At 40.2% G+C, this 57,671-nt stretch carries 55 protein-coding genes; 4 read left to right on the top strand and 51 right to left on the bottom strand.

Features of this window, described 5'->3' with window-relative positions:
- Window positions 1-401 precede the first annotated feature (401 nt).
- From hpf to MTCD1_RS09455, 38 genes are all read right to left on the bottom strand, one after another.
- The gene (gene hpf, locus MTCD1_RS09640; protein ID WP_057180245.1) at window positions 402-758 is read right to left on the bottom strand and encodes a ribosome hibernation-promoting factor, HPF/YfiA family; all 357 of its coding nucleotides are present in this window, start codon (window positions 756-758) and stop codon (window positions 402-404) included.
- Window positions 759-1,322: 564 nt separating this feature from the next.
- Window positions 1,323-1,796 carry a phosphatidylglycerophosphatase A family protein gene (locus MTCD1_RS09635; protein ID WP_057180243.1) on the bottom strand — a complete coding sequence of 158 codons (474 nt, stop codon included), beginning with the start codon at window positions 1,794-1,796 and terminating at the stop codon, window positions 1,323-1,325.
- A 52-nt stretch (window positions 1,797-1,848) separates the two neighbouring features.
- Window positions 1,849-2,811 (bottom strand): thiamine-phosphate kinase, encoded by a 963-nt coding sequence (gene thiL, locus MTCD1_RS09630; RefSeq protein WP_057180241.1) that lies wholly within the window; start codon window positions 2,809-2,811, stop codon window positions 1,849-1,851.
- A 52-nt stretch (window positions 2,812-2,863) separates the two neighbouring features.
- Window positions 2,864-3,280, bottom strand: a complete 417-nt coding sequence (gene nusB / locus MTCD1_RS09625) for a transcription antitermination factor NusB (RefSeq protein ID WP_057180239.1) — start codon at window positions 3,278-3,280, stop codon at window positions 2,864-2,866.
- 56 nt (window positions 3,281-3,336) lie between these two features.
- Window positions 3,337-3,801: a 6,7-dimethyl-8-ribityllumazine synthase gene (ribH, locus tag MTCD1_RS09620; protein WP_057180237.1), complete on the bottom strand. Its 465-nt coding sequence runs from the start codon at window positions 3,799-3,801 to the stop codon at window positions 3,337-3,339.
- Window positions 3,802-3,905: 104 nt separating this feature from the next.
- On the bottom strand, window positions 3,906-4,706 hold the full coding sequence (locus MTCD1_RS09615) for an MlaA family lipoprotein (RefSeq protein ID WP_057180235.1): 801 nt from the start codon (window positions 4,704-4,706) through the stop codon (window positions 3,906-3,908).
- 139 nt (window positions 4,707-4,845) lie between these two features.
- Window positions 4,846-5,316 carry a DUF2802 domain-containing protein gene (locus tag MTCD1_RS09610; RefSeq protein WP_057180233.1) on the bottom strand — a complete coding sequence of 157 codons (471 nt, stop codon included), beginning with the start codon at window positions 5,314-5,316 and terminating at the stop codon, window positions 4,846-4,848.
- 109 nt (window positions 5,317-5,425) lie between these two features.
- Complete coding sequence (locus tag MTCD1_RS09605) at window positions 5,426-5,920, bottom strand: chemotaxis protein CheW (RefSeq protein WP_057180231.1); 495 nt, start codon at window positions 5,918-5,920, stop codon at window positions 5,426-5,428.
- Window positions 5,921-5,982: 62 nt separating this feature from the next.
- On the bottom strand, window positions 5,983-6,717 hold the full coding sequence (locus tag MTCD1_RS09600) for a chemotaxis protein CheW (RefSeq protein WP_231732980.1): 735 nt from the start codon (window positions 6,715-6,717) through the stop codon (window positions 5,983-5,985).
- Window positions 6,718-7,506 carry a ParA family protein gene (locus MTCD1_RS09595; RefSeq protein ID WP_057180230.1) on the bottom strand — a complete coding sequence of 263 codons (789 nt, stop codon included), beginning with the start codon at window positions 7,504-7,506 and terminating at the stop codon, window positions 6,718-6,720.
- Window positions 7,507-7,559: 53 nt separating this feature from the next.
- Window positions 7,560-8,582, bottom strand: coding sequence for a flagellar motor protein MotB (locus MTCD1_RS09590; RefSeq protein WP_057180229.1), 1,023 nt, complete (start codon window positions 8,580-8,582; stop codon window positions 7,560-7,562).
- Window positions 8,579-9,325 (bottom strand): flagellar motor protein, encoded by a 747-nt coding sequence (locus tag MTCD1_RS09585; protein ID WP_057180228.1) that lies wholly within the window; start codon window positions 9,323-9,325, stop codon window positions 8,579-8,581. Before MTCD1_RS09585 ends, MTCD1_RS09590 begins: the two co-directional genes overlap by 4 nt.
- Window positions 9,318-10,457: a protein-glutamate methylesterase/protein-glutamine glutaminase gene (locus tag MTCD1_RS09580; protein WP_057180227.1), complete on the bottom strand. Its 1,140-nt coding sequence runs from the start codon at window positions 10,455-10,457 to the stop codon at window positions 9,318-9,320. Before MTCD1_RS09580 ends, MTCD1_RS09585 begins: the two co-directional genes overlap by 8 nt.
- Window positions 10,458-10,523: 66 nt before the next feature.
- Window positions 10,524-12,629, bottom strand: a complete 2,106-nt coding sequence (locus tag MTCD1_RS09575) for a chemotaxis protein CheA (RefSeq protein WP_057180226.1) — start codon at window positions 12,627-12,629, stop codon at window positions 10,524-10,526.
- A gap of 13 nt (window positions 12,630-12,642) precedes the next feature.
- Complete coding sequence (locus MTCD1_RS09570) at window positions 12,643-13,386, bottom strand: protein phosphatase CheZ (protein ID WP_057180225.1); 744 nt, start codon at window positions 13,384-13,386, stop codon at window positions 12,643-12,645.
- Window positions 13,387-13,460: 74 nt separating this feature from the next.
- Window positions 13,461-13,844, bottom strand: coding sequence for a chemotaxis response regulator CheY (gene cheY / locus MTCD1_RS09565; RefSeq protein ID WP_058028154.1), 384 nt, complete (start codon window positions 13,842-13,844; stop codon window positions 13,461-13,463).
- A 104-nt stretch (window positions 13,845-13,948) separates the two neighbouring features.
- Window positions 13,949-14,668: an RNA polymerase sigma factor FliA gene (locus tag MTCD1_RS09560; RefSeq protein ID WP_057180223.1), complete on the bottom strand. Its 720-nt coding sequence runs from the start codon at window positions 14,666-14,668 to the stop codon at window positions 13,949-13,951.
- 43 nt (window positions 14,669-14,711) lie between these two features.
- Complete coding sequence (locus tag MTCD1_RS09555; RefSeq protein WP_057180222.1) at window positions 14,712-15,554, bottom strand: MinD/ParA family ATP-binding protein; 843 nt, start codon at window positions 15,552-15,554, stop codon at window positions 14,712-14,714.
- 46 nt (window positions 15,555-15,600) lie between these two features.
- Entirely contained in the window at window positions 15,601-17,181 is a 1,581-nt protein-coding gene (gene flhF, locus MTCD1_RS09550) for a flagellar biosynthesis GTPase FlhF (protein ID WP_057180221.1), read from the bottom strand.
- A 59-nt stretch (window positions 17,182-17,240) separates the two neighbouring features.
- Window positions 17,241-19,343: a flagellar biosynthesis protein FlhA gene (gene flhA / locus MTCD1_RS09545; protein ID WP_057180220.1), complete on the bottom strand. Its 2,103-nt coding sequence runs from the start codon at window positions 19,341-19,343 to the stop codon at window positions 17,241-17,243.
- A gap of 94 nt (window positions 19,344-19,437) precedes the next feature.
- Complete coding sequence (gene flhB / locus MTCD1_RS09540) at window positions 19,438-20,568, bottom strand: flagellar biosynthesis protein FlhB (protein WP_057180219.1); 1,131 nt, start codon at window positions 20,566-20,568, stop codon at window positions 19,438-19,440.
- Entirely contained in the window at window positions 20,569-21,351 is a 783-nt protein-coding gene (fliR, locus tag MTCD1_RS09535; protein ID WP_057180218.1) for a flagellar biosynthetic protein FliR, read from the bottom strand.
- Between the two features lie 61 nt (window positions 21,352-21,412).
- Window positions 21,413-21,682 carry a flagellar biosynthesis protein FliQ gene (gene fliQ / locus MTCD1_RS09530; protein ID WP_057180217.1) on the bottom strand — a complete coding sequence of 90 codons (270 nt, stop codon included), beginning with the start codon at window positions 21,680-21,682 and terminating at the stop codon, window positions 21,413-21,415.
- 67 nt (window positions 21,683-21,749) lie between these two features.
- Window positions 21,750-22,508, bottom strand: a complete 759-nt coding sequence (gene fliP, locus MTCD1_RS09525) for a flagellar type III secretion system pore protein FliP (protein WP_057180216.1) — start codon at window positions 22,506-22,508, stop codon at window positions 21,750-21,752.
- 128 nt (window positions 22,509-22,636) lie between these two features.
- Complete coding sequence (fliO, locus tag MTCD1_RS09520; RefSeq protein WP_231732979.1) at window positions 22,637-23,230, bottom strand: flagellar biosynthetic protein FliO; 594 nt, start codon at window positions 23,228-23,230, stop codon at window positions 22,637-22,639.
- Between the two features lie 8 nt (window positions 23,231-23,238).
- Complete coding sequence (gene fliN / locus MTCD1_RS09515; protein ID WP_057180214.1) at window positions 23,239-23,637, bottom strand: flagellar motor switch protein FliN; 399 nt, start codon at window positions 23,635-23,637, stop codon at window positions 23,239-23,241.
- Between the two features lie 50 nt (window positions 23,638-23,687).
- Window positions 23,688-24,752 (bottom strand): flagellar motor switch protein FliM, encoded by a 1,065-nt coding sequence (gene fliM, locus MTCD1_RS09510; RefSeq protein ID WP_088568935.1) that lies wholly within the window; start codon window positions 24,750-24,752, stop codon window positions 23,688-23,690.
- 124 nt (window positions 24,753-24,876) lie between these two features.
- Entirely contained in the window at window positions 24,877-25,428 is a 552-nt protein-coding gene (gene fliL / locus MTCD1_RS09505; RefSeq protein ID WP_057180212.1) for a flagellar basal body-associated protein FliL, read from the bottom strand.
- 138 nt (window positions 25,429-25,566) lie between these two features.
- Window positions 25,567-27,849: a flagellar hook-length control protein FliK gene (locus MTCD1_RS09500; protein ID WP_057180211.1), complete on the bottom strand. Its 2,283-nt coding sequence runs from the start codon at window positions 27,847-27,849 to the stop codon at window positions 25,567-25,569.
- A 191-nt stretch (window positions 27,850-28,040) separates the two neighbouring features.
- Window positions 28,041-28,478, bottom strand: a complete 438-nt coding sequence (gene fliJ / locus MTCD1_RS09495; RefSeq protein ID WP_232300024.1) for a flagellar export protein FliJ — start codon at window positions 28,476-28,478, stop codon at window positions 28,041-28,043.
- 51 nt (window positions 28,479-28,529) lie between these two features.
- Window positions 28,530-29,891: a flagellar protein export ATPase FliI gene (gene fliI, locus MTCD1_RS09490; RefSeq protein ID WP_057180209.1), complete on the bottom strand. Its 1,362-nt coding sequence runs from the start codon at window positions 29,889-29,891 to the stop codon at window positions 28,530-28,532.
- Window positions 29,892-29,951: 60 nt separating this feature from the next.
- Window positions 29,952-30,743: a flagellar assembly protein FliH gene (fliH, locus tag MTCD1_RS09485; RefSeq protein ID WP_057180208.1), complete on the bottom strand. Its 792-nt coding sequence runs from the start codon at window positions 30,741-30,743 to the stop codon at window positions 29,952-29,954.
- Between the two features lie 42 nt (window positions 30,744-30,785).
- A complete protein-coding gene (fliG, locus tag MTCD1_RS09480) occupies window positions 30,786-31,841 on the bottom strand; it encodes a flagellar motor switch protein FliG (RefSeq protein ID WP_057180207.1) in 1,056 nt (351 codons plus the stop codon).
- The gene (gene fliF / locus MTCD1_RS09475; protein ID WP_231732983.1) at window positions 31,834-33,525 is read right to left on the bottom strand and encodes a flagellar basal-body MS-ring/collar protein FliF; all 1,692 of its coding nucleotides are present in this window, start codon (window positions 33,523-33,525) and stop codon (window positions 31,834-31,836) included. The genes fliG and fliF overlap by 8 nt, the downstream gene beginning before the upstream one ends.
- Window positions 33,526-33,670: 145 nt before the next feature.
- Window positions 33,671-34,033, bottom strand: a complete 363-nt coding sequence (gene fliE / locus MTCD1_RS09470; protein WP_057180206.1) for a flagellar hook-basal body complex protein FliE — start codon at window positions 34,031-34,033, stop codon at window positions 33,671-33,673.
- 230 nt (window positions 34,034-34,263) lie between these two features.
- On the bottom strand, window positions 34,264-35,598 hold the full coding sequence (locus MTCD1_RS09465) for a sigma-54-dependent transcriptional regulator (protein ID WP_057180205.1): 1,335 nt from the start codon (window positions 35,596-35,598) through the stop codon (window positions 34,264-34,266).
- A complete protein-coding gene (locus MTCD1_RS09460; protein WP_231732978.1) occupies window positions 35,598-36,890 on the bottom strand; it encodes a sensor histidine kinase in 1,293 nt (430 codons plus the stop codon). The genes MTCD1_RS09465 and MTCD1_RS09460 overlap by 1 nt, the downstream gene beginning before the upstream one ends.
- Before the next feature lie 166 nt (window positions 36,891-37,056).
- Entirely contained in the window at window positions 37,057-38,559 is a 1,503-nt protein-coding gene (locus tag MTCD1_RS09455) for a sigma-54 dependent transcriptional regulator (protein WP_057180203.1), read from the bottom strand.
- Between the two features lie 555 nt (window positions 38,560-39,114).
- Between MTCD1_RS09455 and MTCD1_RS09450 the strand changes: the two genes are divergently transcribed.
- The 4 genes from MTCD1_RS09450 to MTCD1_RS09435 all read left to right on the top strand — a co-directional run bounded on the left by MTCD1_RS09450 (window position 39,115) and on the right by MTCD1_RS09435 (window position 40,781).
- Complete coding sequence (locus MTCD1_RS09450; RefSeq protein WP_057180202.1) at window positions 39,115-39,399, top strand: hypothetical protein; 285 nt, start codon at window positions 39,115-39,117, stop codon at window positions 39,397-39,399.
- A gap of 93 nt (window positions 39,400-39,492) precedes the next feature.
- Window positions 39,493-39,891, top strand: coding sequence for a flagellar export chaperone FliS (gene fliS / locus MTCD1_RS09445; protein ID WP_057180201.1), 399 nt, complete (start codon window positions 39,493-39,495; stop codon window positions 39,889-39,891).
- Window positions 39,891-40,283 (top strand): hypothetical protein, encoded by a 393-nt coding sequence (locus tag MTCD1_RS09440; RefSeq protein WP_057180200.1) that lies wholly within the window; start codon window positions 39,891-39,893, stop codon window positions 40,281-40,283. Before fliS ends, MTCD1_RS09440 begins: the two co-directional genes overlap by 1 nt.
- 186 nt (window positions 40,284-40,469) lie before the next feature.
- Complete coding sequence (locus MTCD1_RS09435; protein ID WP_057180199.1) at window positions 40,470-40,781, top strand: hypothetical protein; 312 nt, start codon at window positions 40,470-40,472, stop codon at window positions 40,779-40,781.
- 24 nt (window positions 40,782-40,805) lie between these two features.
- On the opposite strand, the gene fliD is transcribed toward MTCD1_RS09435, so the two are convergent.
- From fliD to flgE, 13 genes are all read right to left on the bottom strand, one after another.
- Window positions 40,806-42,239: a flagellar filament capping protein FliD gene (fliD, locus tag MTCD1_RS09430; protein WP_057180198.1), complete on the bottom strand. Its 1,434-nt coding sequence runs from the start codon at window positions 42,237-42,239 to the stop codon at window positions 40,806-40,808.
- 63 nt (window positions 42,240-42,302) lie between these two features.
- Window positions 42,303-42,728: a flagellar protein FlaG gene (locus tag MTCD1_RS09425; RefSeq protein WP_057180197.1), complete on the bottom strand. Its 426-nt coding sequence runs from the start codon at window positions 42,726-42,728 to the stop codon at window positions 42,303-42,305.
- 212 nt (window positions 42,729-42,940) lie between these two features.
- A complete protein-coding gene (locus MTCD1_RS09420) occupies window positions 42,941-44,401 on the bottom strand; it encodes a flagellin (protein ID WP_088568934.1) in 1,461 nt (486 codons plus the stop codon).
- Window positions 44,402-45,092: 691 nt separating this feature from the next.
- The gene (locus MTCD1_RS09415) at window positions 45,093-45,542 is read right to left on the bottom strand and encodes an REP-associated tyrosine transposase (protein ID WP_057180195.1); all 450 of its coding nucleotides are present in this window, start codon (window positions 45,540-45,542) and stop codon (window positions 45,093-45,095) included.
- A gap of 413 nt (window positions 45,543-45,955) precedes the next feature.
- A complete protein-coding gene (locus tag MTCD1_RS09410) occupies window positions 45,956-47,416 on the bottom strand; it encodes a flagellin (protein ID WP_088568933.1) in 1,461 nt (486 codons plus the stop codon).
- Between the two features lie 196 nt (window positions 47,417-47,612).
- Window positions 47,613-48,842: a flagellar hook-associated protein FlgL gene (flgL, locus tag MTCD1_RS09405; RefSeq protein WP_057180193.1), complete on the bottom strand. Its 1,230-nt coding sequence runs from the start codon at window positions 48,840-48,842 to the stop codon at window positions 47,613-47,615.
- A gap of 9 nt (window positions 48,843-48,851) precedes the next feature.
- Window positions 48,852-50,837 carry a flagellar hook-associated protein FlgK gene (flgK, locus tag MTCD1_RS09400; RefSeq protein WP_057180192.1) on the bottom strand — a complete coding sequence of 662 codons (1,986 nt, stop codon included), beginning with the start codon at window positions 50,835-50,837 and terminating at the stop codon, window positions 48,852-48,854.
- Between the two features lie 194 nt (window positions 50,838-51,031).
- Window positions 51,032-52,204 carry a flagellar assembly peptidoglycan hydrolase FlgJ gene (flgJ, locus tag MTCD1_RS09395; protein WP_057180191.1) on the bottom strand — a complete coding sequence of 391 codons (1,173 nt, stop codon included), beginning with the start codon at window positions 52,202-52,204 and terminating at the stop codon, window positions 51,032-51,034.
- A gap of 75 nt (window positions 52,205-52,279) precedes the next feature.
- Window positions 52,280-53,371 carry a flagellar basal body P-ring protein FlgI gene (locus tag MTCD1_RS09390; RefSeq protein ID WP_057180190.1) on the bottom strand — a complete coding sequence of 364 codons (1,092 nt, stop codon included), beginning with the start codon at window positions 53,369-53,371 and terminating at the stop codon, window positions 52,280-52,282.
- Window positions 53,372-53,487: 116 nt separating this feature from the next.
- Window positions 53,488-54,228 (bottom strand): flagellar basal body L-ring protein FlgH, encoded by a 741-nt coding sequence (gene flgH / locus MTCD1_RS09385; RefSeq protein WP_057180189.1) that lies wholly within the window; start codon window positions 54,226-54,228, stop codon window positions 53,488-53,490.
- 55 nt (window positions 54,229-54,283) lie between these two features.
- Window positions 54,284-55,072 (bottom strand): flagellar basal-body rod protein FlgG, encoded by a 789-nt coding sequence (gene flgG / locus MTCD1_RS09380; protein WP_057180188.1) that lies wholly within the window; start codon window positions 55,070-55,072, stop codon window positions 54,284-54,286.
- 68 nt (window positions 55,073-55,140) lie between these two features.
- Window positions 55,141-55,884: a flagellar basal-body rod protein FlgF gene (gene flgF / locus MTCD1_RS09375; RefSeq protein WP_057180187.1), complete on the bottom strand. Its 744-nt coding sequence runs from the start codon at window positions 55,882-55,884 to the stop codon at window positions 55,141-55,143.
- Window positions 55,885-56,097: 213 nt separating this feature from the next.
- On the bottom strand, window positions 56,098-57,402 hold the full coding sequence (gene flgE / locus MTCD1_RS09370; RefSeq protein ID WP_057180186.1) for a flagellar hook protein FlgE: 1,305 nt from the start codon (window positions 57,400-57,402) through the stop codon (window positions 56,098-56,100).
- Between the last annotated feature and the right edge of the window lie 269 nt (window positions 57,403-57,671).

Genomic DNA, 57,671 nt, shown 5'->3' with positions numbered 1-57,671 from the left:
AAATTCCTTGTGGGTTAATGCTTTTAATATTAATGGCTTTGATTATTACACAGCGAGTCGTCATAACAGTAATTATTTGTACTACTTAACCTGAACTCTGGATAATGAGTGCTTGATGGTTAAGTAAAAACAACGACTTACGGTTGTTAAGAACAAAATATACAAGATTAAGTAGCAATATACACTATCAATGTTTCAATTTATTCGATTATCAAGGTAAAACATTTATGAATAACGGGTTATTTATCGACGTGTTAACGCTGAGCATCGGATAAAGGGGAATATTGAGCAAGTGCTGCTTATGCAGAGTTCAGGTTACTTAGCAAAAAGTCAGAAATATGCTAAAAAAAAAGCTGCGAACAAGGTTCAGCAGCTTTTCTGGTGTCTAAATGATATCAATGTTATGACAAGTTCATTTCTTGTATTTTTTCATGGGCTATTTCAGGGGTTGTCGCACCTGGTTTTTCATGTAAATTGGCTTTTAGTTGCCCTTTTCTGTGTTTTAGTGCCGCGTCTAATTTTTTTGCTGCAGCCGCAATAGCCGGAAACATAACCGCGTCTAAACCCGTTGCAGAAATTCGTCCGCCTTCATAACTTGTTGATAGCTCAACTTGATGTTTATGGTGCTCTTTAGAAAGAATGACGTCTAAGGCTATTAATGTTGGAAAATGGTTGGCTATTTTTGAGAATTTTTCTTCGATATATTCTTTGATTGAATCAGTAACTTCTACGTGATGACCAGAAAGATTTATTTTCATAGGTATTCCTTTTTTACTGTTACTTAATGACTATTTTACCTAAATGACACTTTACTTAAAAATAATGTGCTACTTAATAATAGACCTGAGGGCAGTGCTGAAAAAAACAAGTAATTGGGCTAAATATTTTGCGGTAATAGCAGGTTTATTTAATTATTCCCTGCTCAAAGAGGATTTAAAGCCTTACCGGTAAGTTACTGTTTACTAATAAACCGCTGTTATCAATCAGTAAGCCGCCTTTAGGTCTTTAACAACCCGCTCTTTTTCAAGTTGTCAGCGCACTACTAACAGCGTTAAATTCATTATAGATGACTGGTTCTAACCAATTTCAGCACTATTGTGAAGCTCTGACATAGCTATTAACTGGGAATAGATTTGATAGAATTGCTATAAAAGCCATTACTTATCATCAACTGCACTTATTACCTGCTTTAAACTTAGCGTAAAAGTGGTGAAAATACTATTGTTCTAAAGTAATGATAGTCAAATAAGCCCTTGCTGGCTAACTAAAGTCTTAGCCGTTAGCGTGTGATAAAGCATGATAATTAAAAGTGTCTTAAATGATTAGAAAATAAGGTGCATGATTACTAGGGCAAATAAACCTGCGAGTACATCATCAAACATGATACCAAAGCCACCCGTTAGCTTTTTATCTGCTATGGATATTGGCCAAGGCTTAGCAATATCAAATATTCTAAATAAAACAAAACCGACCAAGACACTCTGCCAACTCACAGGTACCATGAACATAGTTATAAAAAATCCAGCGAACTCATCCCAAACAATTGCGCCATGATCATGTACACCAACATCACTAGCCGCTTTGCCACAGATATAAATACCCGAGATGCAAACAACTAAGACCAGTAAGGCATATATTAATGGCGTCAAGCCACTCATAAGTAGGAATATAGGCACCGCGGCCAGCGTACCAAAGGTTCCAGGTGCTTTAGGGGCTAAACCGCTACCAAAACCTAACGCTAAAAACTGAATTGGATTGGCAAGATTAAACTTAACCGGTTTATTTTTAGCCGACATATAATTAACTGCTTAATTTATTAGTGATTGATTAGTAAATTGCTAAAAGAAGCTATTCGGTGAAATGCTCAAAACCAGCAGTATTGATAGGTATAGCTTTATTATTTAATGTGGTTGAAATAGTTTGGGAGGCATTCATTTGTCCTATACACGTAATCGGTGTCCCTGCATGAGACATTGCAGTTTCCATCCCCACCTTGTTATCTTCAGATACGGTAAATAAGAGTTCATAATCATCGCCTCCCGATAATGCCAAGGCGATGGCATCATCACTGAGAAGACTATCTCGCATGATAGTCGAAATAGGTAAGGCATCGAGCACGACATTAGCGCCGACATTGGATGCTTGACATATATGTCCCAAATCAGCCATTAATCCATCGGAAAGATCTATCGCTGCCGAAGCATATTCACGCAGCGTTTGTCCGGCCAAAATCCTTGGCTTTGGATAATCAAGTTTTTTTCTTAAAATGCTAGTAAACTGTGGCTCAATATCGACTTTACCGGTAATTTGCTGTAAAGCTAATGCTGCATCACCGAGTTCACCGGTAACATAAAGCCAGTCCCCCGCTTTAGCACCAGATCGTGATAAATAACTGCCTTTAGGCGTCAATCCCTGCGCGGTAATAGTAATACTTAATGGTCCTTGAGTAGTATCTCCGCCAATGAGCTCTACATTGTAAAACTCACATAATTCAAAGACACCTTCACAAAACTCTTTTAGCCAATTTTCATCCACCTCCGGTATCGTTAACGCTAAAGACAACCAACTTGGCTTAGCCCCCATTGCGGCAATATCAGATAAATTTACCGCTACCGACTTATGGCCAATGGCTCTAGGGCTAGTATCAAAGGGAAAATGTACGCCAGCTACTAATGTATCTGTCGTTACCACTATATTTTGATTTTCAATAGGTGCTAAAACAGCGCAATCATCTCCTATACCAAGCTCAACATCTTTACGCTTAACTTTTTGTTTGGTGAAGAAATGTTTAATTAACTCGAACTCTTTCATGCTAAGCCTTTAGTTACTAATAGATTGATACTAATAAATTGCTACGAATAGATTAATCTTGAGGACGAATTAACTTGACGGTTTTATCTAAAACACCGTTAACAAACTTATGGCTATCATCAGCAGCAAATGACTTAGCTAACTCTATAGCTTCATTTATCACCACACGATAAGGTACATCAGTACAATCTTTCAGCTCAAACACTGCCACACGTAGTATCGCCTTCTCCACTTGATCAATATCCTTAAGCGGACGATCAACATGAGGGGAAATAGCCGCATCTATATCACTAATATTGGCGGTTACACCGCGTAATAATAATTGAAAGTATTCAGTATCAAAACGGCGTTTGCTGTTATCTACAATAAAATTAGCTTCAATATCATTTACTGGGTTTTTACTAACTTGCCATGAATAGATAGCTTGTACGGCTAACTCACGGGCTTTTCTTCTAGGAGACGGTTTCACAATAGGTTGCCACTTTTGTTAAGTTTAGGAATAATGTTAGGGGTAAAGTTAGAACATTAAATTTTAGCTAAAACATTTACCATTTCTAATGCGCTAAGAGCTGCTTCAGCGCCTTTATTACCGGCCTTAGTACCAGCTCGTTCAATTGCTTGTTCAATAGAGTCGGTGGTAATCACACCAAAGGCAACGGGAATTTCAGCGTCTAAACAAACTTGTGCTAAACCTTTATTACACTCACCAGCAACAAATTCAAAGTGAGGGGTACCACCACGGATAACTGCGCCAATAGCAATAATGGCATCAAACGTATCTTTTGCTGCCAATTTTTTAGCCGCTAGCGGTAACTCATATGCCCCCGGTACACGAACTACGGTGATATCGTTATCATTAACATTACCATGGCGTTTTAGCGCGTCAATTGCGCCGTCTAACAAACTATCAACAATAAAGTGATTAAAACGTGATACTACAATAGCAAATTTTTTGCCTTTTGCTTCAAACGAACCTTCAATGATATTCATTTAATTATTCCAATATAGTGTATCTAAAAAAATTGCCGCAATTCTAACAAATTGTTATCGGCATAGGTACTCGTTTATTCTATTTATTAATAAAAGACTATGAGCTAGTAGCTCTCATAAAAATCATCAAGTAAGGCATCTATTTCGTCTTCTTCTGCTTCATTAATGATGATAGGAGGATTACCGTCGTAAAGTTTATAATTCATATTTTGGAAATATGCATTTTTAATAAATTCATAGGGATCTTCGGACTCGGTAACTAACTGCTCTTGATCTCGGACGGCTGCTCTCTTTTCTAAACCTAATATGCCTAAGCGGGCAATATTAGGCCAAAAATTAATAACAACCAGGGGCCAATAAAGACCATCGACGTAATCCCCCACTTCTTCACGAACAGAACTAGGCCCCAAACCTGGGATAACAATATAGGGTCCATCGCCAATTCCGTAAATACCTAATACTTCACCAAACTCTTCTTGCTCTCCAGACCAGTCATAATCACTGGCAGGATCATAAAAGCCAAATAAACCAATCGTTGAATTAAGAACAAATCTACCGGTGTTTTTAGCCGCAGCAGTAAACTTTAACTGCAAGACATTATTAATAATACTTGAAGGTTCGTTTAAATTTAACGCCATATTGTATAAGCCAGTCCGTAAAAATGGCGGTGTGTACGTTGTGTAAACTTCTGATGAGGGTTTTGCAATATACTTATCGACATAATCCCAAGTAAAAGTCCAAAAGGGTCTGTTAATCGCTTCAAAGGGATCTCTAGAGTCACTTAAGCTAGCGTCATCATAAAAATTGTCTTGCTCTTGCTGTTTTGGTGTCGACGTACAACCAGCAAGAGTAATAATAATAACAAGTATCAAGAGTCGAAAATATGGGGTTATAGCTGAGCTCACAGGGCTAAGTTCCTTGCCGTTACATGATATGTATGAGAAAACGACGGCAGTTTAACATGAAATCAATTGTTGGGTGAATAACGTTTCAGCGCAGTTTTACTATATTTACTTTCATTTAGTAAACGTTGCTGGCAATTATTTACTGAGAGCGAGCACGTTGTTGGTAGACTGAAAGCAACATTTCAACTTCTGCTCGAGGTAATTCACATTCACTGATAATTTCCTCTATATTGGCACCCTTTGCTGCTAATTTAAAAGCACGATTATAAAATTTATTCTGTCCTTGGCTCTCTTGCCATTGGCTTAATAGCTGCTGTTGCTCAATAGCTTGCTGCTGTAGTTTTTTAATACTATGCTCTAATTGTTTCGAGACTTGACTATTTTCGATAGAAAACTGCTCACTATTACTCGCCATGAGCTCAAACTCTTGCTGTAACTTGTTATTTAAGCTTTGTAATTCGTCAACGAATAAAACAGCGCTTTGCATTTTTATTTCCAGCATAGATAATTTACCTTTAAGCTTAGTTAAATAGATAAAAAACACCGTACTAGAAAGCACTACAAGGAATAGCGCTAACACAGCAATTATCGGGACCGCTAACAATGACATTGGTGATTTTTGCCTTAAATAAATTTAAACGTATAAGTGAATAAGTGAAAACTTTGTATATACCGGCTTAAACTTAGGTCAACAATATCTAGCGCTGAAAATAATAGCATTAAAATTGCTTGAGTTCATCCCACTCATCGTCTGAAAGTAGTTTATCTAAATCTACTAAAATAAGTAATTCACCATCACGGTTTGATACCCCTTGGATGAACTGAGCACTTTCTTCATTACCAACGTTGGGTGCATCATCTATTTCTGAAGACTTTAAATAGACAACTTCAGCAACACTATCAACTAAGATCCCTATCACTTGTTTTTCCGATTCGATAACCACCACACGGGTATTATCGGTAATATCACAAGGCTCTAAACCAAATCGACAGCGGGTATCAATAACAGTAACAACATTACCGCGCAAATTTATGATACCAAGTACATAAAGAGGGGCACCAGGTACCGGAGCAATTTCACTATAACGTAAAACCTCTTGCACCTGCATAACATTAATACCGTAAGTTTCATTTTGTAACTTAAAGGTTACCCATTGCAGCACTTCATCACTAGCGTCAACTTTACCACTTTTACTTCTTCTCTCATCTGACATATTACTTGCCCCTCAAATTACTTACTTTTAGACTGTCTACAATATAAACAGCTATAATTTTACTATTCTTGATAAATATCGATACCTTTATCAAGCAATTGAATCAAAGCACTTACATCGAGTAAGGCACACATTTTTTCTTTGACTAAGCCCGCCAACCACGGCCTTTTATTATTAGATTCTACCCATTTCACTTCATCTTGACGTAACACAACTGTATCGATTAGGTTTTCCGCCATCAAGCCCCAAGGGCTATCATTTAGCATGATAATATATTGATAATTCAGCGAATTCATTAACTTTTCGTCACATTTTTCCGGCATAACCCATAAAGCAGTATCGACAACATTAATTTTTTCATCCCGATAAAGCATAACGCCTTTAAACCAACTGGGCTTACCCATTAAACTACTGGTTTTATCAACTTTATGAATGCCACCTAACTCAATCAGAGGAACAGCAAGGGTTAATCCCGCGACATCAAAAAACATGGCTTGAAAATCCCCTTGACGGTAGCTTTTCTGCTTATTAACCATAACTTCAGCACGGCTTTTATCGGTAGAAATGGGGACTAAATCAACCTTTGCCACCTCAACCGTTTTTTCTTTAGGCTCACTAACTGTTTTAAGCAATTTTTCTAATGATTTATGGTCGGCATCCTCTTTATGCGCCAAAGGTTTTCTAGCCGGCGCTTTAATGCGCTGGTGTGATAACTCTTCAGCAACGTCAGATTCTGTAAGTAGTTCTGACAGGTAGGTTTTCATTAGATTATGACTCGCGGGTAACGATTTACTCATTTAGCATTCAACCTCATTATTCTTCAGGCCTTGCTTGACTAGATAATTCAGAAGGCTTTTATAGGCTAATGTTCCTCGAGAGTTTGCCGCATAATCTGAAGGTACTTTTTGAGCAAGACTAGCATTTCTCAAGTTAGTATCAACGGGCACTACACCCGGCCATATTTCATTAGTATAGACTTCTTGTAGTTTTTTAAACGCTAAAATAGAAGCTTTTGTTCGTTTGTCAAACATAGTTGGCACTATGGTGTATTTAAAAGGACTTTCTTGTTCGCCTTGCATAATCTCCATCGTTTTGACCATACGGTCTAAGCCTTTCAATGCCAAAAACTCTGTTTGCACAGGAATTATAATACGATCGGCCGCTGCTAGGGCATTTACCATAAGGACACCAAGTACGGGCGGACAATCAATTAATACATAGTCATAACTATCAGCTACTTTTTGCACCGCTTTTTTTAACACTAAGCCCATGCCACCTTTTGTGCCTAAAGAGCGATCTAACGTCGCTAAGCCCATAGTTGCGGGTAAAATATCTATATTAGGGTACTTACTAGGACATAAGGTTTGTAAAATTTGTTCTCTGGTGGAAACCTGAGTAAATAAGTTATAAACACTCAAATCTAAATCTTCTGATTCTATACCAAAATAGTAACTTAATGACGCATGAGGGTCGATATCAACTAATAATACTCGATGGCCTTGCTCAGCTAGTACCCCGGCAAGAGCTATAGTTGTAGTGGTTTTACCAACACCACCTTTTTGATTTGCAATGGTCCAGACTATCAAGAGCAATACTCACTTACATTCATTTAATATTATCAATCATATTGATGGCTAATTTACTCTATCGCATTATTAGCTTTAATTTCTTTTAAGGGCCGACGCTCTGGTAATTGTTCAACGTCATCATCACCACGAGTAGTTATACGAATACCACCGTTATCCAGACGAATCACCTTGATATTACTCGACTGCTCACGTTGCTCATTTGAACCGTTAATTGGTGTTATTGCTTCAATGCTTTGTAAATCAATGGTTGGAGTAATGAGTAAATTCGCTTTTTCTAAACCATATTTAGAAATAGCAACAACCACTTTTCTATTTTTAGCTCGACCTTGCACGGTTAAATTATCTGCACTGGGGTAATATTGACCATAACCCTCAATAGCCATGCGAGCAGGGTTTAGACCTAATTTTTCTAAGACCCTTAAAATTGCTGTCGCGCGAAAAACAGATAGTTCCCAATTTGAAGAGAATATTTCATTATTTATTGCTTGGTTATCGGTATAACCTCGCACTCTAATAAAGTTACTTGCTTGACCAATAACACCATAAATTGCCGATAAAATCGACTCAGCTGAAAGTGTCGCTGATGAGGAACCACTGGGAAATAATAAAGCACTGTTTAACTCTATCTCTAACCAATCACCATCTATTTGTAATTGGGCAAAACCAGACTCAACCAGTTCATATAAAGCCGTGTGTAACTCTTCTTCTAAGGAACTTAAGTTATTTCCTACTTGCGCATCAGAGATGTTAGATAAGCTTCTTTCGTTATTAAGTACTTCCGGCCCGGCAACCTCTAGGATACCATTGCCAAATAACTTTTTATTCGTTTTACTGGTATTAACCATCAAGACACTATCACCATGGCCTCGGTTTTTACTCTTCTCTTCATACGTTTGGAAGACACGACCAAATGATTCAGTAAGACTATCAAAAGGCTTTTCGTTCACCATTGCCATTGCGTATAACACCACAAACAAGGCAAACATTAAGGTCATATAATCTGCATAAGAAACTAACCAACGATGAACATTATCATGCTCTATGGTGTGTCTTCGATTACGTAGCCGATTCATCGGTCTAACCTAAATGCCGATAGTTTATTTTCAATCGCATGAGGATTTTCTCCATTGGCAATGGATACCAAGCCCTCACAGATCATTTCACGGTACATGGTTTGTTGATGAATAATAACTCGAATTTTATTTGCTATCGGTAAATAGAGCAGGTTAGCAAAACCTACCCCGTAAATAGTGGCAATAAAAGCGGTTGCTATGCCCTGCCCTAGTAATTCTGGTTCAGCTAGATTACCCATAGCATGAATTAAGCCAAGTACAGCGCCTAATATGCCAATGGTAGGACTGTAGCCGCCCATCGCTTCAAATACATTAGCAGAACGCAAGTTATGTTCCCGATAAATATCTAAATCTAACTCTAGCACGACTCTAAAATTTTCAAGATCAACACCATCAACCAATAAGTTAAGGCCCTTTTGGGTATAACTATCTTCTATTTCCAAGGCAGTATCTTCTAAAGCAAGATATCCTGACTCTCTTGCCTTAGTTGCCCAGTCGACAATTTCACTTATACCACGGTCAATATCGTATTTAGGCGGAGAAAAAACCCATTTAAGTAATGAAATAGCATGAGTAAACTGCATCATTGACGATTGCAGCATAACAGCACCTAAGGTGCCGCCAAAAACAATAATAAAAGCGGGTAGCTCAAATAAAGCAGATATATGACCACCATCAAGAGTGAAGCCTATATAAACAGCAAAAATTGCAATAAATAGACCTGCGACACTCAGCTTATCCATGGCCGATTTCCTTAACCATAGAAGCTGCCATTGAATCTAGTGGCAACGACAACTGAGACAAGCCTGCTTTAACTACCGCTTGAGGCATACCATAAACGACACAGGATTGTTCATCTTGCGACCAAATGGTCGAGCCTTTAGCTTTTAACATCCTCGATCCCTCTTTACCATCAGAGCCCATGCCCGTAAGAATCACCCCAAGCACTTTACCGGCAAAGGTTTTAGCCGCTGAGCCAAAACTGATATCAACACTCGGCTTAAAAGTGATTTTTGGGGAGTCATCATCGAGAATTTTTATTTTTGCTGAATTTTCACTGCCACTAATAATCATTTGCCGACCACCGGGAGCTAAATAAGCACAACCAGGTTTTAGTATATCGCCATCCTCAGCTTCTTTAATTGATATTTTACACAAGGTATTTAAACGACTGGCAAAGGCAGCAGTAAATGCCGCTGGCATATGCTGAACAATAATAATGGGTAATGGGAAATCTTGCTCCAATTGCACCAATATTTTTTGCAGTGCTACTGGTCCCCCTGTAGAAGTACCAATAGCTAATAGTTTATATTCTTTACCCGAGCTACGGCTAAGCGTTTTTTTATCTTTAAGTGCCGAGGAAAATGACGGTTTAGTGGTGCTTGTCGCTTTTGTAACATTTGTTGTCAATCTTGTTTTTGCTAAGGGAGGACGGGTAATCCCAGTCTGATTCACCGATCTGGTTTTTGCAAACCCTGGTTTTCGTGCTATTTCAACAACCCTTTGACGTAGTAAACTACCCGCTTCATCGGTATTTTTTGCAATTTCACTAAACTTTTTCGGTAAAAAATCTAAAGCTCCGGCATCAAGCGCATCGAGGGTTGCTTTAGCTCCTTGATGCGTTAAAGATGAAAACATCAATATTGCCGTTGGTGACTTCGCCATAATTTGCTTCACCGCGTCAATACCGTTAAGCACTGGCATTTCTATATCCATAGTAATGACATCAGGCTTTAGCAATATAGCTTTCTCAACCGCTTCTTTGCCATTCACTGCAACATCAATAACGTTCAATTGTGGATCTTTATTAAGAATATCAGTAACTCTACGTCTAAAAAAGCTAGAGTCATCAACAACTAGTACCTTGTAGACCATTTAACCTCTCTGATAACGCTACTTAATTCACGCTGTATAGTCATAGTTGGTAATACAAAAAACATATTACCTTTGGGAATCATTACTGCGTAATTTTTTATTAATAGGTGATTTTTTTGCATAAAATTTTAGTAGATTTCCTATATCTAAAATAAGTGCAATACCCCCATCACTGGTAATCGTTGCACCAGCCATTCCTGGCGTTCCATGGAGTAACCTATCAAGTGGCTTAATCACAACTTCTTCTTGACCTATTAGGCTATCAACGACAAAGCCAACTTGTTGATTACCCAGTTGAACGATCACAACATGACCTTTATCACGGGTTTTCTCAACAAAATTACGCACTAGCCACTGATCGAGATAAAATAAGGGTATAGCTTTATCTCGAACTATAATGGTCAGTTGCCCATCAACATTGTTAGTCTTAGATAAGTCTAAGTGGAAAATCTCATTAACAGCGGAAAGTGGTAAAGCAAATGTTTGTTTACCGACCACGACCATTAATGTCGGCAGTATCGCTAAGGTTAATGGCACTTTAATTTCAAGTACCGTCCCTACACCTAGCTCAGAATCAATATTTACCGTACCGTTAAGTTGAGTGATTTTGGTTTTCACCACATCCATGCCAACACCACGGCCCGAAACCTCAGAAATTTCAGTTTTAGTAGAAAACCCAGGAGCAAAAATAAGACTAAAGGCTTCTTTATCTGACATTCTAGCAGCCGACTCGGTATCAAGGACACCACGGTCAATCGCGATACTTTTTAATTTTTCAGGATCCATACCCGCACCATCATCTTTGATGGTGAGTAATATATGATCGCCCTCTTGTGAGGCGGATAGGACAATGGTACCTTCTCTTGGTTTACCCATAGCTTCACGTATATCTGGATCTTCGATGCCATGATCTACGGAGTTTCTAACTAAATGCACTAAAGGATCAGCAAGAGCTTCCACTAAATTTTTATCTAAGTCAGTCTCTTCGCCTTCTAGAATTAGTGATATTTCTTTTTTCATACTACGAGCTAAATCGCGTACTACCCGAGGAAAACGACCAAAAACCTTTTTAATTGGCTGCATACGTGTTTTCATGACCGCACCCTGAAGGTCGGTGGTTACTGCATCTAAATTGGTAACTGCTTTATTTAACTCTTCATCATCTGAAACCAAGCCTAAGCTCATTAACCGATTCCTGACTAAAACTAATTCCCCCACCATGTTCATTATTTGGTCAAGTCGTTTCGTGTCCACTCGGACGGTTGTTTCACTTGGTGGTGCAGGTGTCGCAGCCTTTTTAGTGGCTTTCGCGGGAGATTTTTTGGCGACAGTTTTAGCGGGAGGAGCAGCTGCAGGTTCTTCTTTTTTAGTAATGTTAGGCGCTGGACTAACATTAGCATGATCTATCGAGGCAACTGTAGCTTTGGGTGCATTACCTTTACCGTGGAGTTCATCCAATAGCTTTTCAAATTCCAGATCGTCAATATCACCATTGCTACTACTAATAGTACTGTTTGTTGTCTGCCCTGCATCAGCAGAAAAGGCACCTTGACCATGTAATTCATCTAATAATGATTCAAATTCATCATCGCTGATCTCATCACTTGAACTAATGGTGCTAGTAGACGGTGGTGAGGAGGGGGTAGGGGACGTAGGAACACTACCTGATCCATGTAATTCATCTAAAAGTCGCTCAAACTCATCTTCACTCATTTCATCATTTGAGCTTGACTCAGACACCGAGTCAATAACATTGGGGCTAGCTGCGGGTGTGTTTACGCTTTCCGGGTGACTCAACTTCTCGAGTTCAGCTAATAAAGTCGCATCTGCTGGAGCAAGGGGCTCTCGACTTTGTACCTGGACAAACATGTCATTAACCGTGTCTAATGCGGATAATATGGTATCCATTAGTTCAGCATTAACCGTGAGTTTCCCAGTACGTAACAGATCAAATATATTTTCTGCACCGTGACAGACATCAACAAGTGCTCCTAGATTTAAAAAACCGGCACCACCTTTGACGGTATGAAAGCCACGGAATATCGAATTCAATAACTCAGTATTATCTACGTCATTTTCGAGCTCAACCAGCTCTTCTGAAAGTGACTCTAAGATTTCACCCGCTTCTACTAAAAAGTCCTGTAAAATTTCTTCATCTGCTTCAAAAGACATGCAGTAACTCCCATTAAAATCCTAAACTTGACAAAAGATCGTCGACATCATCTTGATCTGCTACTACATCATCTCTATTTTCTTTATTTATAATCGGCCCTTCAACAAGATTTTTACCTACTTTAGGCAGCACTTTCTCCTGCACTGGTTCAGCAGATATTCCAAAAGCCGTTAACATGGTTATTAAACTTTCTTCCACTTCTATTACTAGATCTATAACTTTACGAATGACTTGCCCAGTTAAATCTTGAAAATCTTGTGCCATTAACACGTCAGTCATTAAACTATGTATATGTTGGGTTTCTTTACCGGTATTTTTTAATAAGGTATCGATATTAAGGCACAACGATTTAAACTCGGTTAAGTCTAACTCATTGTTCATCAACTTAGTCCATGACGGATTTACGGCGGCTACTTGTTCAGCCATAGTATTTACAACAGGAAAAATAGCCTCAACTGCATCCATGGTTTTATTAGCGGCTTCTTCTGTTCTAGTAATAACAAAATTCAACCGTTCTTTGGCATCGGGGATATCTGAGGTAGCGAGATCAGACAACCTAGAGTCTAGCTGGAAATTTGTTAACGAATCATGAAGCTGGCGTGTTAATTTACCAATTTCAGCAAAAAGTTCCGAATTGATTGGGTTTTGAATCTCAGCAATAATAGCATTCGCTTCATCTTGCTGACCTAACTCTAAAAACTCAACCACAGATTTTGCTTGCTCTAATGAGATCCGCCCCGTCATAGCTATAGTCATGCAAAGTCCTTAATACAATATTTATCAAAACCTTACTTTAGCTAAGCACTAATGTGCTAACTAAAGTTCGCACATTAAGCTAAGCGCTCAAAAATCTTCTCTATCTTAGTTTTTAATGTTGCGGCGGTAAAAGGTTTAACAATATAGCCATTAACACCTGCTTGAGCTGCCATCACGATTTGTTCTTTTTTAGCTTCTGCGGTAATAAGTAATACTGGGATATGTGATAGGCTTGCATCAGCACGGATTGCTTTCAGCAAATCTATACCTTGCATGCCTGGCATGTTCCAGTCTGTTACCACAAAATCAAAATCACCACCTTGAAGCATAGGTAAAGCTGTACTGCCATCATCCGCCTCTTGAATGTTGGTAAACCCTAAATCTCGCAACAAATTTTTCACTATACGTCTCATGGTTGAAAAGTCATCAACAACAAGCACTTTCATATTTTTATCCAAGGCACCCTCCGGCAAAACATTCAAATTAATTTTTTTTTATATCTATTCTTTTTTTACCTAACAAGGTAGTTATTTTATAGCAAGCGCTCAGCTGACAAGTTTAGCTAACTTTGCCAAGAATGCATGCGTGCTTTTAGACGATGCATCGCTTGACTATGTATTTGGCTTACCCTAGATTCACTTACATCAAGAACTTGACCTATTTCTCGTAAGTTTAATTCTTCATCGTAATATAGAGACAGTACTAAAGCTTCTCTCTCTGGTAAAGAGCTAATGCATTGAGCTAGGCCTTTTTTAAAAGCACTGTGTTCAATACTATGATATGGATCATCACCACGGCAACTATCAGCTAATTTTATCGCATCTTCATTAACGCCTAAATCGTCAATGCCGAGTATTTTTCCTGTACTGACTTCACTTAATATATGATGGTAGTCATTTAGTGAAATATCAAGTTTTTCAGCCACTTCAATATCAGAAACATCTCGACCACGCTGCGCTTCGAGTTGTTTAATGGCTTCACTTATCATTCTGCTATTTTTGTGAACAGATCTTGGCGTCCAATCGCCTCGACGTATTTCATCAAGCATAGCGCCACGAATTCTAATGCCAGCAAATGTTTCAAAACTAGCACCTTTGCTATTATCAAAATTTTTGGCTGCTTCAAATAAACCAATCATACCCGATTGAATTAAGTCATCGACTAACACACTTGCTGGCAACCTTGCCAGTAAATGATAAGCAATGCGCTTGACCAAAACAGTATGTTGTTCAAGCAAAGCTGTTTTATCAATTAGACTATTGTAGCTATTTGCTTTTACCACGTATTATCGCTCTCATTGAAGACATGCTTAATTACTCAGTTATTTAGTTCCCTAGTAACTGCTCAATAAAGAATTCTAGGTGCCCTGAAGCTTGTTTAGGAACTGGCCATTGGCTAACTTTAGTGGCTAAATCAATATAAGCTAACGCTGCTGGAGATTGAGGATAAGCTTCCACAATCAGTTGTTGCTTACGTACTGATCTGCGAACATTTTCATCGAAGGGTATTACCGCGACTAGCTCTATAGCCACATCGAGAAACCTATCGGTTACTTTTGTTAATTTTGCAAAAAGTTGTTGTCCTTCTCTAGGACTACGAACCATATTAGCAACAACTTTAAATTTAAAGACACCGTGATCACGGCTGAGTAATTTCATTAAGGCATAGCAATCAGTAATAGAGGTGGGTTCATCACAAACAACTAACATCACATCCTGTGCAGCCCTGGTAAAGCTTAACACCATATCGGAAATACCAGCCGCGGTATCAATTATCAACACATCGAACTGCGTTTTCATTTCACTAAAGGCTCTAATGAGACCGGCATGCTCTGATGGCGTTAAATCCACCATAGACTGTGAACCGGATGTTGCGGGAATAATCTTAATCCCTGCAGGACCTTCAATAATAATATCATCAAGCTCACATTCACCTGATAATACATGAGATAAGTTACGTTTTACTCTTAACCCTAACATCACATCTACATTAGCCAGGCCTAAATCGGCATCAAGCACTAAAACTCGTTTACCCTGTTGCCCTAGAGCAACGGCTGTATTAAGGGCGGTGTTCGTTTTACCAACGCCACCTTTTCCGCCTGAAACTGCCACTACTTTAACTTGCTGTAGGTTTTGCATCTTTCTTAAGCCGCTCGCTTGATCTATCATTTAATTATTACTTCTAATCATATCTGTTTAGCTACTAGCTAGAACCTTATACTATTGCGGCGGGAGCAACTGGCATTGGCCGCATTACACTTACATTGTTATTTACTGACTTAGTTGCCATCTTATCTGCCAGAGTAACGAGTTTCTCAGCATTTGCAACTTTAATATCTTCTGGAACTCTTTGCCCATCAGTAAGATACCCTATTGGTAAGCCATTTTGAATCGAAGTTGTAATTATTTCACCAATACTGATACTTTCATCGAGTTTAGTATAAATACAACCCGATAATGGTATCTTTTTAAAGCGATCTACGTTTTCTTGCATTACGCCTTGTTGCGTATTAGCCGCTAAAACTAAATAATTTCTAATTCTAACCCTAGCGTTCGCCACTAAGGCGGTTAATTGTTCTGCTAAACGAATGTCACGTTGTCCCATGCCAGCAGTATCAATTAAAATTAATTTCTTCTTAGAGTATTGCTGTAACAGAGTATCTAACGCTTGGCTATCTTTAGCAAGGCTCACCTGACAGCCAATAATCTTGCCATAAGTTGCTAATTGCTCAAAACCAGCAATACGGAAAGTATCGGTGGAAATAAGAGCAACTTGATCGCTGCCATGTACTTGCGAGAAACCTGCGGCAAGTTTTGCTATGGTGGTAGTTTTACCTACCCCGGTTGGGCCAACCAGCGCAACAACACCGCCACGAGTGATAATATCATTTTGTGTGGTATTAATTTGCTTAGCAATAAGTTGAGTTGCTTGCGCCCATGCTTCCTCTGCAGTCGACTGTTCAGGTACATAGCCGGCAATTTGATCGGCGATTTGTTCATTCAGCCCTAAAGCAAGTAAACGATTGACCAGTACTGCGCGTTGTGGATCCTTTTGCGCCATATCTTGCCACATTAAACCTGAAACTTGATGTTCTAGTAACGAACGAATTGAGGCCATCTCTTGCTGCATCTTGACAAAATCTTGTGAAGACACCTGGACATCATCATTGACATCAACCGCTAAGGGACTTGGGCTTGATATATTATTCGATACGATAGCCGTTATCTGGTCATCATCTTGAACATCTTCCGCGTTAGCGCCTTGCTCTGCTATTGCTGGCGGCAAGCTATCAGTATTGGGTTGATTGAGACGGTCAGTAAAACTTTTTAGTTGCTGCTTTATAGTCGTTTTATCAAGGCTGTTGGGCTCTTGCTGCTGAGCTGTTTGATGGCTTGACTGGTACTGAGCCGGATGTTGCACTTGACGATTAAGTAATGCCGATAAGCTATCAGCGGGTACATCTTCCGCGCTATTATCATTTACCACTGAGGATGAAGAGGTAGATGTAGAGGAAGATGAAGTATTATTGTGCCGCTGTGTTTGTTGACCAAGGCTAACCACATCATTACTTACTTCTCTTGGGCTCAATGAGTTCTGCTGTGCTTCAGTTTCTACAGCCCTTTTTTCAGGAAATTTTGCCGGAGGCACGGCTTGGTTATAATCAACAGCAGCCATTAATTCCACACCTTCTGGAATTTTTTTATTAGACATAATTACTGCATCAACGCCAAGTTCTTCTTTGATCTGTGTTAATGCAGTACGCATATCTTTGGCAACAAAACGTCTAATCTTCATAGCTAACCTCTACCTTTGCTCTTAGTTAAAACGTTGCTCAGCATACGTTTAACTTATTGTTATTGCCCAATAGCACTAACAATTTTAATTTGTTTGTCATCAGGGATTTCTTGATAAGAAATCACGCGTAAACTTGGTATGGTGTATTTAACAAACTTAGCCAAAACCTGACGCAAAATTCCCGACGTTAATAAAATTGGCGTATCTCCAGCCATTTCTTGCTGGTTTGCACCTTCAGTTAATGATTTTTGTAAGCGCTCCGCTAAACCAGGTTCAATTCCGGCACCATCATCTCCTGCCATTTGCATAGACTGATGCAACATCTGTTCCAATTCTGGAGCCAAAGTTATGACGGGTACTTCTTTTGCGGCACCAACCAGGTCTTGGATAATAAATTTTCTTAAACTTATTCGTACCGCTGCGGTGAGAACTTCAGCATCTTGGCTCTTCGGTCCATATTCAACCAGAGTTTGCACTATAGACCGCATATCACGTACCGCAACACCTTCGTTCATTAGGCTTTGTAGTACTTTAACAACCGTACCTAAAGTCAGGGTATCAGGAATAAAGCCTTCCACTAACTTAGGGTAGCTTTTAGCAAGTAAGTCCAATAAGTTTTGCACTTCTTCATGCCCTAACAACTGAGCAGCATTATTGGTTAATATCTGACTCAAATGCGTTGCTAACACGGTGGCCGAATCAACAACAGTGTAACCTAACGTTTGTGCTTGTTCACGTTGATTTTGATTAATCCAAGTAGCCTCAAGTCCAAAAGCTGGGTCTTTTGTGGCGACGCCATCAAGCTTACCAAAAACTTGTCCAGGATTAATGGCGAGCTCCTGATCATGACGAATTTCGGCACTGCCAACAACAACACCCATAAGCGATATTTGATAACTGTTTGGGTCCAAATCTAAATTATCTCGAATATGTACTGCAGGAACTAAAAAGCCGAATTCCTGGGATAACTTTTTTCGTACGCCTTTAATACGACTCAGTAGTTCACCACCTTGCGCTTTATCCACTAGGGGGATCAAACGGTAACCAATTTCTAGACCAATAATATCAACCTGATTGACATCATCCCAATCCAATTCTTTCACCTCTTCTTCTTGTTGTTGATGCTGCACTTGTTCTTCTTCAACTATTTTTTCTTGTGCAATTTTTTTGTTTTCTTTTTTTCTCGCGCCATAAAAAGCAGTGGCAGCAATAATGGCCGAAAATAATAAAAAGACAAAATGTGGCATGCCGGGGATAACCCCCATAACAAACATCACCCCTGCGGTAATATAAAGCGATTTTTCTTGGCCTAATTGGCTGCTAACTTGTTCGCCCATATCTTGGGAGGTATTTTGACGGGTTACAACAATAGCGGTACCAACAGATAATAATAAACCTGGTATTTGCGCAGCAAGGCCATCACCAATAGTCAGTACGGTATAAATTTCAACTGCCTCGCCGAAGGCTAGATCATGTTGCACCATACCAATGATTAAGCCACCAATAATATTAATGAACAAGATAAGAATGCCGGCAATGGCATCACCTTTGACAAATTTACTGGCACCATCCATTGAGCCATAAAAATCGGCTTCATTGGTTACTTCTATACGGCGTTCTTTTGCTTCTTCCTGAGTAATAAAACCCGCATTTAAGTCGGCATCAATGGCCATTTGTTTACCTGGCATGGCATCTAAGGTAAAACGCGCGGTCACTTCGGCAATGCGACCCGCACCTTTTGTGATAACAACAAAGTTGATAATAATTAAGATTAAAAATACCACTAAGCCGACCGCATAATTGCCACCAATAACGACGGAACCAAAGGCTTCAATAACTTTACCCGCGGCATCTGGGCCTTCATGACCTTCTAATAGCACTATCCGGGTACTGGCGACATTCAATGCTAAACGTAAAATAGTTGCCACGAGTAAAACGGCCGGGAAAGAGCCAAAATCAAGGGGTTTTAAGGTGTAAACAGTAATGAGTAAAACAACCAGAGAGAGTGCTATATTAAAAGAAAACAGGATATCTAATAACCAAGCGGGCATAGGTAACATAACCATGCCTAGGGCTGCCATGACCAGAATGGGGGTACCCAGCCCAGTCAGATGACGTAACTTCGATTTATCAAATTTATTAAAATAAGCGACTAATTGCATTACTACTTCATGATGTTTTTTTGACAGTTATCATGAGGTAGCAATTCTTATACCAAAAGAGCTTATTGGCTCTATTTACTTGTCTCTGTTGACGCTAATATTTAAATTCATCGGGGATAGGCAGATCTTTAGCAACAGGAATAGGTTTTTTAGCCTTACCTTTTTTATGCTCATTGAGCTGGAAGATAAAGGCCAACACTTGGGCAACAGCGGCAAACAGCTCTTCAGGGATATCTTCACCAACTTCGGCAGTATAATAAATTGAGCGTGCTAAGGCCGCTGATTGAATAATCTCAACTTGATGCTCTTTAGCAATGGTGCGGATATGTATGGCCATTTCATCAACACCTTTAGCGACCAACACTGGGGCTCCACCTACCGCGGCATCATATTTAAGCGCAATAGAAAAATGGGTAGGATTAGTGATGACAACATCCGAGTCGGGCACATCAGCCATCATACGTCGTTGTGACATTTCATATTGCGTCCGACGAATACGGCCTTTCATTTCAGGACTACCTTCTGAACTTTTATGTTCATCTTTAATTTCTTGCTTAGTCATTTTTAGTTGGCGGTTATGATTCCAAACTTGATACGGCGCATCAATAGCCACAATAATGCCTATCGATAAGGCCAACACTAAGAACATCCACAGCAGCATAGTCGTTGCATGTTCAAAGTTAGCCGGAATAGTTTCTCGACTTAACCCTAAAATTTGTTCAAACAAACCATTTAGTAATAAATAAGCAACAAAAAAAACCACACAGAACTTTAAAATTGATTTAAACAACTCGACCGCTGCTTGTACCCCGAACATTCTTTTAAAGCCAGCCATAGGGGAGAGCCGACTTGCTTTAGGCATCATCGCCTCCCACGAAAAACTCATACCACCAAGTAAAGTATTACCCACAAATGCCGCGATCATAATGATAACGAATATCCACATTAAGGGTGATACTAGCTGAAAGATACCATCATTTATCACTTTAAAAAGCGCATTGATATCCATGGCCTCTTCTCTCGTTAAGCTAAACATATGAGTCATCATATTAGCCATTGAGGTGGCTAAAGATTTCCCCATAAGTAACATGGCGCAAGCACTGCCAACCAAAACAAAAAAAGTGCCTAAATCTTTAGAGCGGGCAATTTGACCCTTTTTACGGGCATCGGTGAGTTTTTTTGCCGTGGGTTCTTCGCTTTTTTCACCACTATCAGAGTCAGCCATCTATGTGGCCTGACAATCAATAAGGTAGCAGCTAAAATCTAGTGCACGTTGCCACTGCAGTTCAAAGTGAGTGAGAAAATTACCAAAGGTTAGCCACATAATAAGTAAACCTGCCAGCATGGTGATGGGAAAGCCAATAGCAAAAATATTCAATTGCGGTGCGGCTCTGGTCATAATACCAAAGGAAAAATTTATCAATAACATCGCCGTTACTGGTGCTAAAGCAAGAGATAGCGCAGTAGCAAACATCCAACTGCCCCATTCAACGATTTCTCTATATTTGATGCTGGATAAATGCTCGGTCGGAATAGGTAAGGTGTCAAAGCTGGCGACAATAAAATGTAAATAAGCCAGATGTCCATCCATCACCCAAAATAGCAGTGAAGATAATATTAAAAAGAATTGGCCAACAGCTGGTACATTCATGCCGCTAGCGGGATCAACTAATGAAGCAAAACCAAGACCTGATTGCATGGCAATAATTTGCCCTGCCAAGGTAAAAGTGTTGACGACCATAATGGTGACAAAGCCAAGCATAATACCGATAATCATCTGTTGCCCCAGTAAGATAGCCGTATTGATAGACAGTAAATCAATATCTTTAACGGGTGGGATGGCCGGCATGATAGCAACGGTTATGGCTAAGGATAAAAAAAGTTTTACCCGCATTGGAATGGTTCTAGCACTAAAGCCTATCATGGTCATAACCAAGGCAGAGATCCGACTAAAGGGCAAAATAAGATCTGCCATAAATTGGTTAATAACGGACTCGGTAAATTCCATTACCGGCTACCGATATCGAGTATATTATCGGTAATAGTTAGCAATAACAAGATGTTAACCATTAGATAATGACACTAGGTATGCTAGCAATGAGCCTAATGGTATAGTCCATAATTTTTTGTAATAGCCAATGGCCGCCAAATATCAAAGAAAGTAAAGTGACAATTAATCTTGGTAAGAAGCTTAAGGTTTGCTCATTAATTGAAGTAGCTGCTTGAAAAACAGCCACAATTAAACCCACCGCAAGACTGGGTAAGATGATAGCACTTACTAGTACGATAACGAGTAATAAAGCATCACCTAGTATATCCACATAGATTTCAGGTCCCATAAGCTACTCTCTTGTATACCCAATTTTTCTTAAATGCTAGTGAAGCAAAGACAAGTTAGCAGTCTCGCTAACTACCCATACCATAGCTGGTTGCTATGGTACCAATAACAAGGTTCCAGCCATCAACCAAAACAAATAACATCAACTTAAAAGGTAAAGAGACAATCATGGGCGAAAGCATCATCATGCCCATGGCCATCAATATACTGGCGACAACCAAATCGATGATCAAAAAAGGTATAAATAATATAAAACCAATTTGAAAAGCGGTTTTTAATTCACTGATAATAAAAGCAGGGATAATGACGGTCATAGGTAAATCGGTTGGCTTATCTACCGCTTCAATACCAGCCATGCCGGCTAAGGTATCAAGATCCTTAATACGGGTTTGCTGCAACATAAAAGCACGCAGCGGTATCTTGCCCAGATTGATGGCTTCACTAGACGTTAACTGATCTGCTAAATAGGGTTGAATGGCCGTTTTATCTATTTGATTATATACTGGCGTCATTATGAACAGTGTCATAAAAAGCGTCAGTCCAATTATCACTTGATTCGATGGTGTTTGCTGAAGACCAATAGCTTGTCGTAAAATGGACATAATCACCACAATTCGAGTAAATGAGGTCATCATTATGATAGCAGCAGGGATAAAACTTAGCGCAGTCATAAAAATCAATATTTGTAGATTTACTGAATACTCTTGCGAGCCATCAGGGTTTGTAGTGAGCGTTAAGGCCGACAACGATAGATCACCGGCAAGAGCGTCAAAACTCATACTGAGTAAGGATAAAGCTATGATGATGAATAACGAAATTCTTTTCATGGTTCCCTGAACGTCCTAAATTTATAAGCCTAAGTTAACGGCAAACTGTTAAATAATATGATGTTGATTTTATCTAATAACAAGTGGTCAATTAAGGCACTTGTTATAACTTTTAAAAACAATAGCCACTACGACTTTTTAGCTAACAAAAAAGATAATATATTTTTAGGTAAATCTGCCGTATTAATACTTTGCTGAGCTAATGGCTCTGATAACTTGTCCAACAAGCTGATTTTTTGAGCGGTAACGCCTAGCAGTAATTGTTGCTCACCCACTTGCACTACTATCAACCGCTCTTTATTCCCTAACGACAAGCTGGTGATGACTTTAAGTTGACTAATGCCTTGTTGGGAAAAATTAAAGCGCTTAAGTACAAATGCACAGCTAATAATTAACGCTAAAACCATCAACAAAGATAAGATCATTCTGCCTGAATCCATGTTAGCCATAACATGCTTACCTACCTCAGGGCTATTATTTACCGTTTTGTCGTCTAAAAAAATGGGTCGAGTTACTCCTTCAGGGCCAGTGTCATTATCCGCTAAAAACTTTTGAGCAATAGCCTGCGCTACCGCGATTTTTTCATTGGGGATATTTTCAGTGGTATTACTTTCGGCTAAAGCCAGTAAAGAGAGGAAATAACAACTAATAGCTAAGAATATACGTATTGTTTTTATTATCATAGAGCAGATATCTTTATTCATAGCAAGGGAAACGCTCATAATTTGAGCTACTTTAATTTTTTGATACGTTCAACTTGGCTAATCACGTCGGTTAAGCGAATACCAAACTTATCATTCACCACAACAACTTCACCGTGGGCTATTAAGGTGCCATTCACCATAACATCAAGTGACTCACCCGCTACCCGGTCTAATTCAACCACTGAGCCTTGGTTCAATTGCAATAAATTTCGAATGCTAATATGACTTCGGCCTACTTCCATAGAAATTGTCACCGGTATATCTAAAATAGTATCAAGCTTCCGCTTTTCTTCACCGGTAATAGGCGATTCTTCCTCGGTTAGCTCTTCAAGCTCTACCGTTTTTGCACCGGCGGTTTTGGCTTCAGCTTGTTCATCTAGCGCCTCATCCCACATACTTAGGTCTTCATCTTTGTCGTTACTCATACCACTGGCCTCAATTTATAAATTTTGTTCATCTAGGTCGACTTATTCGTTTATAAGTCTTCGTCAAGCAGGTGCAGTTCAGCATCACTATCAAGGCGTTTACCACCTTTGGTTAAAATGGTTAATTCAGATTTAACTGACTCAGGTCGTTTGATTTTCGATACAATTTTCAAGGTGACATTATCTCGACTTCGTCCTAACTTAGCTCTAAAAGTCGGTAGATCTTCAATGAGTACGATAATGTGCTCAGGCATTTCAATGGGTATAATATCCCCAACTCGTAATTCCATAATTTGACGTAAAGGTATATCAACCTCAATAAACCTAGTATTAATAGCTACTGGCACATCCATAATTTCATCACGCAATGCCTTTGACCAACGCATATCGGTGTCTTCTTTATCACTTTGCACACCCGCATCAAGTAACTCACGTATAGGCTCGAGCATTGAGTAAGGCAAAGCGATGTGGAAATCGCCACCACCGCCATCTAACTCAATATGGAAGGAGCTGATAACCACCACCTCTGTTGGGCTGACAATATTTGCCATAGACGGGTTAACTTCAGAGTCTAAATACTCAAAGGAAATATCCATTACCGGTGACCAAGCTTCTTTATAATCTTCAAAAATAAGCTTTAACAGCATTTGAATAATACGGCGCTCTGTCGGGGTAAATTCACGACCTTCAATTTTTGCATGATAGCGGCCATCGCCACCAAAAAAATTATCGACTAGAATAAAAACTAAGCGCGCTTCCATGGTAATTAATGCCGTACCTTTTAACGGACGAAAACGCACCATGTTCAGACTTGTCGGCACAAACAAGGTATGTATGTACTCACCAAACTTAATCATCTGAATGCCATTAATAGACACCTCAGCCGTACGGCGCATCATATTAAATAAGCTGATACGCATATGGCGAGCAAAACGTTCGTTGACCATTTCCAATGTTGGCATTCGGCCACGAACAATACGATCCTGTGAAGAGAAGTCATAATCAGTGGGGCCGTCATGGTCTTGCACGACATCCTCAACTATTTCCTCATCTTCAACATCATCAACACCATGTAATAAGGCATCAATCTCGTCTTGGGATAATAAATCACTCACTCGATAGTCTCTTTCATTGTTATCAATATAAGTATCAATATCAGTAGCAATTTCACTTACTACTGAATGATTACTTTAACGCTATTAATTTGTACTGCTAACTTGTGCTGCTATGCTCAGCTAGCTATTGCATGACAAAACCAGTAAATAGTACTTTTTCTACGGTTTTATCACCTTCGACATCTGTCATGATTTTTTGAACAGCCGCTAATGACTGCTGCTTTAAAGCGATTTTCCCGGCACTTGTTGCCAAATCATCAGCGTTGGCTTGAGAGAAAACACTCAGTAAAGTACTTTCAATTAACGGAATATGCATTTTGGCATTCTCTTCATTATCACCACCGCGAACAAGTAATTGCACACGTATTTCGACAAAACGGTCGCGCGCTGCGCCAGGAACATTAAAACGAAAGGCTCTAGGCATTGGCACATATAAAGCGGTACCCAAATGAGCGCTTGAGCTAGCTTCAACTACTTTAGCTTCACTGCCCTCACTATCTAATGCGGCGGTAATGTCTGCTTGACTTGCATCACTACCACTCATAAAGAAGTAACCCGCTGCTGCGCCCACAAGTAAAACCACGACAGCAATAATGATGATGATCATTTTTTTATTTTTACCTGAGTTATCTAGCTCTAACTCACCTTCTTTACCATTTTCTTTTTCGTCTGCCATGAGAATCCTTTAAATTTACCGCCATTAATAGTCAAAATAATAGTGACTAATGAATGACATAGTATTTATTGATAGACTATATCCTTGAATAGTCTTCGAGCCAATGTGTTTTCACCAACTTAACTTCATTTTAGTCAATTAAGCGTAGTAATCTACGCCCGTTGTCGAAGAATCGAACAACTTAGCGGATAAAGCTAGCGTATGCTCGTCTTCGTCTACCTTAGTTAACAATGCTGCTGGGTCATTACCTTGCTTTAAATTATTCTTATCATTATTTTCCTGCTGACTTTGTTGCTCAACAGTAGCGTCGCCGACATCGACACCCTGCTCCGCCAACATATCTCTTAATTTCTGCATATTCTGCTCTAATGCTTCTTTTGCTTGCTGGTTTTGCACGACAAAATTAACCGTAGCTTGCTCACCTTGCAAATTAACGCGTACCTGCATATTACCAAACTCAGGTGGGTCCAAGATGATATCAAATTGCTGTAACTTCTGGCTGATCATAATCATGACTTTATCTTTTACCGCATCGGCAAAATCTTTTCTATAAATAGCGATGCTTTCTTGCTGCAGTTGCACCTTGTTTTTCTGGATTTGTGCGATATCACTGGCAACATTATGACTTAGCACTTCAACTGCTTGATGCTCAATATAGGCATCAGTGCTTTGTTTGGCTTGTGTTGCTTGCATGGTTAACGCTTGTGACTCAGAGAAAGAACGTGTGGCAAGATTGTCACTAACCTTGCTGGTTGTTTTCATGCCTTGCTCGACCGGTTGCTCTTGTGACAACAGCAGAGCTTCAGCATACTCAGTATCATCAATAGCTTGTTGCTGCTGAGCCTGTTGCAACCCTTGAACTTGAGCATTGCTCAAGTTCACTTGTTTAGCTTGAACAGCTACGGGCTGTTCTTTAGCGGTAATTTCATGCGGTATTATCGCCGGTGTAGTTCGTTCTGCTATTGCTTTATCGGCACTAATATTACTTAATATTGAGTGAACCGAGCTAGTGTCTAACTCGGCTTTTTCAGCGAATATTGCTTGTTGCTGCTGAGCCTGTTGCAACCCTTGAACTTGAGCATTGCTCAAGTTCACTTGTTTAGCTTGAACAGCTACGGGCTGTTCTTTAGCGGTAATTTCATGCGGTATTATCGCCGGTGTAGTTCGTTCTGCTATTGCTTTATCGGCACTAATATTACTTAATATTGAGTGAACCGAGCTAGTCTCCAACTCGGATTTTGCAGCGAATTGTTGCTCATTTTTGCTAGCTTTATTTGGCACAGCCTCGAGTGTATGGTTCGCTACTTTAGTAACAGAAGGTACCTGTTTTTCAGTTGCATCCGATGTGGAAACTGGCAATTCAGCACTATTTTTACCTGGGGGTTTAGCTGATAAAGTGACATTTTTTTCACTTAGGTGCGCTTTAGTTTTAGCTAATGACTCTTTTGCTAATGGGTCTTTAGCTAATGGGTCTTTAGCCAGAAGCTGCACCTCTGCGGCGGTTAGCTTATCATTACCAATAGGCTCAACGGGCAATTGGTATAAACCCGAGTCTACTTGCTCGGTAATTTGGCTTTTATTGGTTGCTGAAATACTGGCCGCTAAATCGCTTACTTTATTATTATTCAGTTGAGCTGCAGTTAACTGGGCATTCGTTAACTGCTCGCTAGTTATACTTTGATTGTTGCTGATGCTTTGCAGTGATTGTTGGTAATTTTTTAGTAGTTGCTCGCCTGGTTGCTGCGCAAAATCAACATTTTTTAGCTGGCTTTGAGCGAGTAATTCCTCTTTTGAAAACGCCTTGAGCTTATGTTCAAAGCTAAGTTCAACAGTATTTCGTGCATTTAATTTACCCTTTTCATCAGCGTCTGTTACGCTGCTATCCTGTTTAGCCTCGGCAATACCGACTTTACTCTTGTTGGCTTGAATAATTTGTTGGCTATTAACGGGCTCACTCTTTGTTGATTTTTCGGCCGTATTAGTTAACGTTTGATCGCTATTATAAAGCAGTGCAATAAACTGCTCAGACTCAGCTAAGGCGTCATTATTAGCTGAGTCTGCTGTAGTTTTATCATCTGCTGTCGCCAAAACATTATTTGCGGGCGAGTGTTCGCTATTATCTTGATTGGCACTATCAGCACGAACTTCCGCTGAATAGTCACTTTCTTGGCGACTTTCGACTTCATCTGTGTCATTTTTGCCGTTGGCGGCAACATCATTACCAAGCGTTGCCGAAGCTGATGCAATTTCTCCTTGAGACTCTTTATCACTGGTCACGTTACTTTCATCGCTGACATGTTGGGCAACCAAACGAGAAAACTCGGCCTCATTAGCTCGTTCACCGGAAGGTACGGGATTGTTTTTGGCTTTTAAATCAGTATCTTGTGATAAAAAAACAGGTGAAACGTTTGCTGATTGCATAGTTATTCCAATCGTTGAAATTAGCTAAAATAATAAAAACCACACTGTCTATTACTGACTATTGCCACGGTAACTTTCATCTGTGCGCGATATAAACTCTGTACTAGCGCTTTGCTAGCTGGTCTCTATACTATGTAAAGCAATAATCATTCCAGTTATTAAATTTATAACGGATGTTATAGCCAAAATAACTAACGTAAAGCGCGTCGAACAAATTGTTGAGTCGCTATTTCATCAAACATTTTTTGTTCAGCTCTTTGTGCTGCTACCGCCATTTTTTGCAAACGTTTATCACGTAATAGCTCCACGGCTTTCACCTTTTGCCTTTGTTTAAGCCAAATACTTTTACTTTGCTCAACCAGTGCTTTGGCTTGTCGCATAGCAATTTCCACCTGCTTGGCCGCGGTATCAAGTTTGGCGATAAAAGCATGGTAATGTCTATAAGTGGCACTGTCTAAGCCCTGCTCTGCTCGTTGACTTAATCGTTTCATGTATTCTAAGCGGTAGTCTGCCACACCTTGTAAACGGGTAATATTTTGTTGATACTCATTTTCAGCTAATTTCAATTGATCGGCACAACGTTGCTCGTTGTCTTTTTCAAACTTTAATATGGTATCAAGTTGCTTCATTGCCATCTGCTGTACTCTTTTAAGTCAATACTTTTGTATCTATACCAACAACTAGCTCTTTGCTTGCTGTTTATTTTGCGCATGTGCCGCAGCAATAATTTCTTTCATCTGAGCAATACTTTGCTCATAAGGAATAATTTCAGTAATCTTTTGCTGTAAAAAAAAGTTGATCACTGGTAGCACGTTTATCGCCTGATCAATGCGTGGGTCATTGCCCTTGGTGTAAGCACCTATGGCAATAAGGTCTTTATTTTGCTGATAAAGGGAATACATTTGCTTTAACTGCTTGGCCAAATCTTGATGTTCGTCATCAGTGACCATAGGCATAACCCGTGATATAGAGCCTTCAATATTCACCGCGGGGTAATGTCCTGCATCGGCTAACTCTCGAGACAAGACCACATGGCCATCTAAAATAGCGCGCGCCGCATCCGCAATAGGGTCTTGTAAGTCATCACCTTCGGTTAATACCGTATAAAATGCCGTTATAGAGCCTTGCCCTTCACCGCCATTGCCGGCACGTTCAACTAATTGCGGTAATTTAGAAAAAACTGACGGCGGATAGCCTTTAGTTGCGGGTGGTTCACCTACTGCTAAGGCAATTTCACGCTGTGCCTGCGCGTAACGTGTTAATGAATCAAGCAGTAACAATACATCTAAACCTTGATCGCGAAAATACTCGCTTATTTGAACTGCCGTTTCACAACCTTTAAGGCGCATTAAAGGGGAATTATCTGCCGGAGCGGCAACAACAACGGCGCGCTTAAGCCCTTCTTCACCTAAAATTTCTTCAATAAATTCTTTTACTTCTCGGCCACGCTCCCCCACTAAACCAACCACAACAACATCGGCCGATGTCCCCCGTGTCATCATGCCCATAAGGACACTTTTACCAACACCTGAGCCAGCAAACAACCCCATGCGTTGGCCTTTACCAATGGTGATAAAGCTATTGATAGAGCGTACACCAACATCAAGTACCTCGGTGATGGCTCGTCGCGATAATGGGTTCATGGGTTTACTATCATGATGATAATCATCATCTGATTTTATCGGCCCTTTACCATCAATGGGTTTGCCGACACCGTTGATTACCCGGCCGAGTAGGTCCATGGATAAAGGTACTTTAAATTTACTGGAAATAGGTAACACTCGTGCGCCAGGCATAACACCACGAAGGCTTTCTTCTGGCATTAAGTAGGTAATGTCTTGAGCAAAACCAACAACCTCAGCAAGTAAATCACCGTGTGCTGTTTCAACAAGACATTGACTACCAACATGTGCTTTCACGCCTACGGCTTCTAGGGTTAAACCGACAACACGCACTAACCTACCGGCAACGGGCGCTTTAAAGTCATGAATAAATTTTTGACTGTTTTTAAAGCGCTCGGTTAGACGTAAGCTATCAACCATAGTGTTTATTTACCTTAAGATAAAAAGTTAAAACGAAAAACAATCAAGCGCGACAAAAAATTAAGAGCTTTGATGTAAAGCATCTTGAAAGAAAGGTTCCAGCACTTGCTTTAGCCTTGCTTTCATTTGCAGGTCGATATTTGAGGTGCTGTTTTCTATTTGGCAGCTACCTTGAGGCAGTTGGGGTGCTGGCAGTAAACGCCAACCTTGCTCGGCAATATGCTCAGCGCCAAATTGAGCTTCGACTAGGCTAATATCGTTTGGGTTTAAACATATTTGTGTTTGAGCATCACTACTAGGTAAACTTTTGATGCCAGTAGTTATTGCCGTCATTAAAATGTCAGGGTTAGTTTTAGCTTCATGTAAAACCACAGCTTCTGTTAGCTGTAAAACCAAATTAAGAAGCTGTTCTTCGACATTTTTTTCCACACTTGCTAGTGGTAGGTGTAATTGTTCAATTAATTTTTGCCAACGATCACTTTGTTGTTCAATTTCCTCCTTGCCTTGGGTTAAACCTTGCTCAGTACCTTCGGCAATACCTTGTTTTGTTCCCTCTGCTAACCCTTTAGCTTTACCTTCTTCAAAACCTTTAGTGAAGCCTTCTTCCTTACCTTGATTAAAGCCTTCTTCACTGGCGGCTATACGAATATCGTCAATTTCTTGCGCTGTCAGTGGTTGTGGCTCAACTTCTTCAGACTCTGGTGGTTCATAAACCCAGTGACTTTTTTGACCAAAAGCATTGGTTATATTTTTATCTTCTGAGCTAGCTTGCCCTTGGATATTTGGCAAAGGCCAAGCGTCCATGGCGCTCTCTTGTGACGCTTTTATAATACGAACTGGTGATTTTGACATTTAGTGTACCCTTATTCTCTGCTGAGCTAAGCTAGTTTCATCTTATAAAAACTCATCGCCACCGCCACCACCGCCCAGCATAATCTCGCCTGCGTCGGATAATCGTCGTGCCACCGCCAAAATTTCTTTTTGCGCTGCTTCCACTTCGCTTATACGTACAGGGCCCATAGCTTCTAGATCATCGACCATCATTTCCGCCGCACGTTTAGACATATTACTCATTATCTTATCTTTTAACGCTTCATCAGTACCTTTAATCGCTTTCATTAAGGCCTCTTGCTGTACTTCGCGTAAGATAGCTTGCATGCCACGATCATCAACATCGGCAAGGTTTTCAAAGACAAACATCAAGTCTTGAATTTGCTGACTCATTTCTTCATCGTTTTCACGGATGGAGTCCATTAACATACCTTCAACATTCGTCTCTAGGTAGTTCATGATATCTGCAGCGGCTTTTAAGCCGCCCATTTTCGCTGCTTGTGCGCCAGCTTGACCCGCGAATTGTTTCTCCATAATCTCATTTAATTCTTGCAAGGCTGCTGGTTGCACTTCTTCTAAATTAGCAATACGCATCATTAAGTCTAAACGGACTTTATCGGTGAATTGACTCATGATCTCAGCAGATTGCTCTGGCTCAAGGTATGATAAAACAATGGTTTGAATTTGAGGATGTTCATTACGAATTATGTTGGCTACTTGTTTAGAGTCCATCCATTTTAATGAATCAAGACCTTTAGCACCACCACCCATGACAATTTGATCAATTAAATTACCGGCTTTGTCTTCACCAAGTGCCGCGGTTAATGCTTTTCGAACAAACTCTTCACTTTTGAAACCAATGGTAGAGAAATTTTGTATTTCATGAATAAAGAGTTTATGTACCGCGGTGATTTTTTCTTGGGTAAAATCTTGCATTGCCGCCATAACAGTACCCACTTGCTGTACTTGTTTTGGCTCAAGGTGCTTTAATATTTGTGCAGCATCTTCTTCAGATAGGCTAAGCAATAAAATGGCCGCTTTTTCTGCGCCTTCTAATTTTTCTACATCGAAGCCTACCGGGGCTGCGGCTAATTCGCCGACTTCTTGTTCATCACTCATCTTCGTTCAACCAACTTTTCACTACTTGCGATGATAATTCTGGCTCATTTGCTACTAGCGCACGAACCGCTTTAAGTATATCTTCGTCTCGGTGAAGATCAGGTAACTGTAGACTGCCATCTGGTGCAAAACCTACCGCACCCGCATCAAATTCTGAGGTCAGCATATCCATAGTTTCATCACCTAAATCAATATGGCTATCCAGTGATTTATCACCATAATCTTCTGGTGCTCGTTCCGGGTAGATTAAACGTTTCAGCATTGGACGAACAACAGCCAATATTAAAACGATGATAACCAAGGCGCCTAATACTAATTTTAGCACTTTTACAAACCAAGGTTGTTGCCAGATAGGGATCTCAGCGACAACGCCAAAATCGGGACGATTAAAATGAATGGTTAGCACTTCTAAAACATCGCCTCGTTGCAAATCAAAACCAATACTACCCTGTAATAATCGTCGAATACTAGCAATTTCCACAGTGGAACGAGGTACTAAACTAGCAACTGGAGCATCGACACCAGATTCAGTGGCTGCTGTGGCAGTGCTGGCAACATAATCAAGTGCCACAGAAACACTGACACGCTTGATAATACCGGTTTGTGACCTAGTATAACTAATCGATTCATCAAGCTCATAATTTTTAGTCGACTCTGTATGCCTTCTACTCGGCATACTTTTCTTTTGACCACCAATGGCATTTTCAGGTATAGAGGATTCAATAGGAGGTTGGTTGGTTAACGCGCCGGGGATGCCACCTAATAAGCCACCTATATTAGTGCTTTCAATACTCATCTCACTACGCAATGCTGGTAAGTCAGCGTTATAACGGCGTGATGTTTCTTCAACATTGGTAAAATCCATGGAGACATCAACTTGTGCGGTATAATTTCCTAAACCAACAATGGGGATAAGAATGCCATCAATTTTGTTTAGGTACTCATGTTCACGCTTTTGTTCAATTTCAAACTCTTTACGTGAGCGTGATGAAATCGAATTTTGTGAACCTGAATTAAGTAAACGACCGTTTTGATCAGTAACCGTGACCCGGTTTGGCCTTAAACCTTGCACGGCCGAAGCAATAATATCAACCACAGCATCAACTTCTTCATCGGATAAAATCTTGCCGCGTCGCATAGTTAACACTACAGTAGCGGATGGGGTTTTTTCGCGCCGAGCAAAGACATTCTCACGTGGGATAGCTAATAAAACTCTAGCACGGCTAATACTATTTAGTTGTTCTACCGTGTTAGCTAATTGTTGCTCTCTGCCATACTTTAATCGTTCTCGCTCAAGGCGTTGACTAACGCCAAAGCCCATATCTTGCATTAAAATATTTTCACCTTGTGAAACCTCATCGGTTAAGCCTTCACGAGCAAGTAATAACTTAACATGTTGATATTCATCGGTAGGTACTGAAATAGTGTTATTTTCTTGACGGTATTCTACTTGATTTTCATCAAGGTAATCCATGGTTTTAATAAGCTGCTGCGTTGGTAATTTTGTCAAAATACGATACTCAGGCTCATTGGCCAGCATAATAACAAATACCGCAATAGCTAAACAAATCGCCAAGGCCACCACAATGGTAATTTGTCTTAAAATATCAACATTACCTAATGATGCAGCAAAGCCGGATTTTTGCTCTTCCATTCCCGCGCTATCAGCTTCACTGGCGATCATATCACCATCGCTATCAGCTGCTACCATTGCGTTTGTATCTGCCACTTCACTTCTCCGCTGTACTGTTTTTTACGACAAAATTTATTTAATAACTTAGGGTAACTTAATTCAGATACTCAGATTTAACTGATGTAAGCCAGTTAAATTATACTGGCATGCTCATAATCTCTTTATAGGCTTCAACAAACTTATTGCGTATTTGCACCGTTGCATCTAAGGCGATACCTGATTTAGAGGAAGCAATCATCACTTCAGCCAGGGTGACGTTAGAATCGCCCATTTCAAAGGATCTTTTCAGTTGCCCTGATTCTTGTTGTAATTCATTAACGCTATTTAAGGCATCTGTTAGCATATTACCAAAATTACTGCTTGAGTCGTTGATTTTTCCCACGCTGCTATCAGCAAGACCATTAACACCCATGGCATCAACCGAGGGTAATTTGTTACCCATAGCTTGTAGCGACATACTTTGCATTTGGCTATAGAGAGAGTTACTTTTGATATCCATAGTGCGCTCACTTTTGTCAATTTTTTTACGTTAAATTAGGTATAACAATGTGACTGCAAGCATAGTGCCAAAAACGTTATTTAGTTTTACCAAGGGGGGGAGCAGGAAAAAATCAAAAGCTACTTTACTAAGGGATAGCAATAATAGCTTTTGATTTTGTTAGAGCGGGGGGAACAGTAATTTGGCTATAACTAGCTGTTAGTGATAATAGCTCGTTAGACTGAAGTAAGTTAGGCGGGGATTTCTATACCCGAGTCGCGCATTTTGGCAATTTTATAGCGTAAGGTACGTGGGCTAATGCCTAAGCGCTCGGCCACCGCTTTACGACTACCATGGCAGGCTTGTAAGGTATCAAGGATAATTTGATGCTCTTGCAATTTTAATTCACTACCAAGCTTATCGTCAGTGTTCGTCACTGGCTCTATCACTAATGCGGTATCAAAGTTTTCAATCATTAAATCGCCCGCATCAATAAGCTTGTCGGTATGTAAAATAAGTGCCCGTTGGATAACATTATCCAACTCTCTAACATTACCGGGCCAATGATAAGCATTAAGTTTACTACGCGCAGCACCCGAAAACTCAGGGATGGGGTCGCCATTTTTTTGACAATGACGGGAGATTAAGTGTTGCGCCAGCACAAATATATCATCAACGCGCTCAGCTAAGGGTAGCCAAGTGAGTGGGAAAACGTTAAGACGATAATAAAGGTCTTCTCGAAAGAGACCATCCTTTACTGCGGCTTGTAGGTCTCTATTCGTGGTAGCAATAACACGTACATCAAGACTTATGATTTTTCTGCCACCTAAGCGTTCTACTTCGCGCTCTTGCAATACCCGTAAAATTTTGGCTTGTAGCCCTATATCCATTTCGGTTATTTCATCAAGTAGAATAGTGCCGCCCTGCGCTTGTTCGAACTTTCCTGGGCAGGCTTGGATGGCGCCGGTAAAAGCACCTTTCTCATAACCAAATAAGGTGGCTTCAAGCATATTTTCAGGAATGGCCGCACAGTTAATGGCGATAAAAGGTTGTGCACTGCGTTTAGAGTGATGATGAACATACTGGGCTAACACTTCTTTACCTGAGCCACTGGGACCAAGGATCATTACAGACGCATCGGTACTGGCGACTTTTTTAGCCAAAACCAGTAATTCTAATGAGCGTTTATCGGCCACGATGGGCTCATTTTTATTCACCTTTTTGGGCGGAATATATTGACTGACCATATTGAGTAACACTTGCGGTGCAAAGGGCTTGGCAATATAGTTACAAGCGCCATCTCGCATCGCTTGTACCGCATCATCAATGGTGCCATATGCTGTCATCAGTAACACCGGTAAATTTACCTGTTTATTTTTAATACTTTTCAATAAAGATAAGCCCGACATACCACCCATTTGTACATCACTGACAACAATATCAACCTGCTGTTTTTTCAACAGCAATAAAGCAGCTTCACCAGAATCTGCCTCTACACAGCAATAACCGGCTAATGATAAGGTATCAACCAAGGCTTCACGTAAACCGGCATCATCTTCCACCACAAGAACTTTATGTTCAGCCATTAGTACTCTCCCTCTGGATTGTTTTTCATCACACTACCCTGCTCTAGCAGCGGTAATTTAATCACAAAATGTGCACCTGCACCTGCATCAGCTTCGTTAAGTAAAGTCACCTCACCTTGATGAGCGTTAACCACAGACTTCACCACAGCCAAACCAAGCCCAGTGCCTTTACTGCTTGAGGTATAGAAAGGCTGAAAAATTTTATCACGAATTTCAGGGTCTATACCTGGGCCATTGTCCTTAACACTTAAATATAAATGATTGTCTTGGCTATACACTTGAATATTTATCAAGGGGGCGACTATTTTAGCTGCACTACTTGCCGGTAAGGCGGTCATGGCATTTAAGGCGTTATGCAATAAGTTTTGCATAGCGCCTGTTAAGGCACTTTTATTGCCTAGGATATAAAGCTCATGTTCACAGTACTGTACTTTGACTTGTGCACCCGCTTTACTTATTAAAGCATCCATAGAATGCACCGCATCATCAATCAAGGCGTTAACAGCTAGAGGAGCAACAACCTGTTCTTTACCACTTTTAGAAAACAGCAGCATATCATTCACTTGCTGCTCTAAATCATGTAAGCGGGCGTTTAATTTCTTTTGAAAATTAACACGTGCCGATTCTGCTAATTTATTACTTATTAAGTTTTCACCATATAAAATTGCCGCAGATAATGGTGTGCGAATTTGATGAGCTAGGGTTGAAACCATTTTACCTAATGAAGAGAGACGCTGCATCTGCGCTATTTTATCTTGTAAAAGGCGGGTCTCGGTAAGGTCGGTAATCAGAATTAACTGCCCCGGCTGAGCGCCTAAACTGGTGATTTCTAATTTAACACGGCGACCATCTTTAAGTGATATTTCATGCCAATCACCTTCACGTGGATTGAATGAACGGGCTATAACATTAAACCATGGTTGACCAAGAATAGGCTCATCGAGTAAGTCGATCGCCACTTGGTTTATCTTGACCACAATGCCATTACCGTCAAGCATAACTAAGCCGGTTGGCATCACTTCTATTAGCTGATCTGCTAATAAGCTATCACTAGGGTGATGTTTTTCTGGGCTTGAACTATGAACAGAATTAGCGCTAGCAATGGTATTGACAGAAAAACCAGGCTCTTTATGTTGAGTGCTTTGTGCTCTCAATGCCGCTAATTCACCAGGGAACGCTTCTTGCTCGAGTAAAGAGGCTTTATTTACCTCAACGACATTAATAGCATTAAACGCGGCAATAGCGCCTGACTCTATCATAGGGGTGGTTGCTGTAGGGATTGCTTGTGCCATAACTTGTGCCATAACCTAGGTACTCTAGTAAAACTATCTAATACCTACCAAGCATTTACTATGCCATAATTTTCATTATAAATTTCAAGCAGATAAAAAGACAATAAACAAAGATAAGCTAAAAGCAGCCGTCAAGCTATTGACCTTTTGTACGCGCTAAGACCAATTATTCACTGGCTTTTTGTAAATCATATTTACGCATTTTTTCAACTAAGGTGGTTCTACGCATACCTAAGGTTTCCGCCGCTCGGGCAACGACATAGTCATGTTTACTTAACGATTGTTTAATTAAAGAAACTTCTAAATCAGCAAGATGCTCTTTTAAATTTAAACCGTCTGAGGGTAACATCGCCGCATCAGCAGCGTTTAGCTGTGTATTTATCGCTGGGATCGGTTGAGCTTCATCACTAATTGCATCATCGTCATCATCACAACCAGAGAAAAGCCCATTGATAACATCTTGCTCTTGTAACTCTTCAGGGTATTCCGGGTTATAAGCTTGGACATCAATATGCTGATATTTAAAGGGCAGCTCAGCAACATCGACGATTTGCTCACTGTACATAATTATCATACGCTCAATTAAGTTGGATAATTCACGGACATTACCTGCCCACGGGTGCTCCATTAGTGACTCGATGGCTTTTTCAGTAAAGCGCACCGTTCGCCCTTGTTCATGTTCAAAGCGTGTTAGTAGTTCTTTTAATAACAGCGGAATATCTTCTTTTCGCTCACGCAATGCGGGTGTCTCTATAGGAAATACATTCAAGCGATAAAATAAATCTTCTCTAAACGTTCCGGCTTCGATCATTGCTTCTAAATCTTGATGAGTAGCTGCAATAATACGGACATTGGCTTTGATACTTTTACTACCGCCGACACGCTCAAAAGTACGTTCTTGTAGTACCCTGAGCAGTTTTACCTGCATAGGTTGAGGCATATCACCAATTTCATCTAAAAAGAGTGTGCCACCTTCCGCTAATTCAAAACGACCTTTACGGGTAGATATTGCGCCGGTAAAAGCGCCCTTTTCATGACCAAACAACTCACTTTCTAATAGCTCCGCAGGAATGGCACCACAGTTTAGGGGGACAAAAGGCCCTTTTGCGCGATCAGATAAGTTATGGATATTACGCGCGATCACCTCTTTACCCGTGCCTGATTCACCGAGTACTAACACGCTGGCCGGTGTTTTTGCGACTTGTTCAATTAAAAAACGTACCTGAGCCATCAACTCACTGCTACCAATAAGTGAGCGAAACAAAACGCTGTTACCCAATTTCATCGACTTGCGCGGTAATTTGTTATGGTATTGATGACAGTGATGAATAAGCTCGGTCAGCTGAGCATAGTTAAGCGGAGCAAACAGCGTACCGATAACATTAACATTGCTCGCTAGCTCATTGGCATCTAATACATCATGAAGAATAAAGGGTACACTGGGGTTTGCTTTAATTAAGTTAGCGCAATCACTACTGACATTACCGGTTAATATTACCGTAAGAATATGGCTAGTATCTGCCAGTTTTTCAACCGCTTGCTCTTGTGGACAATGGCTAAAGTGCTCACCGACAAAGGCGAGTACCGTACTAAGCTGCTCACGTCTGCCTGCGTCATTATCTACCACTAAAATTTGTTTGTGGCCTACTAATGTTGCCGTTTCATTCATAACTGATTCTTTATTATTAATGCTAAGGTATTATTTTTAATGTCGTTTTATAGCGACAGTGGCAATTTTAGCCGTTAATAAAATTTAAGCAACAAAAAGTTGACGCCTAACCGTCATTTTTTTGTCATCTATCGAATTCCCCCCCCCCAGCCCTACCTATTGGTTGAATACAAATAAAGTAAAGATATTGAGCCTGCTGCCGATAAAGTGATATTAAAATACAGAACATATTTTCTGTGAATATACTAGACATCAAGGCAACATTGATATTCATTAATATAAGGTAAAGTGCCTTATATGCAGTGCAACATAAAGATACTTCATAAGTAAACAGGCTCAGCTGATGAATATGTCAAAAAATTGATAGCGGTAGTTAAAGTGATTTATAAAATTTTATTTTAACGCCGAATCAATAAAATTAAATATTAATAAATCTTTATAATCAAGTAGATAAAACCGGTTCAATATTTAACATATACAGTTGGCATAAAAAAAGCATTAAAAATGGATGATAGTAAGCTTATAACCATATTTTAGTAAAAGTAGGATAATAAAATGTTGATCATAAATGGCACTGCAGAATTAATGCATGATAAGCAAGAGTTCACCAAAGGTACTCGACATGAGTTTACTATGTTCTCAAGGGAGATGCCTTTTGAGCAGCAACTTACCCAAATAGAAGAATATCTAGTCACTCGCGGTTGGGATAATATTGAAGTACTAAACAATGGCGTAGTGAATAGTACTGAAGAGGTTACACATAATGTACTACAACAAGCTTTTGAGAAAGCTAAAAAAGAAGGCTTTGCGGTAACCGTTAATAATCAACCATTAACTTAGTCATACTTTTTTTACGTTAAGTTATAACTAAATCTATGGTTTCAATTTTATTAGTTTTCTATACTTAAAGTTATAGAGCTACTGGAGGTGTCTATGACACATGCATCACTAAAAAAATACCAACAAACAAACAAGAGCACGGCTCAACAAGCTTCACCTTATCAATTAGTCGCTATGTTATTTCAAAAATTATTAGGCAATATCGCCACTGCAAAAGGCGCTATTTCGCAAAACAACTTTGATAAAAAAGGCACTGAGCTATCGAATGCTATTGCTATTATTGGCGTATTAGAAGGCTCGTTAGATTTTAAGCAAGGTGGCGAAATATCAAATAACTTAGCATCACTTTATCGCTTTTGTTCTGAACAGCTGCTTGTTGCTAGTACTAATAACGATGTTGATAAGCTGGAAGAAATAATTCAAATTCTTTTACCGATAAAAGCTGGTTGGGATTCAATCCCACTAGAGACACAAGATCAAGTGAGCTTTTAGTGGCTAATGATATTAAACAAGCACTTGAGCAGATAATTGCAGTATCACGACAACTACTGTCGTGCATACTCGCTGTGCAAAATAAAATTCAAGGGGCGGTAGGAGTAACTCAGGAATCCGTTAGTGAAACCGACAATAATTCACATGGCGATAAAGAAATAACCATGGCTGAACTCACCGAGTTACTCGCTAAAAGAGATGGTTTAATTCGACATTTATTTACACAATATTTATCAATAGAAATAGCACAGGAGCAAGATTTATTAAATGAAATGGCAACACTTGATAAGCAATTATCCGATAACCTGCAACTCTGCAAACAAACATTAGCAGCACAAGTGATTAAGCTAAAAAAGGGCAATAAAGCCACTAAATCATACCAAAAGTATTAACGCCCCGGTAATTACCCCCCCTATTTAAGTTTTATGATTGCTAATTACGTCATCGCTAACATTTATCAACGCGTCGAATCCGTACCGTTCGATTTTTATACAGAAAAAGCTATACTTTAGAAGCAGAAGATATTACCTATTATAGCAATGGGCATTACTGCCGTTGGTAGGATATTGGAGTAACTTATGTCAATTGCCAATCCATTGACCGCAAGCAGTATAATACAGCGCGCTGCTAAACCAAAAATAACCGAAGAAATCAAGAAAAACCCATTAAAACCTGATTTAGGTGTTTACGCTAAAGATGTGGTTAACATATCAAAACTCGGTCTTGAAAAACAACAAAAAGCAACGCAGATAGAAGCATCAAGAACAATTGAAGACCTAGCCAATAAGGTTATCAGGATAAGTTCAACAATAGGGCGGGCACGTTCTGTAGGTAACTTAACCAATAGTCAAGCAACGTCACTTTATAATAAAATAGCGGCGCTGTTATAGAGTAGTTAGGTTAAAAGTAAAATTTTATTTTCGATATTGCCTCACCACACCAGGCATATTATCAAGCTGCGCCATTAAATAACTACTGGTAGAGTTTAACTGGGCCACGATTAAATCCATGGCATTGTATTGCGCATACAAGCGTGCTTCTAATGACTCCATTCTCGCATTAAAAGCCAAATAGGCATCATCTAATCTATCTAATTGTGCCGTTCGACTGTCAATACGGTTTTGAATAACACCATCAATATCATCCGTATAAAAATTAAGCAGGGTTTCAATTGAAGCGGCAAAACCTTCTGCTGCATCTGTGCCAACAAAAAATTGTTGTAAGCCATCAACATCACTATCAATGTATTCATTCAAAATTTTCGTATCTAAAGTCAAGACACCGTATTGGTCACTTTCCACACCAAGCTGTGATAAGGATAAAGTACTGCCGTTACCGGCATCAAAACTTTCACTGAGCTGTTGGCGTAATTTATTCATCACCCCACGCAATAAGGAATCGCCGGAAAGTGCACCACCACCTGCCGAGCTTGATGAGCCTAACTGATCACTTAACTTTTTTAATTCATTATAACTTTTAACAAAGTCTGCGATGCCCGATTGAATATTGGCATTATTTTCACTGAAACTAATTTGGCTTATATCATCATCAACGTCATGCGTTTTTTTAGCGGTAATATCTACGCCATCAATAACGTTTTCAAAAACATTGGTGCTACTGGTAACCACCAAGGTGCCGTCAATGGTAATTTGTGCATCAAGTGCTGCTGTAACCTCAGCTAAATTGGTAATATGATTGAGCGGATCGGGGTCTGAAACATCATAAGCAAGACGTGACAAACCTAAATTGTCAGTATCATTGCTATCCCCGGTATCGGTAACCGTGGTAGTGATAGCATTTTCAAGCCCGGTTGTTTTACTGGTCATAATAAGATGTTGACCGTCATCATCGGTAACTATGGTCGCGATAACCAAGTCATTATCGACACTATCATTTATCGCATCACGAATTTGGCTTAAGGTATCTGTCGATGATACCTCAACAGCAAAACTTTCACCGTTTACCGCTATAGTCAAGGTACCTTCACCAACGGCTTCTTCACCATCAATTGCCGCAGACATTATTTTGTGTGCTTGCGCTAAGGCATCAACTTGTACCGAGTAACTACCCACTTGAGCATCTTGACTAGAGCTCAGGCTAACAAAACTATCAGCACCTTTGGCAGTACGTAGTTGATAGTTATCAGCATCGGCTAAAGCAGCAATAGATTCACTAACACTGACTAAAGCCGACTTTAAAGCACCTACCGCTGAAATATCGGTAGTATATGAGGCTTGCTGCTTGTTCGCCCGAGAAATAAAAGGGGCTTTTTCGGCACCAACAATCGCTTCAACAATCTCGCTAATCTGAAGACCTGAGCCTATTCCCGTAAACGTTAAACTAGGCATACAACCCCCTTTTCCTCTGACAATAAATAATTACAATAGCAACGAGTATGCTACTATTGAAATTTAAACTTTAGCATCAATAAAAGCACCCACCATTTCAGATAGTTTGGCCACTAAAGTTAATACTTCCTCTGAAGGAAATTGTTTAACCAGTTCACCACTGTTTTTATCAATGACTTTGATAACATCACGACCAGAATCTTTGTCTACCGAAAACTCCAAACCGCGATTCATATTGCCAACAAACTCCTGCAATTGTTGCGCCACCTTTTCAAGCTGTTCGGTGGTTAATGGCGCTTGCTTGAGCTCTTTAGCTTGCTCACTTAGCGAAACCGCTGACGACTGCTCATCACTGGCGAGTTCATTTACCGTCAAGTCGCTTGTTTTCACTGTTGCCTCTACGGCCTTTACTGCCGAGTCAACAGACTTATTAAGCTCCGCCGTTAAGTTAGGCAAAGCAATATCTGTAGTGCTTGCTATTGTACTCATTATAGACTCCTTACGTTATTTCAACAGTTATTCAAACCAATACTATAACTTTGTCTAACGATAAAATAACTCATTATGAATAAACCATTAACCAATCATTGCCCGTAAGCAACCAGCGAGTAACTAAACACAAAAAGGAAGAGGACTATTGGCCTCTTCCTTTACACGTTTTAAGCTAGGCCTAAGCCAACGTCATCTTAAATACTGATGACCTAGCCAAGTAGACTTAAGGCCGCTTGTGGTAATTGGTTCGCCTGCGCCAAAATTGAGGTACCTGCTTGTTGCAATATTTGGTTCTTGGTCATTATCGCGGTCTCTACGGCAAAATCAGTATCTTGAATACGACTACGTGATGCAGAAACATTTTCTGAAATATTAGCCAAGTTACTGATGGTGTGACCAAAACGGTTTTGTAACGCACCTAAGTCAGCTCGGCTTGCATCAATACTAGCTAACGCTGCATCAATTACGTCAATAGCACTTTGAGAGCCTGCTTGTGTGGTTAGCTTAATATCATTAACAGAGTCTAATGTTGAATTTGCACCCGTTGTTGCAAATACTTCCGTACCAACAGCAGCAGCGAATGAAAAGCCCTCTGGTCCTGAAAGACTTATTGAACCGACGGCAATGGTGTCAGCAGCTCGTGCAGCCGTGGTCGTACCTCCAGCATCACCGGTAACATCCATAGTAATCGCAATAGATGTACTAGCTTCATCTAGATTCAATAGAATATCATCATCACTAGATAGTACCATTTTGGACTTGTCATCATTGAGGGTCGCTGTAACCCCATGTGTACCTGTGCTAGAATTAATAGCGCTAACCATCGCGGTTAAATCTGTACTGTTAAAAGAATCGATATCAATCTGAGTCGTACCAATAGTTAGCTCTATATCCGCTCCATTAGATACTGCATTAAAACTACCTACGGTTACTTCATTTGTAACTTTTGCTGTAACTTTGACATTTTTGTCTGATGTTGCTGTATTGATTGCTGCTGCAATATCTTTACTGGTAGCATTACTATTCCAAGTTATATCTCCAGTTGAAGTTCCTGAGCCTCCATCTCCTGAAATTGTCAACACAGAGTCAGCTGTAATGCCGTTAACACTCCCCGTAATAACGGCACCAGCTATAGAACCTTGCAGATTATACCTATCATTACCTAATTGATCAGCAGAAATATTGGTCATTGTCATATCAATAGTTTCATTCGCATTAGAACCTACTTGAAAAGCCTTGGTGCCAAAACTACCATCTAGTAATTTTTGACCACCAAACGAGGTAGTTTCTGCAATACGGGTTAACTCATCTTGTAAAGCGACTACTTCTTTTTGCATTGCTGCGCGGTCATCACTTGAGTTTGATCCGTTAGCTGATTGTAATGCTAGTTCACGCATACGTTGTAAAATATCAGTCGATGCTTGCATCGCACCTTCTGCCGTTTGTGCCATTGATATACCATCATTAGCATTACGTTGCGCTACGCCTAATCCATTAATTTGTGAAGTTAAACGGTTTGAAATTTGTAGACCAGCCGCATCATCTTTGGCGCTGTTAATACGCATACCTGATGATAAACGTTGCATTGAAGTGGCAAGGGCCTGACCTGATTTAGTTAAGTTACGTTGAGCATTTAGTGATGATACATTAGTGATTACCGAAATAGCCATGTTAAAACTCCTGCTTACAAATTTGTAATGCGTTAATTAGATTTTAAATTTAGAACTATTAAATGTGTCATCTAGTTCCCGTTCTAATCACCTTAACGGCAGCTCAAAAAATAACTTTAATCTTTTTATCAAAAACATTATTGGGTATTGGGTTAGGCGACTAAAGTCGCCGCTACATGTTATGTCAATATCCTCGCCCAAAATCACCTCAACATCACCCCGACCGTAGGGGCGACTTTAGTCGCCCATTCATAAATAAACACCACACCTCAATAAAAACGAACAAAAAATGATAAATCACATTGGATTAGGCGACGATGTTATTGCAATATACTGCCCGGATTATCTTAACGTCTCCTGTAAGGCGACTGAAGTCGCCGCTACATGTTATGTCAATATCCTCGCCCAAAATCATCTCAACATCACCCCGACCGTAGAGGCGACTTTAGTCGCCCATTCATCAATAAACACCACGCCTCAATAAAACCGAACAACAAATGATAAATCACATTGGATTAGGCGACGATGTTATTGCAACATACTGCCCCGAATTATCTCAACATTACCTGTAAGGCGACTAAAGTCGCCGCTACGTGTTATTGCAATATCACGCCCAAAATCATCTCAACATCACCCCGACCGTAGGGGCGACTTTAGTCGCCCATTCATAAAAAACCCTCATCAAATATAATCAAATATAAATAGAATCCCAAAAAGGGTAATGGCCAATATTGTCAACTAACCCGGCTCGCAACGGATTAGCAACAATATAACGAGACACCTTTAATAAATCTTCTTCTGCTCTTATGGCATGGTCATAAAATCCTCGTTGCCATGCAAAATTAATTTGCGGGTTATATTGATTAATAGTTTTTGAACTGCAGCCTTTTAAGCTTTGCATGATAGTAGATAAGGATTTTTCACCCGACAGTTGCAACAGCCAATGTAAGTGATCGGGCATAATGACCCACGTAATAGCAAGCACTTGCTTCGATTGCTCTAGCTTTTTCATTTCATTTATTAATAAGCGAGCACAATGGAAGTTGTCAAAGAATGGTTGACGATTTTGTGTGCATGTTGTTACGTGGTAAATATGATTTTTGAGGGATGTTCTGCCTTTAATTAGCTTGTCTCGTGACATAATCAAATCCTTTTGAAGTGCGTAATTAATTTACCATAGACGATAACATTTGATTAGGCGACTAAAGTCGCCGCTACGGGTTGCAACAACCAGCCCAAATTATCTCAACATCTCCTGTAAGGCGACGAAGTCGCCGCTACTGATTGCCGCTACTGATTGCCGCTACGGGTTATTGCAACACCTCCAACCGACGACCACCGTAGGGGCGACTTTAGTCGCCCATTTATCAATAACCATAAAAATAAATAAACACCTAACACCAAAAACAAAAAAGCCGAACAATGATTGTTCGGCTTTATATTCATTACTCTATTTAGGCGACTAAAGTCGCCGCTACGGGTTGCAACAGCCAGCCCGAATTATCTTAACGTTTCCGGTAAGGCGACTAAAGTCGCCTCTACAAGCGGATAAAACTAACCTAACAAGCTAATGGCTGCTTGTGGTATTTGGTTCGCTTGCGCCAATATTGAAGTACCTGCTTGTTGTAATATTTGGTTCTTGGTCATTATCGCGGTCTCTACGGCAAAATCAGTATCTTGAATACGACTACGTGATGCAGAAACATTTTCTGAAATATTAGCCAAGTTACTGATGGTGTGACCAAAACGGTTTTGTAACGCACCTAAGTCAGCTCGGCTTGCATCAATACTAGCTAACGCTGCATCAATTACGTCAATAGCACTTTGAGAGCCTGCTTGTGTGGTTAGCTTAATATCATTAACAGAGTCTAATGTTGAATTTGCACCCGTTGTTGCAAATACTTCCGTACCAACAGCAGCAGCGAATGAAAAGCCCTCTGGTCCTGAAAGACTTATTGAACCGACGGCAATGGTGTCAGCAGCTCGTGCAGCCGTGGTCGTACCTCCAGCATCACCGGTAACATCCATAGTAATCGCAATAGATGTACTAGCTTCATCTAGATTCAATAGAATATCATCATCACTAGATAGTACCATTTTGGACTTGTCATCATTGAGGGTCGCTGTAACCCCATGTGTACCTGTGCTAGAATTAATAGCGCTAACCATCGCGGTTAAATCTGTACTGTTAAAAGAATCGATATCAATCTGAGTCGTACCAATAGTTAGCTCTATATCCGCTCCATTAGATACTGCATTAAAACTACCTACGGTTACTTCATTTGTAACTTTTGCTGTAACTTTGACATTTTTGTCTGATGTTGCTGTATTGATTGCTGCTGCAATATCTTTACTGGTAGCATTACTATTCCAAGTTATATCTCCAGTTGAAGTTCCTGAGCCTCCATCTCCTGAAATTGTCAACACAGAGTCAGCTGTAATGCCGTTAACACTCCCCGTAATAACGGCACCAGCTATAGAACCTTGCAGATCATAAATATCATTACCTAAACTAGTAGCAGCAATATTATTCATGGTCATGCTAATAGTTTCATTAGCATTAGCACCCACTTGGAAAGCCTTGGTACCAAAACTACCATCCAGTAATTTTTGACCACCAAAGGAGGTAGTTTCGGCAATACGCGTTAATTCTTCTTGTAATGCCGCTACTTCTTTTTGCATCGCACCGCGATCTTCAGCTGAGTTTGATCCGTTAGCCGCTTGTAATGCTAGCTCACGCATACGCTGCAAAATATCGGTAGAAGCTTGCATAGCACCCTCTGCCGTTTGTGCCATAGAAATACCATCGTTAGCATTTCGTTGTGCTACCGCTAAACCATTAATCTGCGAGGTTAAGCGGTTTGATATTTGCAATCCCGCAGCATCATCTTTGGCGCTGTTAATACGCATACCCGATGACAGGCGCTGCATTGAGGTAGCTAAAGCACTGCCTGATTTAGTTAAGTTACGTTGAGCATTTAGTGATGCGACGTTAGTAACGACTGATAAAGCCATAATAAACTCCTAATGTGTACGTTTACTTTCTGTTATTAGAAGCTTGTTAAGGCAAGCCTCTGCTCTTTTCTTTCTTTATAAAAACCGCTGGTGTTATTATATTTACCGTCAGCTATTTGTTATTTTTTGCTACTGCTTTGCTATTGCACATTAAACAAGCATAAACAGTGCCAATTTTATTAACTATTTTAAAAAATTAAATATAATTAAATAATGTTAAACCTTGTACCTTGCTAAACGTTTGCTGTGATACCTGCAAAGCGATTTTTGCTTGCTCAAACTCCGAAATAGCTTTAGCAAAGTCTAAATCTTCAATGTTAGCTTGCCCGGCCGCTAGGCTTAGCTCTAAATCAAGGTGCCTATCCTTTTGACTATCAAGTACTTGCAGCCGTATACCGGAATCCACTCGCCTTGAGGTGATATGAGTCATGGACGAGTTCAGTTGCTCTAAAATGGTGTTGTAATCTACTTGATGTTGTTCTTGATTGGTGGCAACAGAGCCTTGCTCCATCCAAGCTATGGCATTATTGATGGTGGCAAAAATACTAATATCTTCTTGTTCACTGATAACAAAACTCTCACCCGGCAATGGGTTGCCGCTTAAGGTAACGTCAATGCCATCAAAGGAAATTGTTTGCCCGGCAACATAGGGCGCAGGTAGTGCCGGCAGTACAGGAAAAACAACAGTAGCAGTGCTATCGGTAACCGTTAAATCGTTAGTTATTGGATCTGTAGCAAATGTATAAGGCCCTGCACCTAGGTTGTAGGCGTTTCTATCGGTTATATTGGCACTTTCAACGGCAACACCCGAGGTATTTGCCGCAGGGGCAGTGGGATAATTAACACTAAAATCGCCAATGGCATTGGCAACATTCATAAAAGCAGCATCGCCGGTTTGGTTTGTTGGTATTTTTATGTTTTTGGCTATTTGCAACTCTCTGACACCGCTATCTCCGCCATAAGAAACACTACCGTCAACTTGTTGACTAAAAGGTTGTACATCGGTTTTATAGCCAGAAAAAATATAATTGCCATTTTCATTTTGACTATTGGCAACATCAAATAACTGGTTAAAGCTATGGCGAACTTGCTTAGCTAGCGTTTGTAAGTCTTCATCAGACATAGCACCGTTATTAGCCTGTAGCAGACGTTGCTGAATATCATTTAGGATATCTTCAGCGCCAGCAAAAGAAACTTCTTGCAAGCTGTTGTGACTTTCGGCCTGGTTGATATTGCGTTTATATTTTTCAATATTTGCCAAGTCATTTTTATAACCAGCCAAAGTGCCATAAGCCACGGCATCATCTTTGGCGGTAAGCACACGTTTACCACTGGATAAATGGGCCATCTGCTCATTAATATCTGCAGCTTTACTACTCATTTGTTGAACACTTTGTAAGTAAAACTGCGCTGTAGAGACTCGCATAGAAACTCCTTACCTTACCGCGGCTAGAATAGTGTCAAAAAGGGTATTCGCGGTAGAAATAATTTGCGATGCTGCTTGATAGGCTTGCTGAAACCTCATCAGGTTGGCGGCTTCCTCATCAAGGTTAACCCCAGAGGCTGCTTGGTTTCGATTATACGCTTGGGTAAAAAGTGCCTGAGCGGTATCGGCAGATAAATCAGCATTACTGGCTTTAGCGCCCACCACTGAGGTTGATACCGCTAAACTTTTACTAAACGTTTCTCTACCACCATTAGTGACACCTATTTCTTGGGTTTTTGCCATAGTAACGGCATTGTTACTATTACCCACGCCAAAGGCATCACCAATAATAAAGGTTTCCCTAGCATTGGCACCTGAGCCAACAAGATCACCACTAATCTCTATTTTAAAATCAGGTGTACCTGCGGGGATATCAACTAAAACACTAGCACCGGCAGCATAAGTACCCGCGGCAATAGGTGGCGCTGGTGGCGGTGTTGCCGTGTCATAAACACGGTAACTAAAGGTACCTGGCGCACTTTCATAAACATCAACAGTTACATCATAAGCTCGAGCGGCAACAGGGTTAGTAACATTGGTGATTTTTACCTGGCCATCACTGATATTATTGGTTGATGCTGTCACGGCAACAGCCGAGCTTGCCGCAATAGCATTACCATTGGTTAACGTAGTTTGCATTAACGCGGCGCTATTTCTCGTCGGGATAATAGTTAAAGTATCACCAATAGCGAGGTTGCCACCGTTTTCAATAAATTCAAAACCTAAGGTGGTGTCAAATGGTCCGGCTCCTGGAATACCTAAGGTAATAACGGCTGCTGATGGATTTGTTAGATTATGCATCATTAAATTGGTGCCATTAAAACGCACTTCAAATTCATCGGTTGGCACTAAAGAAACATCGGTAATGTTAATTTGAGCCTGCAATGTGCCTGGGGCGTTATCAGACGGTATTAATACCCGCCCTTGCTGTAATTTCGTGGTATTAATATCAGTAAAAATATTAGCGCCTTGTACACCATTCAAATCTAAGCCACTGGCTTGGCTATCATTTAAGGTGGCAGATATTGCCATCGCTAAACGGTCAATTTCAGTGCGAATTTGACTGAGGTGTTCATCCCTAAATTCAAAACTGGCGGCTAATGAGCCACCTAATTTCTCACCGCTTATAGCAACGCTGCTACTACCACTGACTAATCTTAATTCTGTCTTTTGTCCATCAGGATCACCGGCACTTACTCGTAGGGTCATCGGCGTAATACCAGCAACAAGCGTAGTACCCTGCCCTATCATTACCGTCAGCACACCATTGCCATCTGTGACCGTGGTAACTCGGGTAAACTCACTTAATTGACCAATCAGTTGATCACGTTTATCAAGTAAGTCATTAGGTTGACCACCTTGCGTTAAATTTTGCGAATGCAAAATGGTTTCATTGATCTTGGCTATCTCTAGTGATATTTCGGAAATCCTATTGGCTACTTGCTCTATTTCACCATTTACCGCCTTGCTCATTCTATCGAAATTATCGGTTAGCTCATTAAAGTCATTACTTAAAATACCGGCTTGATTGAGCACTATGCTGCGTAAACCTGAATCATTAGGATTATCGGCAACACCATTAAGTGCTTGATAGAAATTATTTAAGGAACCAACAACCGCATTACCTGAAGTAGACATCACCTGATCAAGTTGTGTCAACCGCGCTTGTAGTAAATCGGCATTACCTAAGTTGCTTTGTGTTAATAGCTGTTCTTTATGGGAGAATTGATCGTAAAGACGGGTGATATCTTGAATGTAAGTCCCCGTGCCAAGGTAATTACTACCGTTATTTATCCCTAAGGTGGAATTTTGCTCAGCTCGTTGGCGGGTATAGCCTTCAGTATTGACGTTGGCAATGTTATGACCTGTTGTCGCCAGTTGCTGTTGAGCAGCCATTAAGCCACTGACACCGGTTTGGTACAAACTTACTGTCATAATTTATTCTCCTAGGTAATACCTTGCCGCTATTGTTATTAACATACTGTCGCTGTTAATCAGCGAAATAACTGCTAAGGCATTACCGTGATAATTGAATTAACATTTTATCGTAGGAGCTTTATCTAGCGCGCTATGAAATAACACACATTAATAGGATAAGTCCTTCCTACAACAAAGTTTACTGGGCTAACTTACTTAGCTAAAAGGTTAGTAACGGTTTTCAAGGTACCGAGTATTTTATCGGCATATTGAGGATCGGTTGCATAACCTGCTTTTTGTAAACCTTGCAGGAAGTGTTCCACATTGCCGGAGTTTTGCAATGCGTCTTGGTAGCGTTCGCTAGTTGAAAGGAAGTTGATGTAGTCATTAATACTGTCAGTGAATGATTGATACATTCTAAATTGCGCTGACTTTTTAACCATAGTGCCTTGCTCAAACTCTAAGGTTTCTTTGCTTACTTTATCGCCAGACCAACGAGAGTCGGCTTTTATATTAAAGAGATTATTTGAACTAGCCCCATCTTGGTCTTTAATTATCTTTTGTCCCCAACCAGTTTCCAGGGCCGCTTGGGCAATAATAACTTCAAAAGGCACACCCAACTGTTGTTGAACTTTTTTTGCTGGCGCAACTAAAGCCCTGACAAAGTCTTTTGGTTCATCAAAGCTTTGTGCGGCTATAGGCGCTGAAATATTGACGCTTTGAGCTTGCTTAGCAATATTATCGATGTTTGGCGCTATGTTATTACTCGTCGCTTTATTAGCCGCATTGATAGGAAGTTGGCTAACGCCACTAATAATTTGGTTACTGACACTATTATTATTTTGATAGCTACCCGCAAAGGGAATATCGATATCTGGCTTAATTTGGCTTTTATCCATCAACATTTTTTCTACTAAGGAGTTATGTTGTTTGTCTATATCGCCTTTACTGCTATTAGCAACTTTATCATCGGCCGAGTTAACCTGATGAAAGGAGGGTAAATTACCATCATTACGTAACACCGAGCTAGGTTTAAAACCGCTACTATCACCGCCAAGTTGGCGAATAATTAAGTCACTTAACCCTAAAGAGCCATTGGAAGAAAGTTCAATCGCCATTTGCTGATCATGCATGTCGCGATAGAACTTGCTTGTTTCAGAATTAAAAGGACTGTCTGATTCAAGTACATCTTGTGCTTTACGCATACTTGACAGCAACATTCTCATAAAAATGGCTTCAAATTGTTGCGCCGCTTCTTTTAACGCCGCTTGTTTTGATTCATCATCCGTGGCGCGCGATTGTTGACGAATAGCATTTAAGCCATTTAGTTCAAGGGCATTACGCGCTTGATCAAAGTTGTAGTTTTGGCTTAAATTGATATCCATAATTTTAGTAACCTATAAGTAACATTTTTAAAGACGCTTAAGTTGAGCGATACAGCAACAAGGATAATAATTAATTTAAATGATGATTAGTTTGCCTTGTATTGCACCCGCTTGATCTAACGCTTCTAAAATAGCCATAACATCGCCAGGGCCAGCGCCAACTTCATTGATAGCACGCACCAAGGTTTCTAAGGTAACCCCTGGTTTAAAGACAAACATACGGGCATCGGCGTTGCTAACATTGATTGCTGATTGATTAGTAACCACGGTTTCGCCTTCGGCAAAGGCATTAGGCTGAGAAACATCTAGTACCTCATTAATGGTGACCGTAATACCGCCATGAGTAATTGCTGCCGCCAGTAGTTTCACTTCAGAGCCAATCACTATGGTGCCAGTACGTGAATTAACAATAATTCTTGCCGCGGGTGTAGCGGGCTCAAATTCAAGGTTTTCCAGTACCGATAAAAAACTTACTCGGTCACTAATATCACGAGGAGCCCTAACCCGCACTGAGGTGGCGTCAATTGCTTTGGCTGAACCGGCAATAAGCTCATTGATGGTATCAGACAATAATTTAGCGGTAGTAAAATCAGAATGACGTAAATTAAAGGTTATATGATCACCGGAGGAAAAAGGGGATTTTACTTCTCGCTCAACAATAGCGCCATTGGCGATACGACCAACCGTGGGAATATTGACTAATACCTGTGAGCCATCTAAACCTTGCGCGCCTAAACCACTAACGATTAAAGAGCCTTGGGCGACTGCATAAGCATTACCATCGAGGCCCATTAAAATTGTTTGTAATAAGGTGCCGCCACGTAAGCTGCTGGCACTGCCCATACTAGATACAGTAATATCAATCGTTTGGCCTAATTTGGTGAAAGCTCTTAATTCGGCATGTACCGCAACTGCAGCAACGTTTTTTATTTTTGGTTTTAGGTTTGCCGGCATAGTAATACCAAAGTTACTTAACATAGTTTTAAAGCTTTGCTCGGTAAACGGACTTTGCTCACCGGTACCAGGTAAACCTACCACTAAACCATAGCCAATTAACTGGTTTGATCGCACCCCAGCAACATCGGCTAAATCTTTAATACGCTGGGCACTTACTGACAAGGATGCCAATAATGCCAGAAGGATAATTGTGTTTGTTACTACTTTCATTAGATTTTCACCTTAAATTAACACCTTGAACTAATATTTTAAGCTAACCCTTGAACTAGACCTCAGGGCTAAGGCTATGCGTTAGCAGCAAAGCCTAGTTTTCCCTTTGCAGAACACTAAAAAGGCCACCAAGAACTATTGAAAAATTTAACTAACCAACCTTGCTCATTAGTATCAGCAAAACTCCCGGTACCCGCATATTGAATACGCGCATTGGCAATTTTTGTTGAGAGTATGGTGTTGTTGGAATTAATATCTTTTGAGCGAATAACCCCTGTTAAGCGGATATATTCATCGCCATTATTTAACGTTAACCATTTTTCGCCACGGATCATTAAGTTGCCATTAGGCAAAACCCTGAGCACATGTACTGATATATTACCGGTTAAGCTGTTACCTTGATCCGCTTTTGCATCACCTTTAAAGTTTGAACTTTGGCTGACACCAAACTGCAATGACTCGCCATTAATGGTAACGGGGAAACCACCGAAGCCAGTAACGGCATCTAAGCTAGTTGTATTTTGTTTTTTTAATTCAGTTTTAGCATTTTTCTTCGCTTGGGTTTTTTCACTCAAGATGACCAAAATAATATCGCCAACACGGTGCGCTTTAGAGTCTGAATAAATATTATTCACGTAATGGGGCTTAAATAAAGACCCCGTTGGCACAATGCTCTCTTCTTCTTCTTCTGGCATTATCGGCGCAAAATCAGGGTCATTGGGTAGTACTCTACTTAATTCAACGGTATTACTACAAGCGGTAGTAACAGCAATTAACAAGCAAGCTAAAAGTAACTTAACCTGGGGTAAATGCCCTTTGCTTAAAGTAACCTTGTTTAATGTTGTTGGTCTTTTCATCACTACTTCCTGCCTTTTCATTAAATGATTCACTCAATTAAATTATAAATTTTTACTACAGCTGCTGATTGATATAACTCAACATCTGATCAACGGCTGAGATTACTTTTGAGTTCATTTCATAGATGCGCTGACTCTGAATTAAGTTAACCAACTCTTCTGTAGTGTTTACATTGGATGTTTCTAACGCGCCTTGTATCAACATGCCGTAACCTTCAAGACCAGGAACGCCTTCTTGGGGCGCGCCACTTACTGCAGTTTCGGTATACAAATTTTGCCCCACTGGCTGAAGACCCGTTGGGTTAACAAAGTTAATTAAGTTAATTTGACCCACCACGGCAGGATCAGCCTGCCCTTGCAGTGTTACTGACACTTCACCGTCTTGAGAAATAATAATACTTAACGCATCCTCGGGAATGGTCACTTGTGGTTGAATAAGGTAACCCGCACCTGGGGTAACCAGATTACCTTCATCATCCATGGTAAATTGACCATTGCGACTATAAGCTGAACTACCATCTGGCATAAGAATTTCAAAAAAACCTTCGCCTTGAATCATCAAATCAAGGGCGTTATCTGTGGTAATCATGTCACCTTGAGTATGAATTTTTTGCGTGGCGACCACTTTGGTACCCGCACCTATCATTAAACCTGATGGCGCTTCGGTATCTTGTGCAGTTCGACCACCTGGCTGATTAATATTTTGGTAAAGTAAGTCTTCAAAAACCGCTCTACTCTTTTTAAAGCCTACGGTACTAGCATTCGCTAAGTTATTAGAGATTACCGCAATATTTTTATTTTGCGCATCTAAGCCGGTTTTACTTATCCATAATGCTGCGTTCATACATCACCTCTGATTGAGTACTAACTGTTTTTGAAAACAGCTAAATATTAACTGAAAGATACTAATAATTAAAAAGCACGTAATAACGAAGCAGCGCTAGCATCTATTTCTTCTGCGGTTTTCATCATTTTCAATTGCATTTCAAATTGACGCTGTAAAGAAATCATGGCGGTCATTTCATGAATGGGGTTAACATTACTCGATTCGAGTGAACCGCCAAGGACGTTGACATTGATATCGGCAATTAATTGCTCGCCATTTTTGGCGCGAAATAAACCGTCATTGCCTTTTTCGATCAGCCGAGTATCTGGATTGACTAACTTGATACGAGCCACTTCTTCTTGCACGCTACTTGGCGCGCCTGCAGGTTGTACCATGATGGTGCCGTCACGAGATATTTGAATATTATTTACCGGTAGCGGTATGATAATAGGGCCATCTTCACCTATGACTAATTCACCATCGTTAGTTTCTAATGCTCCTGTTTCGGTTAAACGAAAATGTCCACCGCGAGTATAAGCCTCTTGACCATCCTCGGCTTGCACCGCAAAAAAACCGTCACCGGCTATGGCAACATCAAGTGAGCGCCCGGTATGAAGAATAGCGCCTGAGTCAAAATTTTGGCTAGCACGCTCGGTCATTGAAAAAACCCGCGAAGCCATCCCTTCGCCATATACCTGCATACTACGCGCTTGTGCTAAATCAGCCTTAAAACCAGTGGTGTTAGCATTCGCCAAGTTGTGGGCATTTATTGATAAGGCTTGCATGTTTTGTTTAGCACCACTCATGGCGATATAAAGCAACTTATCCATAATGACTTTCCAAAAAATATAAGGTTATACAAAATAAATGCAAGTAAGATGCCAGCTATTATAAAGAGGGGTTGGTTAACGGCTAAAAATGGATAAAGAAATGATGATATATTTTATGAGAGCTAAAATAAAAAAGCTGTTAACTGTGAGTAATTTATTGCTCATAGCTAACAGCTTTGTCAGTAATTTTTACACCAGGTTATTTAGCTCAAGTTACCTAATTTGTAAGATAGTTTGGTTTAGTTGGTTACTAACTTCCAGTGCTCGCGAGTTTGCTTGAAAGTTTCGCTGTGCAGAAATCAAATCAATAAGTTCGGTAGTTAAATTAACATTAGCCTGCTCTAATGCTGAGGAGTTAATGGTACCAAAAGTACCTGAGCCCGCTTCACCGGCTAACGCTTCACCGGAAACAATACTCTCTTTCCATGAACTATTGCCAATTTGAGTGAGCCCTTGATTATTGGCAAAGCTAACTAAAGCAATACGTGCTAAAGGCTCTGAGGTACCATTACTATAAGTGGCACGCACAAGGCCATCGCTATCAATGTCGATACCGGTTAATCGACCTACCGCTAAACCATCTTGCTCTAATGAGGTTACTTCAAAACTAGAAGCATATTGTGTTGGCTCATTAATATTTGGCCCCGTTGGATCTAAATTAAAATCAACAATAATCTGCTGACTAGGATCAGCGCCATTACTTAATATCGCCGTACCTAATGGTGCGGTTTGGATAAGAGTGGGATCTTGAGTATTGAAATCACCATTAGCAAGAAAGGTTAATTGTGCGCCATTAATACCCGCACCATTATTAACAGGCCCTCCTGGAATATCGACCAATTGGTTATCAACGGCCGCGTACATATCCCAAGTATTCGGCGCTGATTTTACAAAATAATAAGTCATCACATGACTGTCGCCTAACGAATCAAAAATGGTTACCGAGGTCGAGTTGTTATACGTTAGTGGGTCAGTATGATCAAAGGTAAAAGCGGGTACAGAGTCACCCGCAGGTAAATTCATCTTAACATCGACCTCATTTGTTTTTGATGGTGCGCCAGAAGCTGTCGGTATTTGTAAAGGCGATGCGGTACTTAGCGCTACCGATGAAGAAGAGCCATCAGCATTGACTGGAAAACCTAATAAATAACCACCAGATGAATTAACGACAAAGTTACTGTCGTTTAATTTAAATTGACCAGCACGGGTGTAAGAGGCATCTAAACTGTCAATTTCAGGTACGGTGACAAAAAAACCATTACCGGCAATGGCTAAATCAAGGGAGTTATTGGTAAATTGAATACTACCTTGGGAAAACTGCTGAGCAACATCCGCCGTTAAAACACCATCGCCTACTTTAGTTTTACCTCCAGCCAGTAAAGATGCGGCATAAACATCAACAAACTCAGTTCGGGACTCTTTAAAGCCAACCGTGTTTACATTGGCAATGTTATTTGATGTAACATCTAAGTCTTTTTGTGCGGCGTTTAACCCGCTTAATGCAATATTAAATGACATAATTTAATCCTCTTAAAAAATCGTTCGGCGACAACAAACTAAACTAATTATGATGTTGTAAACCCGCTTAAATACTTCACGGTTACAAACCGCTTAATGCACCAATAAAGTTAAATGACATAATCTAACTCTCTTAAAAAATCGTTCGGCGACAACAAACTAAACTAATTATGATGTTGTAAACCCGCTTAAATACTTCACGGTTACAAACCGCTTAATGCACCAATAAAGTTAAATGACATAATCTAACTCTCTTAAAAAATCGTTCG

Origin of the sequence: Colwellia marinimaniae, assembly GCF_002207865.1 — a bacterium.
In the GTDB taxonomy this organism is placed as follows: Bacteria; Pseudomonadota; Gammaproteobacteria; order Enterobacterales; family Alteromonadaceae; genus Colwellia; species Colwellia marinimaniae.
This window is presented reverse-complemented; position numbering and strand designations above follow the sequence as displayed.

Excerpts from the sequence above, each read along its gene's own strand:
- hpf (WP_057180245.1), bottom strand. The coding sequence starts at position 758 with ATGAAAATAAATCTTTCTGGTCATCACGTAGAAGTTACTGATTCAATC.
- MTCD1_RS09635 (WP_057180243.1), bottom strand. The coding sequence starts at position 1,796 with ATGTCGGCTAAAAATAAACCGGTTAAGTTTAATCTTGCCAATCCAATT.
- thiL (WP_057180241.1), bottom strand. The coding sequence starts at position 2,811 with ATGAAAGAGTTCGAGTTAATTAAACATTTCTTCACCAAACAAAAAGTT.
- ribH (WP_057180237.1), bottom strand. The coding sequence starts at position 3,801 with ATGAATATCATTGAAGGTTCGTTTGAAGCAAAAGGCAAAAAATTTGCT.
- MTCD1_RS09610 (WP_057180233.1), bottom strand. The coding sequence starts at position 5,316 with ATGTCATTGTTAGCGGTCCCGATAATTGCTGTGTTAGCGCTATTCCTT.
- MTCD1_RS09605 (WP_057180231.1), bottom strand. The coding sequence starts at position 5,920 with ATGTCAGATGAGAGAAGAAGTAAAAGTGGTAAAGTTGACGCTAGTGAT.
- MTCD1_RS09600 (WP_231732980.1), bottom strand. The coding sequence starts at position 6,717 with ATGAGTAAATCGTTACCCGCGAGTCATAATCTAATGAAAACCTACCTG.
- MTCD1_RS09590 (WP_057180229.1), bottom strand. The coding sequence starts at position 8,582 with ATGAATCGGCTACGTAATCGAAGACACACCATAGAGCATGATAATGTT.
- MTCD1_RS09585 (WP_057180228.1), bottom strand. The coding sequence starts at position 9,325 with ATGGATAAGCTGAGTGTCGCAGGTCTATTTATTGCAATTTTTGCTGTT.
- MTCD1_RS09580 (WP_057180227.1), bottom strand. The coding sequence starts at position 10,457 with ATGGTCTACAAGGTACTAGTTGTTGATGACTCTAGCTTTTTTAGACGT.
- MTCD1_RS09575 (WP_057180226.1), bottom strand. The coding sequence starts at position 12,629 with ATGTCTTTTGAAGCAGATGAAGAAATTTTACAGGACTTTTTAGTAGAA.
- MTCD1_RS09570 (WP_057180225.1), bottom strand. The coding sequence starts at position 13,386 with ATGACTATAGCTATGACGGGGCGGATCTCATTAGAGCAAGCAAAATCT.
- MTCD1_RS09555 (WP_057180222.1), bottom strand. The coding sequence starts at position 15,554 with ATGATAGATCAAGCGAGCGGCTTAAGAAAGATGCAAAACCTACAGCAA.
- flhF (WP_057180221.1), bottom strand. The coding sequence starts at position 17,181 with ATGAAGATTAGACGTTTTGTTGCCAAAGATATGCGTACTGCATTAACA.
- flhA (WP_057180220.1), bottom strand. The coding sequence starts at position 19,343 with ATGCAATTAGTCGCTTATTTTAATAAATTTGATAAATCGAAGTTACGT.
- flhB (WP_057180219.1), bottom strand. The coding sequence starts at position 20,568 with ATGGCTGACTCTGATAGTGGTGAAAAAAGCGAAGAACCCACGGCAAAA.
- fliR (WP_057180218.1), bottom strand. The coding sequence starts at position 21,351 with ATGGAATTTACCGAGTCCGTTATTAACCAATTTATGGCAGATCTTATT.
- fliQ (WP_057180217.1), bottom strand. The coding sequence starts at position 21,682 with ATGGGACCTGAAATCTATGTGGATATACTAGGTGATGCTTTATTACTC.
- fliP (WP_057180216.1), bottom strand. The coding sequence starts at position 22,508 with ATGAAAAGAATTTCGTTATTCATCATCATAGCTTTATCCTTACTCAGT.
- fliO (WP_231732979.1), bottom strand. The coding sequence starts at position 23,230 with ATGAGCGTTTCCCTTGCTATGAATAAAGATATCTGCTCTATGATAATA.
- fliN (WP_057180214.1), bottom strand. The coding sequence starts at position 23,637 with ATGAGTAACGACAAAGATGAAGACCTAAGTATGTGGGATGAGGCGCTA.
- fliL (WP_057180212.1), bottom strand. The coding sequence starts at position 25,428 with ATGGCAGACGAAAAAGAAAATGGTAAAGAAGGTGAGTTAGAGCTAGAT.
- MTCD1_RS09500 (WP_057180211.1), bottom strand. The coding sequence starts at position 27,849 with ATGCAATCAGCAAACGTTTCACCTGTTTTTTTATCACAAGATACTGAT.
- fliJ (WP_232300024.1), bottom strand. The coding sequence starts at position 28,478 with ATGAAGCAACTTGATACCATATTAAAGTTTGAAAAAGACAACGAGCAA.
- fliI (WP_057180209.1), bottom strand. The coding sequence starts at position 29,891 with ATGGTTGATAGCTTACGTCTAACCGAGCGCTTTAAAAACAGTCAAAAA.
- fliH (WP_057180208.1), bottom strand. The coding sequence starts at position 30,743 with ATGTCAAAATCACCAGTTCGTATTATAAAAGCGTCACAAGAGAGCGCC.
- fliG (WP_057180207.1), bottom strand. The coding sequence starts at position 31,841 with ATGAGTGATGAACAAGAAGTCGGCGAATTAGCCGCAGCCCCGGTAGGC.
- fliF (WP_231732983.1), bottom strand. The coding sequence starts at position 33,525 with ATGATCGCCAGTGAAGCTGATAGCGCGGGAATGGAAGAGCAAAAATCC.
- fliE (WP_057180206.1), bottom strand. The coding sequence starts at position 34,033 with ATGGATATCAAAAGTAACTCTCTCTATAGCCAAATGCAAAGTATGTCG.
- MTCD1_RS09465 (WP_057180205.1), bottom strand. The coding sequence starts at position 35,598 with ATGGCTGAACATAAAGTTCTTGTGGTGGAAGATGATGCCGGTTTACGT.
- MTCD1_RS09460 (WP_231732978.1), bottom strand. The coding sequence starts at position 36,890 with ATGGCACAAGCAATCCCTACAGCAACCACCCCTATGATAGAGTCAGGC.
- MTCD1_RS09455 (WP_057180203.1), bottom strand. The coding sequence starts at position 38,559 with ATGAATGAAACGGCAACATTAGTAGGCCACAAACAAATTTTAGTGGTA.
- MTCD1_RS09450 (WP_057180202.1), top strand. The coding sequence starts at position 39,115 with ATGTTGATCATAAATGGCACTGCAGAATTAATGCATGATAAGCAAGAG.
- fliS (WP_057180201.1), top strand. The coding sequence starts at position 39,493 with ATGACACATGCATCACTAAAAAAATACCAACAAACAAACAAGAGCACG.
- MTCD1_RS09435 (WP_057180199.1), top strand. The coding sequence starts at position 40,470 with ATGTCAATTGCCAATCCATTGACCGCAAGCAGTATAATACAGCGCGCT.
- fliD (WP_057180198.1), bottom strand. The coding sequence starts at position 42,239 with ATGCCTAGTTTAACGTTTACGGGAATAGGCTCAGGTCTTCAGATTAGC.
- MTCD1_RS09425 (WP_057180197.1), bottom strand. The coding sequence starts at position 42,728 with ATGAGTACAATAGCAAGCACTACAGATATTGCTTTGCCTAACTTAACG.
- MTCD1_RS09420 (WP_088568934.1), bottom strand. The coding sequence starts at position 44,401 with ATGGCTATTTCGGTAATCACTAATGTATCATCACTAAATGCTCAACGT.
- MTCD1_RS09415 (WP_057180195.1), bottom strand. The coding sequence starts at position 45,542 with ATGTCACGAGACAAGCTAATTAAAGGCAGAACATCCCTCAAAAATCAT.
- MTCD1_RS09410 (WP_088568933.1), bottom strand. The coding sequence starts at position 47,416 with ATGGCTTTATCAGTCGTTACTAACGTCGCATCACTAAATGCTCAACGT.
- flgL (WP_057180193.1), bottom strand. The coding sequence starts at position 48,842 with ATGCGAGTCTCTACAGCGCAGTTTTACTTACAAAGTGTTCAACAAATG.
- flgK (WP_057180192.1), bottom strand. The coding sequence starts at position 50,837 with ATGACAGTAAGTTTGTACCAAACCGGTGTCAGTGGCTTAATGGCTGCT.
- flgJ (WP_057180191.1), bottom strand. The coding sequence starts at position 52,204 with ATGGATATCAATTTAAGCCAAAACTACAACTTTGATCAAGCGCGTAAT.
- MTCD1_RS09390 (WP_057180190.1), bottom strand. The coding sequence starts at position 53,371 with ATGAAAGTAGTAACAAACACAATTATCCTTCTGGCATTATTGGCATCC.
- flgH (WP_057180189.1), bottom strand. The coding sequence starts at position 54,228 with ATGAAAAGACCAACAACATTAAACAAGGTTACTTTAAGCAAAGGGCAT.
- flgG (WP_057180188.1), bottom strand. The coding sequence starts at position 55,072 with ATGAACGCAGCATTATGGATAAGTAAAACCGGCTTAGATGCGCAAAAT.
- flgF (WP_057180187.1), bottom strand. The coding sequence starts at position 55,884 with ATGGATAAGTTGCTTTATATCGCCATGAGTGGTGCTAAACAAAACATG.
- flgE (WP_057180186.1), bottom strand. The coding sequence starts at position 57,402 with ATGTCATTTAATATTGCATTAAGCGGGTTAAACGCCGCACAAAAAGAC.